The 56028-nt window shown below is 65.7% G+C and carries 54 protein-coding genes, 1 other RNA gene and 1 riboswitch (2 of these 56 cut by a window edge); of the genes, 27 read left to right on the top strand and 28 right to left on the bottom strand.

Going from position 1 to position 56028, the window contains the following annotated elements; translation table 11 throughout:
• Positions 1 to 166: the start of a pyrroline-5-carboxylate reductase gene (proC, locus tag GHK24_RS06640; protein ID WP_153470916.1), read on the bottom strand. 659 nt of this gene lie to the left of the window's left edge; only the first 166 of its 825 coding nucleotides appear in the window; it begins with the start codon at positions 164 to 166; its stop codon lies off the left edge, out of view.
• 25 nt (positions 167 to 191) lie between these two features.
• Positions 192 to 899: a YggS family pyridoxal phosphate-dependent enzyme gene (locus GHK24_RS06635; RefSeq protein WP_153470913.1), complete on the bottom strand. Its 708-nt coding sequence runs from the start codon at positions 897 to 899 to the stop codon at positions 192 to 194.
• Positions 900 to 994: 95 nt separating this feature from the next.
• On the opposite strand from GHK24_RS06635, the gene GHK24_RS06630 reads away from it, so the two are divergent.
• Positions 995 to 2041, top strand: a complete 1047-nt coding sequence (locus GHK24_RS06630) for a type IV pilus twitching motility protein PilT (protein ID WP_153470909.1) — start codon at positions 995 to 997, stop codon at positions 2039 to 2041.
• Between the two features lie 39 nt (positions 2042 to 2080).
• Positions 2081 to 3214, top strand: a complete 1134-nt coding sequence (locus GHK24_RS06625) for a PilT/PilU family type 4a pilus ATPase (RefSeq protein ID WP_340666125.1) — start codon at positions 2081 to 2083, stop codon at positions 3212 to 3214.
• A gap of 126 nt (positions 3215 to 3340) precedes the next feature.
• On the opposite strand, the gene GHK24_RS06620 is transcribed toward GHK24_RS06625, so the two are convergent.
• From GHK24_RS06620 to GHK24_RS06610, 3 genes are all read right to left on the bottom strand, one after another.
• Positions 3341 to 4483 carry a THUMP domain-containing class I SAM-dependent RNA methyltransferase gene (locus GHK24_RS06620; RefSeq protein ID WP_340666124.1) on the bottom strand — a complete coding sequence of 381 codons (1143 nt, stop codon included), beginning with the start codon at positions 4481 to 4483 and terminating at the stop codon, positions 3341 to 3343.
• A 161-nt stretch (positions 4484 to 4644) separates the two neighbouring features.
• Complete coding sequence (locus GHK24_RS06615; protein WP_153470906.1) at positions 4645 to 5058, bottom strand: CopD family protein; 414 nt, start codon at positions 5056 to 5058, stop codon at positions 4645 to 4647.
• Positions 5058 to 5939 carry an SDR family oxidoreductase gene (locus GHK24_RS06610; RefSeq protein ID WP_340666123.1) on the bottom strand — a complete coding sequence of 294 codons (882 nt, stop codon included), beginning with the start codon at positions 5937 to 5939 and terminating at the stop codon, positions 5058 to 5060. The genes GHK24_RS06615 and GHK24_RS06610 overlap by 1 nt, the downstream gene beginning before the upstream one ends.
• Positions 5940 to 5977: 38 nt before the next feature.
• Between GHK24_RS06610 and GHK24_RS06605 the strand changes: the two genes are divergently transcribed.
• Both GHK24_RS06605 and GHK24_RS06600 read left to right on the top strand, forming a co-directional pair.
• Positions 5978 to 7018, top strand: a complete 1041-nt coding sequence (locus GHK24_RS06605; protein WP_153470900.1) for a CDP-6-deoxy-delta-3,4-glucoseen reductase — start codon at positions 5978 to 5980, stop codon at positions 7016 to 7018.
• Positions 7019 to 7027: 9 nt separating this feature from the next.
• Complete coding sequence (locus tag GHK24_RS06600) at positions 7028 to 8194, top strand: EAL and HDOD domain-containing protein (protein ID WP_153470897.1); 1167 nt, start codon at positions 7028 to 7030, stop codon at positions 8192 to 8194.
• 64 nt (positions 8195 to 8258) lie between these two features.
• Here GHK24_RS06600 and GHK24_RS06595 read toward each other — a convergent pair whose 3' ends face one another.
• From GHK24_RS06595 to GHK24_RS06555, 9 genes are all read right to left on the bottom strand, one after another.
• Positions 8259 to 8963: an ABC transporter ATP-binding protein gene (locus tag GHK24_RS06595; protein ID WP_228384572.1), complete on the bottom strand. Its 705-nt coding sequence runs from the start codon at positions 8961 to 8963 to the stop codon at positions 8259 to 8261.
• Entirely contained in the window at positions 8956 to 9735 is a 780-nt protein-coding gene (locus GHK24_RS06590) for an ABC transporter ATP-binding protein (RefSeq protein WP_153470891.1), read from the bottom strand. The genes GHK24_RS06595 and GHK24_RS06590 overlap by 8 nt, the downstream gene beginning before the upstream one ends.
• Entirely contained in the window at positions 9732 to 10811 is a 1080-nt protein-coding gene (locus GHK24_RS06585; protein ID WP_153470888.1) for an ABC transporter permease subunit, read from the bottom strand. Before GHK24_RS06585 ends, GHK24_RS06590 begins: the two co-directional genes overlap by 4 nt.
• The gene (locus GHK24_RS06580; protein WP_153470885.1) at positions 10808 to 11731 is read right to left on the bottom strand and encodes a branched-chain amino acid ABC transporter permease; all 924 of its coding nucleotides are present in this window, start codon (positions 11729 to 11731) and stop codon (positions 10808 to 10810) included. Before GHK24_RS06580 ends, GHK24_RS06585 begins: the two co-directional genes overlap by 4 nt.
• Before the next feature lie 143 nt (positions 11732 to 11874).
• Positions 11875 to 13083, bottom strand: coding sequence for a branched-chain amino acid ABC transporter substrate-binding protein (locus GHK24_RS06575; RefSeq protein WP_228384571.1), 1209 nt, complete (start codon positions 13081 to 13083; stop codon positions 11875 to 11877).
• Positions 13084 to 13356: 273 nt separating this feature from the next.
• Positions 13357 to 13698 carry a c-type cytochrome gene (locus tag GHK24_RS06570; RefSeq protein ID WP_153470879.1) on the bottom strand — a complete coding sequence of 114 codons (342 nt, stop codon included), beginning with the start codon at positions 13696 to 13698 and terminating at the stop codon, positions 13357 to 13359.
• A gap of 39 nt (positions 13699 to 13737) precedes the next feature.
• Positions 13738 to 15885: a thioredoxin domain-containing protein gene (locus GHK24_RS06565; protein WP_153470876.1), complete on the bottom strand. Its 2148-nt coding sequence runs from the start codon at positions 15883 to 15885 to the stop codon at positions 13738 to 13740.
• A gap of 260 nt (positions 15886 to 16145) precedes the next feature.
• Complete coding sequence (gene ilvD, locus GHK24_RS06560) at positions 16146 to 17999, bottom strand: dihydroxy-acid dehydratase (protein WP_153470873.1); 1854 nt, start codon at positions 17997 to 17999, stop codon at positions 16146 to 16148.
• A gap of 128 nt (positions 18000 to 18127) precedes the next feature.
• Positions 18128 to 19939 (bottom strand): dienelactone hydrolase family protein, encoded by a 1812-nt coding sequence (locus GHK24_RS06555; RefSeq protein WP_153470870.1) that lies wholly within the window; start codon positions 19937 to 19939, stop codon positions 18128 to 18130.
• A 146-nt stretch (positions 19940 to 20085) separates the two neighbouring features.
• On the opposite strand from GHK24_RS06555, the gene lgt reads away from it, so the two are divergent.
• Genes lgt through GHK24_RS06540 form a run of 3 tightly spaced genes read left to right on the top strand, consistent with a single transcriptional unit; the run spans position 20086 to position 21719 of the window.
• Entirely contained in the window at positions 20086 to 20886 is an 801-nt protein-coding gene (gene lgt, locus GHK24_RS06550; protein WP_153470866.1) for a prolipoprotein diacylglyceryl transferase, read from the top strand.
• On the top strand, positions 20883 to 21365 hold the full coding sequence (locus tag GHK24_RS06545) for a VOC family protein (protein ID WP_153470863.1): 483 nt from the start codon (positions 20883 to 20885) through the stop codon (positions 21363 to 21365). The genes lgt and GHK24_RS06545 overlap by 4 nt, the downstream gene beginning before the upstream one ends.
• A 27-nt stretch (positions 21366 to 21392) precedes the next feature.
• Positions 21393 to 21719, top strand: a complete 327-nt coding sequence (locus GHK24_RS06540; protein ID WP_153470860.1) for a hypothetical protein — start codon at positions 21393 to 21395, stop codon at positions 21717 to 21719.
• A gap of 163 nt (positions 21720 to 21882) precedes the next feature.
• Here the strand turns inward: GHK24_RS06540 and GHK24_RS06535 are convergent, their stop codons facing one another.
• The 4 genes from GHK24_RS06535 to scpA are packed head-to-tail and all read right to left on the bottom strand — an operon-like array spanning position 21883 to position 28638.
• Positions 21883 to 23871 (bottom strand): acetyl-CoA carboxylase biotin carboxylase subunit, encoded by a 1989-nt coding sequence (locus GHK24_RS06535; protein ID WP_153470857.1) that lies wholly within the window; start codon positions 23869 to 23871, stop codon positions 21883 to 21885.
• A 20-nt stretch (positions 23872 to 23891) separates the two neighbouring features.
• Positions 23892 to 25424, bottom strand: coding sequence for an acyl-CoA carboxylase subunit beta (locus GHK24_RS06530; protein ID WP_153470854.1), 1533 nt, complete (start codon positions 25422 to 25424; stop codon positions 23892 to 23894).
• A 37-nt stretch (positions 25425 to 25461) separates the two neighbouring features.
• Entirely contained in the window at positions 25462 to 26460 is a 999-nt protein-coding gene (gene meaB / locus GHK24_RS06525) for a methylmalonyl Co-A mutase-associated GTPase MeaB (protein ID WP_167681711.1), read from the bottom strand.
• 15 nt (positions 26461 to 26475) lie between these two features.
• Positions 26476 to 28638 carry a methylmalonyl-CoA mutase gene (gene scpA, locus GHK24_RS06520; protein WP_153470852.1) on the bottom strand — a complete coding sequence of 721 codons (2163 nt, stop codon included), beginning with the start codon at positions 28636 to 28638 and terminating at the stop codon, positions 26476 to 26478.
• 314 nt (positions 28639 to 28952) lie between these two features.
• Here scpA and GHK24_RS06515 point away from each other — a divergent pair, with 314 nt between their 5' ends.
• Both GHK24_RS06515 and GHK24_RS06510 read left to right on the top strand, forming a co-directional pair.
• Positions 28953 to 29693 (top strand): GntR family transcriptional regulator, encoded by a 741-nt coding sequence (locus GHK24_RS06515; protein ID WP_153470847.1) that lies wholly within the window; start codon positions 28953 to 28955, stop codon positions 29691 to 29693.
• 18 nt (positions 29694 to 29711) lie between these two features.
• Positions 29712 to 30491: an enoyl-CoA hydratase/isomerase family protein gene (locus GHK24_RS06510; RefSeq protein ID WP_153470844.1), complete on the top strand. Its 780-nt coding sequence runs from the start codon at positions 29712 to 29714 to the stop codon at positions 30489 to 30491.
• A 17-nt stretch (positions 30492 to 30508) separates the two neighbouring features.
• Here GHK24_RS06510 and GHK24_RS06505 read toward each other — a convergent pair whose 3' ends face one another.
• From GHK24_RS06505 to GHK24_RS06490, 4 genes are all read right to left on the bottom strand, one after another.
• Positions 30509 to 31309 (bottom strand): sulfite exporter TauE/SafE family protein, encoded by an 801-nt coding sequence (locus tag GHK24_RS06505; protein WP_153470841.1) that lies wholly within the window; start codon positions 31307 to 31309, stop codon positions 30509 to 30511.
• Positions 31310 to 31461: 152 nt separating this feature from the next.
• Positions 31462 to 31642, bottom strand: a non-coding RNA gene (gene ssrS / locus GHK24_RS06500) — 6S RNA.
• 57 nt (positions 31643 to 31699) lie between these two features.
• Positions 31700 to 32056, bottom strand: coding sequence for a cell division protein ZapA (locus GHK24_RS06495; RefSeq protein WP_153470838.1), 357 nt, complete (start codon positions 32054 to 32056; stop codon positions 31700 to 31702).
• Between the two features lie 10 nt (positions 32057 to 32066).
• The gene (locus tag GHK24_RS06490) at positions 32067 to 32315 is read right to left on the bottom strand and encodes a hypothetical protein (RefSeq protein ID WP_153470835.1); all 249 of its coding nucleotides are present in this window, start codon (positions 32313 to 32315) and stop codon (positions 32067 to 32069) included.
• Between the two features lie 231 nt (positions 32316 to 32546).
• A riboswitch (cobalamin riboswitch) is annotated at positions 32547 to 32756 on the top strand.
• 124 nt (positions 32757 to 32880) lie between these two features.
• On the opposite strand from GHK24_RS06490, the gene GHK24_RS06485 reads away from it, so the two are divergent.
• The 17 genes from GHK24_RS06485 (at position 32881) to GHK24_RS06405 (ending at position 48572) form a co-directional block, all read left to right on the top strand.
• Positions 32881 to 34743 carry a TonB-dependent receptor domain-containing protein gene (locus GHK24_RS06485; protein WP_153470832.1) on the top strand — a complete coding sequence of 621 codons (1863 nt, stop codon included), beginning with the start codon at positions 32881 to 32883 and terminating at the stop codon, positions 34741 to 34743.
• 9 nt (positions 34744 to 34752) lie between these two features.
• On the top strand, positions 34753 to 35742 hold the full coding sequence (locus GHK24_RS06480; RefSeq protein WP_153470828.1) for a FecCD family ABC transporter permease: 990 nt from the start codon (positions 34753 to 34755) through the stop codon (positions 35740 to 35742).
• Positions 35743 to 35744: 2 nt separating this feature from the next.
• A complete protein-coding gene (locus GHK24_RS06475) occupies positions 35745 to 36521 on the top strand; it encodes an ABC transporter ATP-binding protein (protein WP_153470826.1) in 777 nt (258 codons plus the stop codon).
• Between the two features lie 6 nt (positions 36522 to 36527).
• Positions 36528 to 37886 (top strand): cobyrinic acid a,c-diamide synthase CobB, encoded by a 1359-nt coding sequence (locus GHK24_RS06470; RefSeq protein WP_153470822.1) that lies wholly within the window; start codon positions 36528 to 36530, stop codon positions 37884 to 37886.
• A gap of 12 nt (positions 37887 to 37898) precedes the next feature.
• Positions 37899 to 38630: a 5,6-dimethylbenzimidazole synthase gene (bluB, locus tag GHK24_RS06465; protein ID WP_153470819.1), complete on the top strand. Its 732-nt coding sequence runs from the start codon at positions 37899 to 37901 to the stop codon at positions 38628 to 38630.
• A gap of 168 nt (positions 38631 to 38798) precedes the next feature.
• Entirely contained in the window at positions 38799 to 39416 is a 618-nt protein-coding gene (gene ccmA, locus GHK24_RS06460) for a cytochrome c biogenesis heme-transporting ATPase CcmA (protein ID WP_153470816.1), read from the top strand.
• Between the two features lies 1 nt (position 39417).
• Positions 39418 to 40086, top strand: a complete 669-nt coding sequence (gene ccmB / locus GHK24_RS06455) for a heme exporter protein CcmB (protein WP_153470813.1) — start codon at positions 39418 to 39420, stop codon at positions 40084 to 40086.
• Positions 40087 to 40180: 94 nt separating this feature from the next.
• On the top strand, positions 40181 to 40933 hold the full coding sequence (gene ccmC / locus GHK24_RS06450; RefSeq protein WP_153470810.1) for a heme ABC transporter permease CcmC: 753 nt from the start codon (positions 40181 to 40183) through the stop codon (positions 40931 to 40933).
• Between the two features lie 57 nt (positions 40934 to 40990).
• On the top strand, positions 40991 to 41194 hold the full coding sequence (gene ccmD, locus GHK24_RS06445) for a heme exporter protein CcmD (RefSeq protein WP_153470807.1): 204 nt from the start codon (positions 40991 to 40993) through the stop codon (positions 41192 to 41194).
• A complete protein-coding gene (gene ccmE, locus GHK24_RS06440; RefSeq protein WP_153470802.1) occupies positions 41191 to 41655 on the top strand; it encodes a cytochrome c maturation protein CcmE in 465 nt (154 codons plus the stop codon). Before ccmD ends, ccmE begins: the two co-directional genes overlap by 4 nt.
• An 11-nt stretch (positions 41656 to 41666) precedes the next feature.
• Positions 41667 to 43658 (top strand): heme lyase CcmF/NrfE family subunit, encoded by a 1992-nt coding sequence (locus GHK24_RS06435; RefSeq protein WP_153470797.1) that lies wholly within the window; start codon positions 41667 to 41669, stop codon positions 43656 to 43658.
• An 81-nt stretch (positions 43659 to 43739) separates the two neighbouring features.
• On the top strand, positions 43740 to 44324 hold the full coding sequence (locus GHK24_RS06430) for a DsbE family thiol:disulfide interchange protein (protein ID WP_153470794.1): 585 nt from the start codon (positions 43740 to 43742) through the stop codon (positions 44322 to 44324).
• Complete coding sequence (locus GHK24_RS06425) at positions 44321 to 44845, top strand: cytochrome c-type biogenesis protein (RefSeq protein ID WP_153470792.1); 525 nt, start codon at positions 44321 to 44323, stop codon at positions 44843 to 44845. The genes GHK24_RS06430 and GHK24_RS06425 overlap by 4 nt, the downstream gene beginning before the upstream one ends.
• A complete protein-coding gene (gene ccmI, locus GHK24_RS06420) occupies positions 44842 to 46116 on the top strand; it encodes a c-type cytochrome biogenesis protein CcmI (protein WP_153470789.1) in 1275 nt (424 codons plus the stop codon). Before GHK24_RS06425 ends, ccmI begins: the two co-directional genes overlap by 4 nt.
• Positions 46117 to 46225: 109 nt before the next feature.
• Positions 46226 to 46807, top strand: a complete 582-nt coding sequence (locus GHK24_RS06415; RefSeq protein ID WP_153470786.1) for a NapC/NirT family cytochrome c — start codon at positions 46226 to 46228, stop codon at positions 46805 to 46807.
• Position 46808: 1 nt separating this feature from the next.
• Positions 46809 to 47597: an ethylbenzene dehydrogenase-related protein gene (locus tag GHK24_RS06410; RefSeq protein WP_153470783.1), complete on the top strand. Its 789-nt coding sequence runs from the start codon at positions 46809 to 46811 to the stop codon at positions 47595 to 47597.
• Between the two features lie 66 nt (positions 47598 to 47663).
• Positions 47664 to 48572, top strand: coding sequence for a hypothetical protein (locus GHK24_RS06405; protein ID WP_153470780.1), 909 nt, complete (start codon positions 47664 to 47666; stop codon positions 48570 to 48572).
• 147 nt (positions 48573 to 48719) lie between these two features.
• Here GHK24_RS06405 and GHK24_RS06400 read toward each other — a convergent pair whose 3' ends face one another.
• Together GHK24_RS06400 and GHK24_RS06395 are read right to left on the bottom strand one after the other, a co-directional pair.
• A complete protein-coding gene (locus GHK24_RS06400; RefSeq protein ID WP_153470775.1) occupies positions 48720 to 49028 on the bottom strand; it encodes a hypothetical protein in 309 nt (102 codons plus the stop codon).
• A 163-nt stretch (positions 49029 to 49191) separates the two neighbouring features.
• Positions 49192 to 49557, bottom strand: coding sequence for a hypothetical protein (locus GHK24_RS06395; protein ID WP_153470771.1), 366 nt, complete (start codon positions 49555 to 49557; stop codon positions 49192 to 49194).
• A gap of 195 nt (positions 49558 to 49752) precedes the next feature.
• Here GHK24_RS06395 and GHK24_RS06390 point away from each other — a divergent pair, with 195 nt between their 5' ends.
• Positions 49753 to 51165: a TonB-dependent receptor gene (locus GHK24_RS06390; RefSeq protein WP_153470768.1), complete on the top strand. Its 1413-nt coding sequence runs from the start codon at positions 49753 to 49755 to the stop codon at positions 51163 to 51165.
• Here GHK24_RS06390 and GHK24_RS06385 read toward each other — a convergent pair.
• The 4 genes in view from GHK24_RS06385 to GHK24_RS06370 are tightly spaced (at most 26 nt apart) and all read right to left on the bottom strand, a layout consistent with a single transcriptional unit that may run on beyond the window.
• Positions 51150 to 52007 (bottom strand): TatD family hydrolase, encoded by an 858-nt coding sequence (locus tag GHK24_RS06385; RefSeq protein WP_340666122.1) that lies wholly within the window; start codon positions 52005 to 52007, stop codon positions 51150 to 51152. The two genes, GHK24_RS06390 and GHK24_RS06385, sit on opposite strands and share 16 nt — an antisense overlap.
• On the bottom strand, positions 52004 to 52801 hold the full coding sequence (locus GHK24_RS06380) for an enoyl-CoA hydratase/isomerase family protein (RefSeq protein ID WP_153470764.1): 798 nt from the start codon (positions 52799 to 52801) through the stop codon (positions 52004 to 52006). Before GHK24_RS06380 ends, GHK24_RS06385 begins: the two co-directional genes overlap by 4 nt.
• 26 nt (positions 52802 to 52827) lie before the next feature.
• Positions 52828 to 54069: a D-amino acid dehydrogenase gene (locus GHK24_RS06375; RefSeq protein ID WP_153470759.1), complete on the bottom strand. Its 1242-nt coding sequence runs from the start codon at positions 54067 to 54069 to the stop codon at positions 52828 to 52830.
• Positions 54070 to 54075: 6 nt separating this feature from the next.
• A protein-coding gene (locus tag GHK24_RS06370; protein ID WP_228384570.1) for a RelA/SpoT family protein crosses the window boundary here: on the bottom strand, positions 54076 to 56028 show its 3' portion. It continues 177 nt past the right edge of the window; only the last 1953 of its 2130 coding nucleotides appear in the window; its start codon lies off the right edge, out of view; it ends in the stop codon at positions 54076 to 54078.

Raw genomic sequence — 56028 nt, 5'->3', positions numbered from 1 at the left:
CCTCGGGCGCCGCGTAGGTGCGCACGCCGAAGTTCTGTTCCAGACGAGCCCGCCCTTCCGGCGAGATTTCGATCACAGAGAGCTTCTCCGGCGCCTGTCCGGTTTTCAGCAAGCCGCCGATCAGAGCGGTCGCCATGTTGCCGCCGCCGACAAAGGTAATTTTCATGAGTGGATTTCCGTAATAGCGGCGCTCAGCCCGACACCGGGCGAGCACCAAAAATTGCGCTGCCAACGCGCACCAGAGTCGCCCCCTCGGCGATGGCCGCCTCGATGTCATGCGACATGCCCATCGACAGCGTATCGAGCGCCAGCCCGTCGCCACGCAGTTGCTCGTACAGCTCGCGAACCTGAGCAAACGGCGCGCGCTGCGCGGCAAAGTCGTCGCCCGGCGCCGGAATCGCCATCAAGCCGCGCAGATGCAGGCGCGGCAAGTCGGCGAGGCGACGGGCGAGGTCACGTACTTCCGCCGGCGCAACGCCGCTCTTGCTGGCTTCGCCACTGACGTTGACTTGCAGACACACCGACAGGGGCGGCAAGACCGCAGGACGCTGCGCCGACAGGCGCTCGGCGATCTTCAGGCGATCCACCGAATGCGCCCAGGCGAAGTGCTCACTGACCTGACGCGTCTTGTTGCTTTGCAGCGGACCGATGAAGTGCCACTCGATCGGCGCCAGCGCGGGGGTTTCCAGCAGCGGCGAGGCGATCTTCGCCAGCGACTCCTGCACGTAGCTTTCGCCAAAAGCGAGCTGACCGGCATCGAGCGCTTCGCGCACACACTCGGCGGGCCAGGTCTTGCTCACCGCCAGCAAACGCACCGATCCCGGCGCACGAGAAAAGGCATGTTCGGCAGCAGCGATGCGCTGGCGCACGGCTTGCAGGTTGGCGGCGATTCTAGTCATAATCAGGCGGCGCAAGGGATGGCGCGAGTATAGCACCGCGCCATGTCCCGTCCTGCCGCGGGCGGCATCGCCCCTTTCCGAGGAAAACCCGCCCGATGGAAATCTCCGAACTTCTCGCTTTCGGTGTCAAAAATGCTGCCTCCGACCTGCACCTGTCGGCCGGCATGCCGCCAATGATCCGCGTGCACGGCGACGTCCGCCGCATCAACCTGCCGGCGATGTCGCATCAGGACGTGCATGCGCTGGTGTACGACATCATGAACGACGCCCAGCGCAAGCAGTACGAAGCGACGCTGGAGTGCGATTTCTCCTTCGCCATCCCCGGCCTCGCGCGTTTCCGCGTGAACGCCTTCGTCCAGCAGCGCGGTGCCGGCGCCGTCTTCCGCACCATTCCGGTGACGGTGCAAAGCCTTGAGGAGTTGGGCTGTCCGCGCATCTTTGCCGATATTGCCGAGTCCCCGCGCGGCCTCGTCCTCGTCACCGGGCCGACCGGCTCAGGCAAATCGACGACGCTGGCGGCGATGGTCGATCACGTCAACGAAAAGGCCTTCGGCCATATCCTGACCGTCGAAGACCCCATCGAATTCGTGCACGAGCCGAAGAAGTGCCTGATCAACCAGCGTGAAGTCGGCCCGCACACGCGGTCGTTCAGCAACGCGCTGCGTTCGGCCTTGCGCGAAGACCCCGACGTCATTCTGGTCGGTGAAATGCGCGATCTGGAGACGATCCGGCTGGCGCTCTCGGCCGCCGAGACCGGCCATCTGGTATTCGGCACACTGCACACGTCGAGCGCCGCAAAAACCGTTGATCGCATCGTCGACGTCTTTCCCGCCGCCGAAAAGGAAATGGTGCGAACGATGCTCTCCGAGTCGCTGCGCGCCGTGATCGCGCAGACGCTGCTCAAAACACGCGAGGGCGACGGTCGTGTCGCTGCCCACGAAATCATGATCACCACGCCTGCCATCCGTAACCTGATCCGCGAAAACAAGACGGCACAGATGTACTCGGCAATCCAGACCGGGCAGCAGTTCGGCATGCAGACGCTCGACCAGTCCCTGCTCGACCTCGTGCGCCGGCAGCGCGTCACGCCCGCCGAAGCGCGCAGCAAAGCCGTCAACAAAGACAGTTTCCCCGGCGCCTGAGCGCGCCGCCCGGCGCCACCGCGCGCGAAAGGCATTCCCGTGACGCACGATCAGGCTCTCGCCTTCCTCCACCCGCTGCTACGCCAGATGACGGCCGTGGGTGGCTCCGACCTCTTTCTCACTGCCGGCTTCCCGCCGGCGATCAAACGCGACGGCGCCATCCGGCCACAGAGCGAGACGCCACTTTCGCCCAGCGATACCGCCGCGCTGGCGCGCGCGCTGATGAACGAGCGACAGGCCGCCGAGTTCGCGACCAGCAAGGAATGCAATTTCGCCATCGCCCCCGAGGACATCGGCCGTTTTCGCATCAATGCGCTGGTCCAGCAGGGGCGCGTTGCGCTCGTCTGCCGCACCATCAACACGGCGATCCCGACGCTCGATGCCCTGCAATTGCCGGCCGTGCTGAAGGACACCGCCCTGAGTACGCGCGGGCTGGTGATCTTCGTTGGCGGCACGGGGACGGGCAAGACGACCTCGCTGGCAGCGCTGGTCGACCACCGCAACCGACACAGCTTCGGCCACATCATCACGCTCGAAGACCCGATCGAGTACGTGCACGCGCATCTGAACTGCATCGTCACGCAGCGCGAAATCGGCGTCGATACCGACTCCTGGGGTGCCGCCCTGAAGAACACGCTGCGTCAGGCGCCCGACGTCATCCTGATGGGCGAAATCCGCGACCGCGAGACCATGGACTACGCCATCGCCTTCGCCGAGACCGGCCACCTGTGTCTGGCGACGCTGCACGCGAACAGCGCCAATCAGGCCATCGACCGCATCATCAATTTCTTCCCCGAGGAGCGGCGGGCGCAGTTGCTGATGGATCTGTCGCTCAACCTGCGCGCCTTCGTCTCGCAGCGCCTGCTGCCACGTCTTGACGGCGAGGGCCGCGTCGCCGCCATCGAAATCCTGCTCAACTCACCTTTCGTCGCCGATCTGATCTTCAAGGGCGAGGTGCACAGCCTCAAGGAAGCGATGAAGAAATCGCGCGAACTCGGCATGCAGACCTTCGATCAGGCGCTCTTCGACCTGTACACCGCCGACCTTATCGGCTACGAAGACGCCTTGCGCCATGCCGACTCCGTCAACGATCTGCGCTTGCAGATCAAGCTCGCCGGCAGCGCGCGCGCGAGTGAGCCCTCACCGGGCTTCGACCAGCTCGGGCTCGTCTAGAGGGCTGCGGCGCGGCCCCGCCTAGCCGCAAGCCAGCCCCCCGTACTCCGACGCACGCGGAAACCCACGGGGCAAATCGCTCAAGCTGAAGGTGACTAACGCGGCCCAGCGCGCCTCAATGCGCGCCTACGCGGGGCGATTGCTGCCCGCCACCATCTTGAACTCGTAGAGACGGCATTCGAGCGCGCCATTGAAGAGCGGCGTCTTGCGGCTCGGCGACAGGCGCATCAGTTTCGGCATGCGCGTATCGGCGGTAAAGAAATAGCAGTTCCAGCCGGCAAAATTGCGCTTGAGCGCGCTGCCCAACTGCGGGTAAAACGCCGCCAGGTCTTCAAGCTCCGACAGCCGTTCGCCGTACGGCGGGTTGGCGATCATGACGCCCGCCGACGTCGGCGCGGCGACGTCGAGCACGTCTTCGGTGATCAACTCCACGGCATCGAGCAGGCCGGCGCGGTCGAGATTGGCCAGCGCCGCACGCACGGCCACCGGATCGCGGTCGGCGCCAAAGAGCTGGGCGGGCGCCGCCGGGCGCTCGGCGGCACGCGCCGCGGCCAGCAGTTTCGTCCACGCAGCGGCGTCGAAGCCCGACAGGCGCATGAAGCCGAATTCGCGCCGCGCTCCCGGCGCCACGTTCAAGGCCCGCTGCGCCGCTTCGAGCAGGAAGGTGCCGCTGCCACACATCGGGTCGAGCAAAGGCGTTCCCGGCTGCCAGCCCGACAGCCGCAGAATCCCGGCGGCGAGGTTTTCCTTGAGCGGCGCCTCGACCGACTTCTGACGCAAACCCCGCTGGTACAGCGGCGCGCCGGAGGTGTCGACATACAGCGTGCAGCGATCCGCTGTCAGGAAGGCGGAAATCCGCACATCCGGCGTCCGCGTGTCGACGCTCGGCCGCGCGTTGGCCTCCTGGCGGAAGCGGTCGCAGACGGCATCCTTGATGCGCAGGGTGATGAATTCGAGGCTTTTCAGCGGACTCTTGACGGCCGTCACGTCGACGCGAATCGTCCGTTCGGCAACAAAGAGGCGGGACCACGGCACCGCCAGCGCCAGCTGATAGATGTCATCCTCGCGCGCATACGCGCCATCCGCAACCCGCCAGACAATGCGCGTGGCGATACGCGAATGCAGGTTCGCCGCGTAACAGGACGCCCAGTCGCCGCAAAAATGCGCGCCGCCCGGCAAGGTAGTGATGTCACGAGCGCCACAGGCAGCGAGATCCTCGACCAGCAGGGCTTCCAGGCCACGCGGGCAACTGGCAAAAAATTTTTCCACGGCGAAGACTCGCTTTCGGGGTTGGCGGGCGTGGCGCGCTGCGCCACCGGCCCGTGGGGAAAAGGAAGGCGCCGCCTTATGGCCGGGGCGGCGTTACGCCGGGGCAGCGTCAGCGATAGCCCTGACGGTAAGTTAAGGGGCGAAGTAGAAAACTTTAACGCTCAGAAAGGCTTGAGCACGACCAGGAAGACGATGGCAAACATCAGCAGCACCGGCATCTCGTTGAACCAGCGAAACCAGACGTGGCCGCGCACGTTGCGCCCGGCGCGAAACGCGGCCAGCAGACGCCCGCAATACAGGTGGTAGATCACGAGCACGGCGACGAGTGCCATCTTGGCGTGCAGCCAGCCCCCGGCGAACCCGTAGCCCAGCCACAACCAGAGCCCGAAGGCGACCGCCAGGACGCCCAAGGGCGTCATGAAGCGAAAGAGCTTGCCCGCCATCAGCAGCAGTCGGTCGCGCTCGGAGCTGGCGCCATCGACCATGGCCAGATTGACGAAAATGCGCGGCAGATAGAACAAACCGGCAAACCAGGCGATGACCATCGAAATGTGCAGGGCCTTGACGACAAGCATTACGGATTCCTTTCATGCCAGGCCGCCAGCACGCCATCCTCGACACGAGGGTGACGCAGACGGATCTGGAGTTCCTTCTTGATGCGCCGGTTGACGAGGCGGCGCGATTCGCTCATGAACGACCACGAGGCCGGCGACAGGCGCTGCCGCGCCTCGTCACGCGCCAGACGCGGCGCGCGCGGCACACCGAAGCGATCAGCGACGATGTCGAAATAATCGGCCATCTTCGTCGGCGCATCGTCGCACGCATTGTAAACGCGGCCGGGCAAAGCGCGCCGCAACGCAGCCACCGCCATAGCCGCGAGATCGTCGGCGTGGATGTGGTTGGTAAACACGTCATCCTCCGCCAGCAAGACCGGCATCCCCGCCCGCAAACGCTCCAGCGGCAGCCGGTCGGCGGCATAGATGCCGGGCGCACGCAGGATGCTGACATTCAACTGGTGGCGCCGTCCGAAAGCACGCAATTGCTGCTCGGCATCAAGACGCCGACAGGCTCGTGGGGTTTGCGGACGCGCCTCTCGCGTTTCGTCGATCAGCGCGCCAGCACAGTCGCCATAGACGCCGCTGGTGCTTATGTACACGAGGCGGCGTGGTAAGCTGCGACTATGCGAAAGTGCTGAAATTAAACGACGAGTGCGTAAATCAATGACGCCACTGTCGCCAGGTGGCGCCAGATGCAGCACGAGATCCGCCAGACCGGCAATGCGCGCAAGGCTACGCGGAGCATCCAGATCGCCGGGCACCGGAATCGCGCCGGCGGCCCGCCACAGGGCGCACTTGGCCGGATCGCGCAACAGCGCCAGCACGCGGTAGCGAGATGTCAGGGTGGGCAAGGCGCGGCGAGCCACATCGCCGCATCCGACAATCAACAAGTTCTGCACCGGCGGATTTTACCGGATTCAGGGCAGACGGAGGCTCGATGCAGTTTGCGGTCAGTATCCAGCCCGGCGGCCAGCAGTTTTTCGCCGCGCCCGACGAAACGATCCTCGATACCGCGCTGCGTCAGGGCGTCTTCCTGCCGCACGGCTGCCGCGACGGCGTCTGCGGCGCCTGTCGGGGCAAGGTTCTTGCCGGCACCGTCGAGCATGGCGCCGTGCGCGAGCAGGCCTTGAGCGCTGCGGATCGCGCTGCCGGCAGCGTCCTCCTCTGCCGCGCGTACGCCCGCAGCGATCTCGTCGTCGCCGTACGCACGGCCAGCACGAGCCGCGACATCCCGCCACGCACGCTGCCGGCACGCGTGCATCGCCTGCAACGGGCTGCACCGGACATCATGATTGTCGAGTTGAAACTGCCGGCCAGCGAGCGCCTCGATTTTTTCGCTGGCCAGTATATCGACATCCTGCTGGCTGACGGCCGGCGGCGCAGCTACTCGCTGGCTAACGCCCCCGCTGACGGCACACTCCTGCAACTGCACATCCGCCATGTTGACGGCGGTGTGTTTACCGAGCGCGTCTTTTCCCGCCTCGCCGAACGCGACATCCTGCGCATCAACGGCCCGCACGGCAGCTTCTATCTGCGCGAAGACTCCGACAAGCCGCTGCTGCTGATCGCTGGCGGTGCTGGTTTCGCGCCGATCAAATCCATCGTCGAACAGGCGATTGCGCGCGGACTTTCGCGACCGATCGCTCTCTACTGGGGAGGTCGGCGACGGGCAGACCTCTACCTCGGCGACCTCCCCGAACACTGGGCGGCAAAGCACGCGCACATCCGTTACGTCCTGGTGCTGTCGGAAGCCTGCGCTGCTGATCACTGGACGGGACGACTGGGTCTGGTGCACCGCGCGGCGCTCGCCGATCTGCCCGACCTCTCCGCCTATCAAGCCTACGTCTGCGGCTCGCCAGCCATGGTCGACGCGGCTCGCCGCGATCTGATCGAGCAAGGCCACCTGCCGGAGCACGAATTCTTCGCCGACGCTTTCACCCCTGCCCACGCCGGTGCCAGTGCGCCGCCCACTCTCTGAGCCCCGCCCATGCCTGACGTTCTGATCACCCGCCAGCCACTCATCGACCGGCAGCACCGCATCGTTGCGCTGCGCCTGTGCCTGCACCCCGGTGCAGAAGGCACGAGCGAGGCGGTGCGTATGCTCACGGCGCTCACGGGCAACCTGCCGCAGGGCGAACGCCCGCTCCTTGTTGCCTGCCCGAACGCAGACGCCCGACTGCTGGAATGGGACATCCCCGACAATGTCGCCCTGGAGTTTCCTGGCGCCGCCTTCAGCGACGGACGCGCCAGCGCGCTGACCGCCGCCCTGAGCCGCCGCCAGCCGGCGCTCTGCCTCGTCCACGGCGGCTCGCCAGCGGACAACACCCAACTCTTCGCACCGATTCAGTACCATGCCTTCAATGCCGGCGAACTCACGCCGGACGAGCTGAGCGCGCAGGTGCGCGCGCTGCCGCACGGTAGCACGCCGCTTGTCATGGAAGTTGCCGACGAAGCACAGTTCAAGAGTGCGCTGAACGCTGGCGCCACCGCCGCGGCCAGTTGGTTCTTCACCTCGCCGAGCATCGCGCCGACGCAAGACCTCAGCCCGGATCAGGCGCACATCATCCGCGTCCTCAATCTCGTGCGCAGCAATGCCGACATCCGCGAAATCGAAACGGCGCTAAAGCAAGACGTCACGCTGACCTATCGACTGCTGCGCCACATGAATTCGGCCAGCTTCGGACTGTCCTGCGAAATCCAGTCTTTCCGCCATGCCGTCTCGATCCTCGGCTACGAAAAGCTGAACAAATGGCTGTCGCTGCTGCTCGCCTCGGCGAGCCACTCACACGCGGCGCAGGCGCTGACGCACACCTCGCTGACACGCGCGCGCCTGATGGAGTTGCTGGCGCACGGCCGGGTCGAGCCGCAGGAGTACGACAGCCTGTTCATCACCGGCGCCTTCTCGCTCCTCGACGCGCTGCTCGGCGTCAGCATGGGAAAAGCGCTGGCGGCGATGCATCTGCCGACGCCCATCGGTGACGCCCTGCTCGGCCGTGGCGGCGCTTACGCGCCCTTCCTCGCACTGGCGCTGGCCTGCGAGGGGAACGACCGGCCGACACTCGCGGCTCGCGCCGAAGCACTCGGCATCAGCGCCGACCGGCTCAATAGAGCGCAGCTGGCCGCGTTGTGTTTCGCCGACGCCATGGATTTCTGAGCGCAACCACCTGTGCGTTCGCCTGAGCGCCCCCTGCGCGGCGGCTGCCGCGCGGCAATCTCGCCTATTCGCCGAGATAGGCGGCGCGAACTTTCGGGTCGGCCAGCAGTGCCGAAGCCTCGCCGGAAAGCGTGATTTCGCCGCTTTCCATGACGTAGCCACGCTGGCTGGTTTCCAGCGCCAGCTTGGCGTTCTGCTCGACGAGCAGCGTCGTCATGCCTTCGCTGGCGACAATGCGGATGACCTCGAAGATCTTCTGCACCATGATCGGCGCCAGGCCCATCGACGGTTCGTCGAGCAGGAGCATCTTCGGCCGGCTCATCAGGGCGCGGCCAATCGCCAGCATCTGCTGCTCGCCGCCCGACATGGTGCCGGCCAGCTGCCGCGCACGCTCCTTGAGACGCGGAAAATACGAGAACATGCGCTCGATGTCCGCCTCGATCTCCGCCTGATCGGAGCGGCAGTAGGCACCCATCTGCAGGTTTTCGACGATGGTCATGCGCGGGAAGACACCGCGCCCTTCCGGCACCAGAGCGATGCCCTGCGTCACCAGCTCGTGCGGAACGAGGTTGGTGATTTCCTTACCGCGAAAGCGAACGCTACCGCCGGCGGCGTCGAGCAGACGCGCCAAGGCTTTCAGCGTACTCGTCTTGCCAGCGCCGTTGGCGCCGATGAGCGCCACCATCTCGCCTTCGGCGACGTGAAAGTTGATGCCGCGAACGGCCTGGATGCCGCCGTAAGCGACACGGAGTCCGGTAACCTCAAGCAACGGCGCCTCCCAGATATGCTTCGATGACGCGCGGATCGTGCTGCACCACGGCCGGCACGTCCTCGCAGATTTTGGCGCCATAGTCGAGCACGGCGACACGGTCGCACAGCCCCATGACCAGTTTGACGTCGTGCTCGATGAGCAGCACCGTCACGCCGTCGTTACGGATGCCCTCGATGAGCACGCGCAGTTCTTCGGTTTCCGTGCCATTCATCCCGGCCGCCGGCTCGTCGAGCGCCAGCAGTTGCGGGTCGGTCGCCAGCGCACGGGCGATCTCCAGACGGCGCTGATCCCCGTAGGAAAGGTTGCGCGCCAGATCGTCGGCACGATCCGCAATGTCGACGTAGTGCAGCAACTCCTCAGCCCGCCGGCGGATCGCCGCTTCTTCGGCGCGCGTCCGCGCATCGCGCAGCACGGCGCCGATCACCCCGGTACGCGTCCGCACGTGGCGGCCGACCATGATGTTCTCCATGGCGGTCATGTTGCCGAACAGGCGAATGTTCTGGAACGTGCGCGCGATACCGCGCTGCGCCGCCTTGTGCGGTGCGCTCGCCTGCAGCTTCTTGCCGTCGAACATCAACTCGCCGCCATTCGGCGTGTAGAGCCCGGTCAGACAGTTGAAGAAGGTCGTCTTGCCGGCACCGTTGGGGCCGATCAAACCGTAGATTTCGCCCCGGCGAATCGTCAGCGACACGTCGCGCAGCGCGCGAACGCCGCCGAAGTGCTTGCCGATGTTCTTTGCCTCAAGAAGGATTTCGCCGACTCCGCTCATGCTGCGCTCCCCTTGAACTCCTGCCGGCGACGAGTCGACGGCCACAGACCGGCGGGCCGATAAAGCATGACGACAATGAGCGCCAGCCCGAACAGCAACATGCGCAAGGCTTCGGGGTCGAGCAGAACCTTGCCGAAGATCGCCTGCTGCACCGGTCCGGCGCTATGACGGAACACTTCCGGCAGGATGGTCAGCAGCGCGCCGCCGAGAATGACGCCGAAAATGTTGCCCATGCCGCCGAGCACCACCATGCACAACACCATGACCGACTCCATCAGGCTGAAGGACTCGGGGCTGACGAAGGCCTGGAAGCCGGCAAACAGCCCACCGGCGACGCCGCCGAAGGAGGCGCCCATGGCGAACGCGAGCAGCTTGATGTTGCGCGTGTTGATGCCGCAAGCCTTGGCTGCGATTTCGTCCTCGCGGATCGCCACCCAGGCGCGGCCGATGCGCGAATTCTCCAGCCGGATGGTGACGAAAACGATGCCGAGCGCGAGCAGCAGGAAGAGGTAGTAATACGCGTGCAGCGACGGCAGGGAAAACCCGAAAATATCGATGGGCTTGGCCAGCGAGACACTGCCGAAGTGAATCGGGTCGATGCCGGAAATCCCTTGCGGGCCGTTGGTGATGTTGATCGGCGCGTTCAGGTTGTTGAGGAAGATGCGGATGATCTCGCCGAAACCCAGCGTCACGATGGCCAGATAGTCACCGCGCAAACGCAGCGTCGGCGCGCCCAGCAACACCCCGAAAAGGCCGGCGACCAGTGCGCCAGTCGGCAGGATCGCCCACACCGGCCAATGCAGGCCGAAGTGCGGACTCGCCAGCAAGGCATAGAGATAGGCACCCACGCCATAGAAGGCGATGTAACCCATGTCGAGCAGGCCGGCGAAGCCGACGACGATATTCAGGCCGAGCGCCAGCATGATGTAGAGCAGCGCAAAGTCGAGAATGCGCAACCACGTGGCGCCCGCCGCCGCACCGATGAGGAAGGGCGCCAGCGCCAGCAGAACACCCAGGCCGGCCGTAGCCGCGAGGGCCGCGCGACGATCGCGCTTGAGGGCAGCAAAGTCGATCATGCGCGCTCCGCCACCTTTTCGCCGACCAGCCCCGAGGGACGGAAGACGAGTACACAAATGAGAACGAAGAAAGCAAACACGTCCTGGTAATGACTCCCGAGAAAACCACCGGTGAGATCACCGATGTAACCCGCCCCCAGCGACTCGATGAGTCCCAGCAGAATGCCGCCGAGCATCGCACCGGCGATGTTGCCGATGCCGCCGAGCACCGCCGCCGTAAACGCCTTGAGGCCAAGGATGAAGCCCATGTAATAGTGGGCAATCGAATAATTGGCGCTGACCATGAGCCCGGCAACCGCTGCCAGCGCCGAACCGATGACGAAGGTCAGCGAAATGACGCGGTTGATGTCGACGCCCATCAACTGGGCAATCGGCGGATTTTCCGCCGTCGCCCGCATGGCGCGGCCGAGCTTGGTACGCTGCACCAGCAGAATGAGGCCGGCCATCATCAGGGCGGCGATGACGATGATGGCAATCTGCAGGCCAGTGATCGTCGCGCCGAAAATTTCGTGTTCCGACGTCGGCAGAATCGGCGGGAAAGCGTGATAGTTACGCCCCCAGATCAGCATGGCGAGGTTTTGCAGCACGATCGACACGCCAATGGCGGTGATCAGCGGCGCCAGTTTTGGCGCGCGACGCAGCGGCCGGTAGGCGATGCGCTCAATGGCAAAACCCGTTCCCATGCAAACGGGCAGGGCCGCGCCAAGGCCGATCAAGGCGATGACGATGCCCGGCAAACCGCTGTCGGAGAGCATGCTGATGACGGTCAGCGCCACCATGGCGCCGATCATGACCACTTCGCCGTGTGCGAAGTTGATCAAACCCATGATGCCGTAAACCATCGTGTAGCCTAGCGCCACAAGCGCATAGATGCTGCCGAGGACGAGACCGTTGATGACTTGCTGAATAAAAATGTCCATCGGTGGCGGTGGCCAATCGTCGGTAAAGCCGGAAAAACCGGAAAGTTACAAAAAAAGAAGGGAATGTGACGCGAAGCGTAACCGGGGCGCAATGATACGCGAACGGCGCCCGAAGGCGCCGTTCGCGTCAAACAGGCAGCGTCTTACTTCTTGTCGCCAGCAGGAGCGGCGGCATCAGCAGCGGCATCGCCACCGATCGTTTGCAGGTATTCCCACTTGCCGTCCTTGACCTGATACAGGGAGATCGCGCCGTTCTTCAGGTCGCCGTTGCCGTCAAAGACGATCTTCGAGGTCACGCCCTGATACTCGGTCTTGCCGATTTCCGGCAGGTACTTGGCCGGCTCGACCGAGTTGGCGCGCTTCATGGCGTCGGCCATGACCATCACGGAGTCGTAGACATACGGTGCGTACAACTGGATCTGGCCGTACTTGGCCGTGAACTTGTCACCGAATTCCTTACCGCCCGCCATCTTTTCCAGAGGCACACCCGGCAGCGAGCAGTACTGGCCTTCGGCCGCCGCGCCGGCGAGCTTGATCAGTTCGGGCGTGCAGCCACCGTCCCCCGTCAGGAAGACCGATTTCAGGCCCAGCGACTTCAGCTGCTTGACCATCGGACCACCTTGCGAATCCATACCGCCGTAGAAGACGACTTCGGGCTTCTTCGACTTGATCTTGGTCAGGATGGCAGCGAAATCGGTCGCCTTGTCGTTGGTGAATTCACGTGCCAGCACCTTGCCGCCGTTGGCGAGGACCGCCTTTTCGAACTCATCCGCCAGCCCTTGGCCGTAGGCGGTGCGGTCGTCGATGATGGCGACCGTCTTCGCCTTGATGGCCTGCGCGGCGAATTCGCCGAGTGCGTGGCCTTGCTGTACGTCATTGGCCATGACACGGAACGCCGTGGCAAAGCCTTGCTGCGTGTACTTCGGATTGGTCGCCGAACCGGAGATTTGCGGGATTCCGGCATCGGCGTAGATCTTCGAGGCCGGCAGCGTCGTGCCCGAGTTGAGGTGGCCGATGACGCCGTTAACCTTCGCGTCCACCAGCTTCTGGGCAACGATGGTGCCTTGCTTCGGGTCTGCCTGGTCGTCTTCGGCGAGGAGCTCGAACTTGACCTTGGCTCCGCCGATTTCGAGGCCCTTGGCGTTCAACTCGTCGACCGCCAGACGCGCGCCGTTTTCGTTGTCCTTGCCAAGGTGAGCCTGTGGGCCGGTGAGCGGCGCGATGTGGCCGAGCTTCACCGTCACTTCCGGCTGCGCGGCCGGCGTAGCGGGAGCGGCAGCCTGCGCGGCCGGTTCTTCCTTCTTGTCGCCACAGGCGGCGAGCGCCAAGGCAGCGGCAACAGCGAGGGACATGCGAGTAACACGCGAGAACGGCATGACGTTACCTCCAGGGGAAAGGGTGATTCGATGAAGGAAAATGAAATTCAGCGGCCGATTCTGCGGAGCGGGTGATGCCTTGTCAATACGACGAACAGGGGCATTCATCGACAAATAACGCAGAAATCATGACGCACAAAATCGGTGCGCCAAAAACCAACGCAATGCAGGGCCATTCCAAACAGGGCGCACAAAATCGGTGCCCAAAAAAAAGCCGGCCCGAGGCCGGCTTCTACAAGCGAAACGGGCTCACTTGTAATCGATTTGCTTCAGGCTCAGCACCCACTTGACCAGGCGCGTTGCTTCTTCCTTGGTCACGTTATTAGCCGGCATCGGGATCTCGGCGCCCAGTTGCTTCGCCCAGACGCCTTGGCCGCCCGCCATCACCTTGGCGACGAGCTTGGCTTCTGCACCGGCTTGGCCGGCGTACTTCTTCGCAACCCAACCGTACGCCGGGCCAACGACCTTCTTTTCCGGATTGTGGCAGGCCAGACAACCCTTGGTCTGGGCGAGCGCGGATTCGTCGGCTGCTTGTGCGCTGGCCGAAACGAGGCCGGCCGCGACGAGTAGCGAAACGTAAATGGCTTTCATCGAGAACTCCGTAAGTAATAGGTTTGAAACGCGCGGATATTATTTCACTTTTCCGGGCTTGGAAAGCGCCTCAAGCAGCGCCGCCACCCCGGAAATGGCAGGCAGGCACTTAACGCCCGCACAGACCCAGGCGTTGACATGATCAGACTCCGGCAAGGCCAGCGCTGGTGGCAGATTCGGCGTTCCGTTGGGGATGAACAGGCATGGCCAGGCCGGCAAATAGCGACCGTTCAACGCCGCCCGCCAGGGCGCAAAGTACGCCGCCGGACCGCGAATCACGACACGGGAAGGCGGGCGTTGCCACTCGTGGAGCGCCATGAGCCAGGAGGCGAAACCCGCCGGCGAATGCTGTGCGGGCGCGTGGAAGAGCGCCAGCACGCCCTCCGCCGCCGCCTGCCAGCGCGTCTCGCCGCAGAGCTGGCCGAGGCGCAGCAAGGCGCGGGCGGCGACGCCGTTGCCAGCGGGTGTCGCATTATCGTGGGCTGGCTTCGGTCGCAGGATCAAGGCTTCGTGATCGTGCCGGGTAAAGAAAAACCCGGCGTGCGCCGGCGCTACCGAGGGATCGCTTTGCGGCCGATCCTCGAAGGCGTCAACGAGCGCGTCGGCCACGGCGCTGGCAAAGAGTAAATCTTCGTTGCTGTAGCATTCTTGCAACAGTTCCAGCGTCGCCGCCAACCAATAAGCGTAGTCGTCGAGGCACGCATCAATCGCGGCGCTCGCCTGGCCCTGCGCATCGCACGCCGCGTAGAGGCGCCTGTCGCGCCAGAGGAATTGGCGCACGAACGCGTAGGCGCGGCGCGCGGACTGCGCCCACTCCGGCCGCCCGAAGACGCGGGCGGCGTGCAGCATCGCCTCCACCATCAGGGCATTCCAGCCGGCAAGAATCTTCTCGTCGCGGGCAGGTGCCGGACGCCGTGCGCGCGCCGCCCGCAAGGTGTCACGCGCCGAATCGAGGCGTTGCCGCGCCGCCTGCGGTGAAATGCCAAGATCGTCTGCAATGGCATGCAAAGGCGTCGCCACCCGCAGATGCCAGCACCCGGCTGCGGCCCCTTCAAAAAAGTTCGGCGGCCCGCTCAACCCCCAATGTGGCAACGCGACGGCGGCTTCCTCGGCGCTCAGCAACGCCTCGATCTCGCCCGCCGGCCAGACATAGAAAGCGCCCTCTTCGCCGGCCGCATCGGCATCGAGCGAAGCGAAATAGCCACCCGACGGCGACTGCATCTCGCGCATCACCCACTCGGCCGTCGCGACGACGATCTCGCGGTAACGCGCATCGTCGGTCACGGCCCAGGCGTCGCTATAGACGCGCAGCAGCAGGGCGTTGTCGTAGAGCATTTTTTCGAAGTGCGGAATCTGCCAGCGCTCGTCGACGCTGTAGCGGTAGAAGCCACCGCCCAACTGATCGAACAGACCGCCGTCGGCCATCCGCGTCAGCGTCGTTGTCGCCATCGACAGCGCAGCGGGCGTGCCGGCGAGCAGTAGCAGATCAAGGTCGCTGGCGTGAGGAAACTTCGGCGCCGCCCCAAAACCGCCCCAGCGCGGATCGAACGCGTGTGCGAGGTCAGTCACGGCAAGCGACAGGGGATCGTCGATGAAATCGCGGGCCTCGGTTGGCGTATCGGGCAGGGTGTGTGCGAGAACGCGGCAAAACTGGCGGCCACGCGCTTCGATCTCCTCGCGCCGCTGCTGCCAGGCATTGGCAATGCTCGTGAGCACATCGGCAAACGCCGGCAAGCCATGCCGCGGACGCGGCGGAAAGTAGGTGCCAGCATAGATGGGCACGCCAGCGGGCGTCAGAAAGAGCGTCAGCGGCCAGCCGCCGGGGCGGCCCGTCATCAACTGATGCGCCGTCTGATAGATGTGGTCGAGGTCGGGACGCTCTTCGCGATCGACTTTTATGTTTACGAAGTGCGCATTCATCAAAGCCGCCGTCGCCGTGTCGGCGAAGGACTCATGCGCCATGACGTGGCACCAGTGGCAAGCCGAATAGCCGATGGAGAGCAGGATCGGCCGCGCCGTTGTTCGCGCCAGCGCGAGCGCCTCGGCGTTCCACGGATACCAGTCGACCGGATTGTCGGCGTGCTGGCGCAGGTAGGGCGAGGTTTCGCGACTGAGGCGAGGATTGGCGGGGCGGGAAGCCGGCGAGGGGGAAGCGGCGGCAGCTGCGGCGTGCGGTGGCCGGGACATCGGCGGCTCCGTCAGTGACGGCGCGGGGAAATACCCACGCTTTTTCGTCGACGGTAGCGAGCCAGGGGGAGTTCCCGCCGGCGTACTCGACCGTGCCGGAGTGGTCGTATTACGCCAGCGGCTCTGCCGGCGCGCCGACGCCCGAAGGCGTCAGGCACGCAACACCGCGGAGGGCTCAATAAGCTGCGTAGCGGGTGCAGCGGGAGCGAACGTCAGAGAACTCTGGAGAACTTCAGCAGAGCTTAGCGAAGCGCGACCGTCTAGCGGCGGCGAATCTGCGTCACGTCACGCACGGCGCCGCGGTCGGCGGAGGTCGCCATCAGCGCGTAGGCTTGCAGTGCCGGCGAGACGACGCGTTGCCGCTTGAGTGGCTGCCAGGCGGCGTCGCCGCGCGCTTCCATCTGCGTGCGCCGACGCGCCAGTTCTTCGTCGGCGACGGCGAGCCGGATGCTGCGATTGGGGATGTCGATCTCGATCGTGTCGCCTTCCTCGACGAGGCCGATGGCGCCGCCATCGGCGGCTTCCGGGGAGGCGTGGCCAATCGACAGGCCCGATGTGCCACCGGAGAAACGGCCGTCGGTGAGCAAGGCGCAGGCTTTGCCGAGCCCCTTCGACTTGAGGAAGGAAGTCGGGTAGAGCATTTCCTGCATGCCCGGCCCGCCCTTTGGCCCTTCGTAGCGAATGACGACGACGTCGCCGGCAACGACCGTATCGCCCAGAATCGCTTCGACCGCCGCATCCTGGCTCTCGAAGACGCGGGCACGCCCGGAGAAGTGCCAGATGCTGGCGTCGACGCCGGCGGTTTTGACGATACAGCCGTTTTCGGCAATGTTGCCGTAGAGCACGGCAAGGCCGCCCTCGCGGGTATAGGCGTTGGCGAAATCGCGAATGCAGCCCTGCGTACGATCCAGATCCAGCTCCGGATAGCGCCGCTCCTGCGAAAACGCCTGCTGCGTCGGCACACCGCCGGGCGCGGCGCGGTAAAACTCGAAAATGCGCAGATCGTGGGCGCGCATCGCATCCCAGACATCGAGCGCCTCGCCGAGCGTCTTGGTGTGAACGGTCGGCGTATCGCGATGCAAGAGGCCGGCCCGGTCGAGTTCGCCAAGAATGCCGAAGACGCCGCCGGCACGATGCACATCCTCGATGTGGTACTGCTGCGTCGCCGGTGCCACCTTGCACAGGCAGGGCACGCGGCGCGAGATGCGGTCGATGTCGGCCATGGTGAAATCGACGCCGGCTTCCTGCGCCGCCGCCAGCAGGTGCAACACGGTATTGGTCGAACCGCCCATCGCCACGTCGAGCGCCATGGCGTTTTCAAAGGCGGCGCGGCCGGCGATGGCGCGCGGCAGTACCGTCGCGTCGTCCTGTTCGTACCAGCGCTGACAGAGTTCGACGATGCGGCGGCCAGCTTCGAGGAAGAGCCCCTTGCGGTCGAAGTGCGTGGCGACGATGGTGCCGTTGCCGGGCAGCGAGAGGCCAAGGGCTTCGGTCAGGCAGTTCATCGAATTGGCGGTGAACATGCCGGAGCACGAGCCGCAGGTCGGGCAGGCGGAGCGTTCGAACTGATCGAGTTCGGCATCGGACACCTTGCTGTCGCCGGCCTTGATCATGGCGTCGATCAGGTCGACGGCGATGGTCTTGCCCTGCCATTCGACCTTGCCGGCCTCCATCGGCCCACCGGAGACGAAGATCGTCGGGATGTTCACGCGCATCGCCGCCATCAGCATTCCCGGCGTGATCTTGTCGCAGTTGGAGATGCACACCATGGCGTCGGCGCAGTGCGCGTTGACCATGTACTCGACCGAGTCGGCGATCAGGTCGCGAGAAGGCAGCGAATAGAGCATGCCGTCGTGGCCCATGGCGATGCCGTCGTCGATGGCGATGGTGTTGAATTCCTTGGCGATGCCGCCGGCCGCCTCGATCTCGCGCGCCACCAGCTGGCCGAGATCCTTCAGATGCACGTGCCCCGGCACGAACTGCGTGAAGGAATTGACGACGGCAATGATCGGCTTGCCGAAATCGCCTTCCTTGACGCCGGTGGCACGCCACAAAGCGCGCGCGCCGGCCATGTTGCGACCGTGGGTCGAGGTGCGGGAACGATAGGCAGGCATGGCTGAACTCCGAAACAATATGTCATTGGCGCGGCAGCAGCGCGGCGCGGGGAAGCCCGAATTCTACCGAACTCAGCGCCCGCCGGGGCGGCGGCCCCCGTGTCGAGGACTACGACATGGCCGGCGCATTACCTCTGCATGACCGGAAAACTGACGGCGGTGAACCAGGCGAAAGTGACAGCGCTGGCGATGGCCCCCACCAGCGGCTGACCGCTCCGCCGATACGCCCACTCGCTGATCAGGCCATAAAACAGAAAGAGCGCGAGGATCACCGGAATGATGATGACGAGGAAAAACAGCGTCGACACGTTCACCAGCACCGCCAGCATCAGCGAAACGATGAAGGCGAGCTTGCTGGCGAAATGCACGCCGCGCCGCTGTTGCACGCCACGCGTCACCCATTCATCGACGACGAAATACGGCAAGGCGCCCGCCAGCAACGCGGCGATGAGCGGCGCCCGGCCACTCTCTGGCAGGAAATTCGAGACCCAGGCGCCCGTCGGCAAGCCGACGGCAAAAAGGCAATAGCCGGTCGCCAGCAGCGTCGACACGCACAAGGCCCACGGCCCGTGGCGTGAGAAGGAGGACGTGACGCGCGACACGAGCGGCGCGACAGCCGACGATGCGGAGGGCGACAGAGTGCCCCCCGGTCGGCGGCGCACCACCCACCAGGCCGTCAGTGCCGTCAGCACGCCGTATAGCGCGAAGTGCTGCACCAGATAGCCGCCGAGGAGCAAGGGCAAGACGTCCGTCGAGGTATGCGCCAGCAAAAGCGGCGTCGCCACCGCCGGCAGCAGGATCACCGGCAGCGCCTCGCGCCAGGACAGCGACGCGCCCAGCGGCGTCGGCGACAGACGCGGCAGCAGTTGCGCGAGCGGCCAGGCGAGCAGCAACAGGGACAGATAGAGCAAGCCGATCACGCCGCCGCGGGCATCGACGAAGGGGCTGCCGGATCGGGCGAAGGCGTGGTTGAACCAGTCGGCGGTTTCCGACAGGGTCTCGCGGCTGAAGATCACAGCCACGTGCTCGACCCCTTGCGCGAATACCAGACGGCGCGCCGTCCCCTGCGGGAAATCGCCGAGCGTGCTGCGCAGCGGCGCATCCTCCATGCGCGCCGAGGGCAGCGACTGCGCCAACATGCGCCGCCCTTCGTCGTGCAGCATTTCCGGCTCCAGCGCGCCGTAGACGATCAGCAGATTCTTCGGTCGCGTTGCGTCCACCGCATGCGAAAACGCCGACACGGCGACCGTCGCATCCACATCGCTATGTTCGCGGGCGTAGCGGATGACGATGTCCGACGCCATCGAATGACCGACGAGGGCGAGATGTCCGTCGCCTTGCGGCAGCGTGCGCGCGTAATCGACGACCTCGCTGAGCGAGCTCAGGAGCGCGCGGGTGCTGGCATCAAGGTCGCTATTGCCGCCCGCCAGCGGACGCGGATTGCGGCCATGGCCGGGAAAATCGAAGGACAGCGCGACGTAGCCCTGATGCGCCAGCGTCATGGCGAAGGACTGCATCAGCTGTTGCGAGCCGGCAAAGCCGTGCGCGATCACCACCACCGGCGCCCGCAGACCGGAGGCCGGCGCAAAAATGGTCGCCGGAGTACCGCCGATGCTGACGCTCGTCACCTTGACGCCGTCTGCGAGACGCAGGAAGTAACTGCTGACGACACACAAGCCCAGCACGGCGATGAGCGCGACGGCGCAGACGAGGCGACGGGAGGCGCGCGCGTGCTCCGCGACCTTCCCTGCGCCTTTTTCTGCGGCTATCTCCGCGCCTTTCCACGCTGCCTTCTCTGCCCCGGCGTTCGCCACTCGCTCGGCAGCCGTCTCCGCCGCCGAAGCGGGAGAAGCAGGCGAAACGTCAGCAGAGGCATCACGAGACACCGGCGACACGGAAACTGGCGTGAGATCGGGCACGGCGGGAGTGATCGAAGACATGACGGGGCAGAAACTCAAAGACGGACGGTGGGACGCGGGGTCGGACGGCCAGCCCCGCTCTGCGTTAAAATTCCGGCATTCTTTCCTGGCCGAACGACGCGACTCGCCCAATGCGGCGACGGCGCGCGTTTCGACACCCCGCCCGCATGCTCGTTCATCCGCAGTTCGACCCCATCGCCTTTTCGCTCGGCCCGCTGGCGGTGCGCTGGTACGGTCTCATGTACCTCCTCGCCTTCATCCAGTTCTGGTGGTTGGGGCGTCTGCGCATCCAGAACCACCCCGGACTGGTGCGCGCCGGCTGGTCGGTCACGCAACTCGACGATCTGCTCTTTTACGGCGTCCTCGGCGTCGTCATCGGCGGTCGACTTGGCCAGATCGTTTTCTACGACCCCGGCTACTACTTCGCCAATCCGCTGGAAATGCTCGCCGTCTGGAAGGGCGGCATGTCCTTTCACGGCGGTTTCCTCGGCGTCTTGGTGGCGATGACGCTCTACGCGCGCAAAACGGGGCGCCGCTGGCTGGAGATCACCGATTTCATCGCCCCGCTGGTGCCCCTCGGCCTCGCCGCCGGGCGGCTCGGCAATTTCATCAATGGCGAACTGTGGGGACGCGTCGCCGACCCCAGCCTGCCCTGGGCGATGGTTTTCCCGCAGGTCGACCTGTTGCCACGTCATCCGTCGCAGCTGTATCAGGCGGGGCTCGAAGGCATCACGCTGTTTTGCCTGCTCTGGCTGTTCGCCCGGCGCGAGCGCCCCTGTGGCGCGGTGTCGGCGTTCTTTCTCATCGGCTACGGCGTTTTCCGCTTCGTCGCCGAATATTTCCGCACACCCGACGACGGCATTTTCGGCCAGTCCTACACGATCAGCATGGGGCAATGGCTGTCCTTGCCGATGATCGTCATCGGCATCGCTCTCTTTATCTATTCCGCTCGCAAGGAGTCACAATGAAGCGCCCGTTCAAGGTTCTCGGTATCCAGCAAATCGCCATCGGCGGCCCGGACAAGACCCGCCTGCGCCGGCTCTGGATCGACATGCTGGGGCTGGAGATCACCGGCAATTTCGTCAGCGAGCGCGAGAACGTCGACGAGGACATCGCCGCCATCGGCAGCGGCCCCTTCAAGGTCGAAGTCGACCTGATGCAGCCGCTCGATGCCGACAAGAAGCCCGCCGTACACGCCACGCCGCTCAACCACGTCGGCCTGTGGATCGACGACCTGCCCGCCGCCGTCGAATGGCTGACGGCGCAAGGCGTGCGCTTCGCCCCCGGCGGCATTCGCCGGGGCGCCGCCGGCTTTGACATCACCTTCCTGCACCCGAAGGCGAACGACGAATTCCCGATTGCCGGCGAAGGCGTGCTGATCGAGCTCGTGCAAGCGCCGGCGGAAGTCGTCGCCGCCTTCGCGCAACTGGCGGCAAGCCACGCTTAAGCGCGCGGACGCGACCGGAGGAGCCCGATGGACCGGCTGGTCAGCTACGTCAGCGCCATTCACGCGCTGAGCAGCCCGGTCGCCATCGTGCGCCAGACGCAGACCGCCGAATCCTGGCTGGATCAGGGCTTCGAGGTGCGCAAGGAAACGCACACCTATTGCTTCGACAACGGCGTGATCGTCCGGAAAACCGTCGAACAGGACGCTTTCCCCAGCGAAGCGGCCTGCGCCGAATGCTGGATCAGCTACGAGGTACTGGGCGATAGCGCCGCCGCGACGGCTATCGTGCCGGCGCGCCAGAGCTTCGCCAGCACCTGTCGCGAATCGTTCTGGCTGAGCTACCACCGCGCCTAGATAAGGCGCCTGGATAGGGTGGATGGGACTCGCCCAGAGTTCGCGGGGAGTTCGTCCGCCAAATTGCAGGCCGCCCAGCCACGGCCTAAACACAAGCCGCACGCCAGAAACACCAACGCCGCCCGCAGGCGGCGTTGGTGCGCAGCGAGGTGACTTTCGCGGCTTATTCGAACTCGATGATCACCTGATCGACGGAGAGGCTCTCACCGGCCGCCGCGACGATCTTCTTCACCTTGCAGTCCTGATCGGCGCGCAGGATGTTTTCCATCTTCATCGCCTCGATCACCGCCAGCTTCTCGCCCGCCTTCACTTCCTGCCCCTGGGCAACCGCCACTTCGCGCAGCAGGCCCGGCATGGGCGACATGAGGAAGCGCGAGAGGTCTGGCGCCGCTTTCGCCGGCATCAGCGCCAGCAATTCGGCCGCACGCGAGGTCAGCACGTTCACATCGACCTGCGAGCCCCAGTGGAAGAGGCGATACGCCATGCCGTGACGTTCGAGTTGCAGGGTGAATTCCTCACCGTTGCAGACGCCGTGCATGATCGGCTCGCCCAGACGCCAGCCGGAGACGATCTCGTAGTGTTCGCCTTCGTAGTGAACGAGGTAGCCGTTGTCGATCGGCAGGGCGCGCACCAGATGCTGCACGCCGTCCTTGAGCACCACCCAGTCGTCGCCCACCTTGCGCTCATGGCCGGGCAGCTGCCCGGAGACGCGCGCGGCGCGGTCCATATAGCGACGGTGAATGAAGGCCGCCACCGAGATGAGGAAGGCCGGATGGTCATAAGGCACCATCGTCGCGTCGAAGCCCTTGGGGAACTCCTCGGCAATGAAGCCGGTGTTGAAGTGCCCCGAGATGAAGCGCGGGTGGCTCATCAAGGCGGCCTGGAACGGGATGTTGCAGCTGATGCCACGAATGACGAAGGCGTTGAGCGCCGCCCGCATGCGCGCGATAGCTTGCGCCCGCGTCGCGCCGTGCACGACGAGCTTGGCGATCATCGAGTCGTAGAACATCGAGATCTCGCCGCCTTCGTACACGCCGGTATCGACGCGCACATCGCCCTCGCTCTCGTCCGGCGGCTGGAACTTCACCAGACGGCCGGTCGACGGCAGGAAGCCCCGGAACGGGTCTTCGGCGTTGATGCGGCATTCCATTGCCCAGCCGTCGCGGCGGATGTCTTCCTGCGCGAAGGGCAGCGGCTCGCCAGCGGCGACGCGGATCATCAGCTCGACGAGGTCGAGACCGGTGATCATTTCGGTCACCGGGTGCTCGACCTGCAGACGCGTGTTCATTTCGAGGAAGTAGAACGAACGGTCGGCGCCGACGACGAACTCGACGGTACCGGCCGACTGGTAGTTCACCGCCTTGGCCAGAGCCACCGCCTGCTCGCCCATCGCCTTGCGCGTCGCGTCGTCAAGGAAGGGCGACGGCGCTTCTTCGATCACCTTCTGGTGACGGCGCTGGATCGAGCACTCGCGCTCCCACAGGTACACCGTGTTGCCCTGCGCATCGCCGAGCACCTGGATTTCGATGTGGCGCGGTTCGACGACGAATTTCTCGATGAAGACGCGATCGTCGCCGAAGCTGTTACGCGCTTCGTTCACGCAGGAGGCGAAACCTTCGTGCGCTTCCTTGTCGTTGTAGGCCACGCGCAGGCCCTTGCCACCACCACCGGCGGAGGCCTTGATCATCACCGGATAGCCGATCTTCCTGGCGATCTCGACTGCCTCGTCGGGGCCCGAAATGGCTTCGTTGTAGCCGGGAATGGTGTTGACGCCCGCTTCCATCGCCAGCTTCTTCGACTCGATCTTGTCGCCCATGCGGGCAATCGAATAGTGCTTCGGGCCGATGAAAACGACGCCGGCTTCTTCGAGGCGACGCGCAAACTCCTCGTTCTCGGAGAGGAAGCCGTAGCCCGGATGCACCGCTTCGGCGCCCGTTTCCTTGCAGGCGGCGATGATGCGGTCCATCACCAGATACGACTCTTTCGACGGCGCCGGGCCGATGCAGACGGCCTCGTCGGCCATCTCGACGTGACGCGCGTCGCGGTCGGCTTCGGAATAGACGGCAACAGTGGCGATGCCCATCTTGCGGGCGGTCTTGATCACGCGACAGGCAATTTCGCCGCGATTGGCAATCAGAATTTTCTTGAACATGGGTCCAGTCCTCTCGCGGCTCACAGCGGAATGTTGCCGTGCTTGCGCCACGGATTTTCGAGCTTCTTGTCGCGCAGCATGGCGAGCGAGCGACAGATACGCTTGCGGGTTTCGTGCGGCATGATGACGTCGTCAATGAAGCCGCGTGCGCCGGCAACGAAGGGGTTGGCGAACTTTTCCTTGTACTCGGCTTCGCGCTGCGCGAGCTTTTCCGGATCGCCCTTTTCCTCGCGGAAGATGATCTCGACCGCGCCCTTCGGCCCCATGACGGCGATTTCCGCCGACGGCCAGGCGAAGTTCACGTCGCCGCGCAGGTGCTTCGAGCTCATCACGTCATAGGCGCCGCCGTAGGCTTTGCGCGTGATCAGCGTCACCTTCGGCACCGTGCACTCGGCGTAGGCGTAGAGTAGCTTGGCGCCGTGCTTGATGATGCCGCCGTATTCCTGTGCGGTGCCGGGCATGAAGCCGGGAACGTCGACCAGCGTCACCACCGGAATGTTGAAGGCGTCGCAAAAGCGGACGAAGCGCGCTGCCTTGATCGAGCTCTTGATGTCGAGACAGCCGGCGAGGACCAGCGGCTGGTTGGCGACGATGCCGACCGGGTGGCCGTCCATGCGCGCGAAACCGACGATGATGTTCTTCGCGTAATCGGGCTGGATCTCGAAGAAGTCGCAGTCATCAATCATCTTGATGATCAGCTCCTTCATGTCGTACGGCTTGTTGGTGTTATCCGGCACCAGCGTATCGAGCGAGAAATCGAGGCGATGCGCCGGATCGTTGGTGCGCTGCACCGGCGGCTTTTCGCGGTTGTTGGCCGGCAGGAAGTTCATCAGGCGGCGCAACATGGTCAGCGCTTCGACGTCGTTCTCGAAGGCGAGATCGGCGACGCCCGACTTGCTCGAGTGCGTGACCGCACCGCCCAGCTCTTCGGCGGTGACTTCTTCGTGCGTCACCGTCTTCACGACATCCGGGCCCGTCACGAACATGTAAGACGAATCCTTCACCATGAAGATGAAGTCGGTCATCGCCGGGCTGTAGACAGCGCCGCCGGCGCACGGCCCCATGATCATCGAAATCTGCGGAATGACACCGGAAGCCATCACGTTGCGCTGGAACACATCGGCGTAGCCCCCCAACGAAGCGACACCTTCCTGAATACGCGCGCCGCCGGAGTCGTTAAGACCGATCACCGGCGCGCCGGCCTTCATGGCGTGGTCCATGATCTTGCAGATCTTTTCGGCGTGCGCTTCGGACAAGGAGCCGCCGAAGACCGTGAAATCTTGCGAAAAGACAAAAATCAGGCGGCCGTTGATCGTGCCGTAACCGGTCACGACGCCGTCGCCCGGCACCTGCTGCTCGGCCATGCCGAAGTCGGTGCAGCGGTGCTCCTTGAACATGTCCCATTCTTCAAAGGACTCGGGATCGAGCAGCAGTTCGATACGCTCGCGGGCGGTCAGTTTGCCCTTGCGATGCTGGCTGTCGATACGCTTTTGACCGCCGCCGAGGCGCGCCCGGGCGCGCATCTCGTCGAGCTGGCGGATGATGTCTTGCATGGAGTGCTCCCTAGTAATTCGGATTCGAAGTGCGGGTTCAGCGGCTCTGCAGGTGGTCGAGCAGGATTTTCGCAGCAGAAGAAGGCGTTGTGCGCCCGCTTGCCACCGCGACGGAGAGGGATTCGAGAGAAGCGCGCACCGCCGGGTGCGCGCGAAAACGTTGACGCAAGCCGGAATCGATCTGCGCCCACATCCAGTCGAGCGACTGCCGGCGACGGCGCGCTTCAAACTCGCCTGCGGCGAGGAGCGTGGCCTGATACCGGTCGATTTCGTCCCAGAAGGCTGCGATGCCTTCCTTTTTGAGTGCCGAGATCGTCAGCACCGGCGGCCGCCAGTGGTGACTGGCGGGACGCAGCATCATCATCGCCATCTGCATCTGGCTGCGGGCAATAGCCGCTGCGCGCGGATCGATGTCGGCCTTGTTGATGACAACGAGGTCGGCGATTTCGACGATGCCCTTTTTGATCGCCTGCAATTCGTCGCCAGCGTTGGGCAGTTGCAGGAGGACGAAGGCGTCCACCATGCCGGCCACCGTCGTCTCGCTCTGGCCGACACCGACCGTCTCGACGATGATGACGTCAAAGCCCGCCGCCTCGCACACCAGAATGGCCTCGCGCGTGCGCTCGGCGACGCCACCGAGGCTACCGGCCGACGGGCTCGGACGAATGAAGGCTTCCTCACGCTGGCAGAGACTTTCCATGCGCGTCTTGTCGCCGAGGATCGAGCCACCCGAAATCGTCGAGGAGGGATCGACGGCGAGCACGGCCAGCCGGTGCCCGGCATCGATCAGGAAGGTGCCGAGCGCTTCGATGAAGGTCGACTTGCCCGCCCCCGGCGAGCCGGAAATGCCGACCCGGATCGAGCGCCCGCTCTGCGGCAGCAGGGCGGCGATGACCGCCCGCGCGCGTTCCTGATGCTCGGCGCGGGTCGACTCGATGAGCGTGATCGTCTTGGCCAGCGCGCGACGTTCACGCGCCAGCACGCCGTCGACCAGCGCCTGGTCCTGCGGCAGCAGCGATGACGAGGTCTCGCACACGGCGGTGGCGCCGGTCTAGTCGTGCAGCGTGCGGATTTCGTCGAGCACGCGCCGTGCCGAATCTTCGATGCGCGTTCCCGGACCGAACACGGCGCGGACGCCGGACTTGAAGAGGAAGGCGTAATCCTGCGCCGGCACGACACCGCCGACGAAGACGATGATGTCGTCGGCCCCCTGGTCCTTGAGCGCCTGAATCAGTTGCGGCGCCAGCGTCTTGTGGCCGGCGGCGAGCGTCGACATGCCGATGGCGTGCACGTCGTTTTCGATGGCCTGGCGTGCGGCTTCTTCGGGCGTCTGGAAGAGCGGGCCGACGTCGATATCGAAGCCGAGGTCGGCGAAGGCGCTGGCAACCACCTTCGCGCCACGGTCGTGACCGTCCTGACCGAGCTTGGCGATCATCACGCGCGGCCGGCGGCCATGTTCTTCAGCGAAGGCGTCGACTTCCGCCTTCAGCGACTGCCAGTCGTTGTCGTCTTCGAGCACGGCACCATAAACCCCGGAAACCGTCTGCGTCGTCGCCCGGAAACGGCCCCAGACCTTTTCCAGCGCGTCGGAAATTTCACCGACGGTGGCACGCAGGCGAATGGCCTTGACGGCCAGATCGAGAAGATTGCCCTCACCGCCAGCCGCACAGTTGGTGAGATCGGCCAAGGCCGCTTCGACCGCCGCCGCGTCGCGCGTGGCGCGAATCTGTTGCAGCCGGGCGATTTGCGCTTCGCGCACGGCGTTGTTGTCGATATCGAGAATCTCGATGGGCGCTTCTTTTTCCAGCCGGTATTTGTTCACGCCGACGATGACGTCCTTGCCGGAGTCGATACGCGCCTGCTTTTCGGCGGCACATTCTTCGACCTTCATCTTCGCCCAGCCGGATTCGACGGCCTTGGTCATACCACCCATCGTCTCGACTTCTTCGATGAGGGCCCAGGCCCGATCGGCGATGTCCTGCGTCAGCGATTCCATCATGTAGGAGCCACCCCAGGGATCGACCACCTTGGTGATGGCGGTTTCTTCCTGAATCACGAGCTGGGTGTTGCGGGCGATGCGCGAGGAGAATTCCGTCGGCAGGGCAATCGCTTCGTCCAGCGCATTGGTGTGCAGCGACTGCGTGCCGCCGAACACCGCGGCCATCGCCTCGATGGTCGTACGCACGACGTTGTTGTACGGATCCTGCTCGGTGAGCGACCAGCCCGAGGTCTGACAGTGCGTGCGCAACATCATCGACTTCGGATTCTTCGGCGAGAAGCGGGTCATGATGCGGTGCCACAGCAGACGCGCCGCCCGCAGCTTGGCGACTTCCATGTAGAAGTTCATGCCGATGGCGAAGAAGAACGACAGACGACCGGCGAACTCGTCGACATCAAGCCCCGAGGCGATACCGGTACGTACGTATTCCAGACCGTCGGCCAGCGTGAAAGCCAGTTCAATTGCCTGATTCGCCCCGGCTTCCTGGATGTGATAGCCGGAAATCGAGATCGAGTTGAACTTCGGCATGTTCGCCGAGGTGTACTTGAAGATGTCCGCAATGATCCGCATAGACGGCGTCGGCGGATAGATATAAGTATTGCGGACCATGAACTCCTTGAGGATGTCGTTCTGGATGGTCCCCGACAGCTTCTCGCGCGGCACGCCCTGCTCTTCGGCGGCAACGATATAGCCCGCCAGCACGGGCAGCACGGCGCCGTTCATGGTCATCGACACCGAGACTTTGTCGAGCGGGATGTTGTCGAAGAGGATCTTCATGTCCTCGATCGAATCGATCGCCACACCGGCCTTGCCGACGTCACCGGTCACGCGCGGGTGGTCCGAGTCGTAGCCACGGTGCGTCGCCAGGTCGAAAGCGACCGACACGCCCTGACCGCCAGCCGCCAGCGCCTTGCGATAAAACGCGTTGGACGCTTCCGCCGTCGAGAAGCCGGCGTACTGACGGATCGTCCACGGACGCACCGAGTACATCGTCGCCTGCGGCCCGCGCACGTAGGGCGCAAAGCCCGGCAGCGTATCGGCATTCGGCAGCTCGGCCACATCCGCCTTGGTATAGAGCGGCTTCACCGCAATCCCTTCGGGCGACATCCAGGTCAACGCTTCGACATCGCCGCCGGGCGCCGATTTGGCGGCTGCCTTTTTCCAGGCGTCGAGTTGCGAAGAATCAAGCTGACCGGGATTGCTGGGCTGAGACATGACGTACCTTTCAGGAAAACGAGTCTGCAATGCACAGAAAAACAAACCGCACGAACACCTCGCGATGGCGCGGGGCGGCACCGCCAAAACGCACGCGCGCCGAAAGAACGGCGCGACGTGGCGCGAATCCACTTAAAGCAAATGACCGATAACGAACGAGCCCTGCCGGACAGCCATGACATTGTGCCGCCAGCGCACACTCGCTGCCCTCTTCGGCACCCAAAAGGGCTAGAACAGACGCGAAACGGACGGGATTTCACCGCCGACGCGCGGGCTTGACACCCTAAACGCTTGATAATACTGTATCCATAATTATGAATGCAAGGCCAACCCAAACGGAAGCGGTCGCCGCCGAAAATACCCGGAAGGTACCCGCCGACGCGACACCGCCCAACGGCCGCATCGCCCGGACCGCGCTCTACCAGGAAGTCGCCGAAAGGCTGCGTCAGCGCATCTTCTCGCATGAGCTGGCGCCGGGCGAATGGATCGACGAACAAGCCCTGGTCGTTGCCTACGGCATCAGCCGCACGCCCTTGCGCGAAGCGCTGAAAGTACTCGCCGCCGAAGGGCTGGTCACCCTCAAGCCGCGTCGCGGCTGCTACGTAACCGAAATCTCCGAACGCGATCTCGACGACATCTTCCCGCTGATGGCGATGCTGGAAGGGCGCAGCGCCTGGGAAGCCGCCAAGAAATGGCGCAGCGAAGACCTCGCCCGCCTCGAAGTCCTGCACGCCGAACTGGAGGCGTACACCGCCGCCGGGCAGATCGACCGCTTTTTCGAAGCCAATCAGGACTTCCACCGGCAGATCCAGGAGCTTTCCGGCAACCGCTGGCTGCTGCAACTGGCGCAAGACCTGCGCAAGGTGCTGCAACTGACTCGCCTGCATTCCCTGGGCGTCGAAGGCCGCCTGCAGGAATCGATGGCGGAGCACCACGCGATCATGGCGGCGCTGCGCACGCGCGACGCCGCCGCCGCCGAGGTCGCCATGCGCAAACACCTTCTCGCCAGCCGCGAAGCGCTGGCACGCGCCCGCCCCGTGCGCGCCCCCGAATAACACTCAGCCCCTAAGACGATGAGCGGACAAATTCTCTGCACTCGCCGTGACAGCATCGCCACCGTAACGCTCGACCACCCGGAAAAACGCAACGCTCTCGATCTGTCCATGTGGCAGTCGCTCGCCACGACACTGCGAACGCTCGCTGCCGACAGCAGCTTGCGCTGTGTCGTCGTGCGCGGCGCCGGCGACGAGGCCTTCGCGGCGGGAGGCGATATCGAAGAATTCCTGCATGCGCGCGACACGCTCGAACGCGCGCAGTCCTACCACGCCGCGGTCGGTGCCGCCCTGCGCGCGATTGCCGACTGCCCGCATCCGACACTGGCCGCCATTCGCGGCGCCTGCATTGGCGGCGGTCTGGAAATCGCCAGCCAGTGCGATCTGCGCCTGTGTGGCGACTCGGCGCGCTTCGGCGTACCGATCAATCGCCTCGGTTTCTCGATGTACCCGGAGGAAATGCAGGGCGTACTCGCCATCGCCGGACCGGCGACGACGCTCGAACTGCTACTCGAAGGACGCATCCTCACCGCCGCTGAAGCCCTGGCGCGCGGCCTCGTCACGCGTGTCGTCCCCGACGCCCAACTCACCGCCGAAGTCGATGCAACGACGCAGCGCATCGCCGCCGGCGCGCCGCTCGTCGCCCGCTGGCACAAACAATGGGTGCGCCGCCTGCAACAGCCCGCCCCGCTCAGCGCCGACGAACTACGGCAATCCTTCGCCTTCCTCGACACCGCAGATTATCAGGAGGGCCTGCACGCCTTCCTCGAAAAGCGCAAACCCGAGTTTCGCGGCTGTTAAAAGAGACTGCGCCCGCCTTAGGCGAAGACGTCAAACAGCATCTTCGCCGCCAGCAGGACGAGCAAGACCGCGAAGACACGCTTCAAGGTCGCCACCGGCAAACGGTGCGCCAGACGCGCACCAATGGGCGCAACCAGCACGCTGGCCCCGGCGAGGCACGCGAGCGCCGGCAGATAGACAAAACCGAGGCTCCATTGCGGCAAGCCCGGATGCCCCCAGCCATTGAATATGTAGCCTAACGACGCACCGATGGCGATCGGCAAACCGACCGCCGAGGAGGTGCCGATGGCGTTATGGACGCGCACATTGCACCAGGAGAGGAAGGGCACCGTCAGCGCCCCGCCGCCAATGGCCACCAGCGCCGAAACACCGCCAATCCCCGTCCCCACACCGAAAAGGCCGAGCTTTCCCGGCAGTTCCCGCGACGGCTTGGGCTTGAAATTCAGCAACATCTGTACGGCGACGAAACAGACAAAGCAGGCAAAAAACACCGCCAGCGGCTGCGCCGGTACGCGCGCCGCCAACAGGGTGCCGAGCAAGGTGCCAAACAGGATGCCGGGCGTAATCGTCAGGACGACCGGCCAGAGAACGGCGCCGTGTTGATGGTGGGTCCGCAGGCTGGAAATCGAAGTGAAGAAAATCGTCGCCATCGACGTGCCGAGCGCCAGATGCAGCGTTTCGGCGGGGGGAAAGCCGGCCTGGGCGGCGAACATCATCATCAGCAGGGGCGTCATCAGCGTACCGCCACCGATCCCCAGCAAGCCGGCGAAAAAGCCCGAAAACGCGCCGAGCGCGAGATACGCCAACACCCAACTCATACACCACCTCTCACCGCAGCGCCCCGCGGCAAACGCGCCGTGCGCGCTCGCATGGCGAGGGGAAATGCCGTCGTACCGCCACGACTGGCAATAAAACCATTCCCAAAAAGCAAAACAGCGCGGAAAGACGGGCTTTCCGCGCTGTTGCAAACTGGCTCCCCACCTGTGCCGTTAGGCCGGCATCCTGAACCTGGGTTCAGATTGGCTGCTTTCCTCCTGCTTCAGGTCCACCCGACGAAGGGCAGGCACAACAGCAGTTTCAACGGTCAGCAACCGACGCCTAGTAGCATTGGTTCAAGGAATATATGGCCTTGACGAACACCGCAGGGAACACTCGGCGGAGACGATCAGATCGCGGCACACCCGGCCAACACGCCGGTCGGCGATCTGCTACAGCAACCTGTCCTGAGGTCCGAGAACCCCGTCAAGCTGCGCCTCCATCTCGGTGATTCTACGACGGGCTTCGGCCAAATCCAAAGCAGAATTTGCGTCCTCTACTCCCTCGGCTGAGGTCGCGGAATTCGCCTGCTCGTCGCGGAAAGAAAGAAACTCGTGGGCAATGTTGAGCGCGGCCATCACGGCAATGCGTTCAGCGATGTTGCTCTTGGTCTTCTCGGCGATTTCGTGCATTTTCGCATCGACCAGGGCCACGGCGGCCTGCAGGGCTGCCCGCTCGCTGGGCGAACAGGCAACGCGATACTCCTTGCCCAACAGGGAAATATCCAGAAAACGGCTTTCGTCAGACATGGACAGGCCTTCACTCACGATGGGTTCGCAGCGAGGCGCCGGTGGCGTCATCGCTCTTTTCGTCGTCGGCCTCGGGCAGTTGCAGGGCCAGGGCTTCCAGACGCGCACGGGCGTCGTCCATGCGCCGCAGCACACGCGCACGATCCGCTTCCGCCACGGCGAGTTGACGCACCAGATCCGCATTCTCCGCGCGTAGTGCCGTGCACACGGCAACCACTTGCGCAATCTTGCTTTCGAGTGCTGTGAGTTCAGTCATCATGGCGCGGACTATAGAGGGGAAAAACCCGGACGGTCAAGGAGTAAGCGGACATTCTGAAAGTTGTTTATCGATCTGACGGCACCCTTCCGGCAACTCGCGAGAGTACAAGTTCACGCCAACGTAAACGTGCCGAAATACCACGCCGGGCGCGAAAACATCACAACAATGAAGGCGTGACACGTTTCAGACTGCCCGCGCGGACTATAATTGCGCGCTTTGCTGCCTGATGGCGGCAAAAAAACGTGCAAGGTGCCGCGCGCGAAGTCTTTCGCCGCGGTTAAACGGGAAGCAGGTGCGCGTCCGACAGGAACGCAAAGCCTGCGCTGCCCCCGCAACGGTCAGCGAGTGCGGGTGCGTCGATATGCCACTGGGCCTCAAGCCTGGGAAGGCGACGCATCAAGACTCGCGAGCCCGGATACCGGCCTTCGCACGCTGAGCGGAAGCGTCGCGGGGAGGCGACGGTGGCAGCGTGGTGTCCTTGCGACTGACCGACGTTTCTCCCGAGGTTTCCATAGTGATCATCCGGCACGCGGGGACGCCTGCCGGAATCAGGGAGAAACCATCCATGCAACACAACAACTCTCGGCGCCGCACGCACGGCGCACCTCTGTGTCACCTTGCCCCTCTCGCCGCCGCCCTCGCCGCGTGCGTTCCCGCCTCTGCGTATGCCTCGGAAGGCGACACCGTTGTCGTTACCGCGACGCGCCAGGAAACGCGCAGCAACGAACTGCTGAGCGACGTAACCGTCATCACTCGCGAGCAGATCGAGCAAGCCGGGCAAACGAGCGTCGAGCAACTGCTCGCCCAACAACCAGGAGTTGAATACTGGGCGAATGGCGGCCCCGGAACGCTCAGCGCAATCTCCATCCGCGGCGCCAATAGCAATCACACCCTGCTGCTGATCGACGGCCAACGCGTCGGCTCGATCAGTAGCGGCGCCCCCGATTTCTCCCGGCTGCCGCTGTCGCAGATCGAACGCATTGAAATCCTGCGCGGCCCAGCGTCCTCGCTCTACGGCGCCGACGCCATCGGTGGCGTAATCCAGATATTCACGAAGCGCGGCGAAGGCCCGGCCCGCATCAACGCCAGCACCGGCTATGGCACATACGGCACCAGCGACAGCAACGTCGGCATCGCCGGCGGCACCGATGTCGTCTCCTACAGCCTGCAGGCGGGCTACTACGAGACGAATGGCTTCAGCGCCATTCGCAATTCCGCCAATCCCTCGTACAACGCAGACCACGACGGCTTTTATCGCAGTTCCTTCAGTGGAGGTGTGTCGGTGCGCCCGGCGACCGGACACGAGATCGGCCTCAACTTCCTGTCGTCCAACGGCACCAACAAATACGACAACGGACCAGGCACTGACGACGCGAACCGCTCGAATACCGGTAGCGTTTCACTTTACTCACGCAACCGCTTCACTGACGACTGGACCAGCACGCTGCGCGTCGGACACGGCCTGGACGATGCGACAACGCTCACCAACGGCATTGCCAGCGGCCTTTACCGTACCCAACAGGACCAAGCGTCGTGGCAGAACGATATCCGCCTGCCCGTCGGCAAAGCCCTCCTGGCCGCCGAGTACCTGAAGCAGAATCTGACCAGCAGTTCGACCTACACGCTCACCGAACGCACCATCAAGTCGCTGCTCGCCGGCTGGAGCGGCAATCTCGGCGATCACCGCCTGCAAGCAAATCTGCGCCACGACGACAACTCGCAGTTCGGTGGCAAGACGACGGGCACGGCCGCCTACGGCTATCAGTTCACGGCGGACTGGCGCGCGCACATTTCTTACGGAACGGCTTTCAAGGCACCGGCTTTCAACAACCTGTATTTCCCGCTGACCTGCTATCCCGGATGGGGCTGCTATGGCGGCAACCCGAACCTCAAGCCGGAAACCGCCCGCAATGCCGAAGCTGGAATCAACTGGGAGAAATCGGGGCACAGCTTCGCGGCCACCTATTTCCGGAACAAGGTCAGCGACCTGATCGACGCCTCGTTGCCGGTGCCCATCAATGTCAACAAGGCAAGCCTGAGCGGCACCTCACTCGCCTACAGCGGCAACTTCGGCGATTTCTCTGGCGGGGTCTCGCTCGATCTGCAACGTGCGCGAGATGACACGACCGGCAAACAGCTCGCCCGCCGTGCCGACGAGCAGTTGAAGACACACCTCGCCTGGACCTCCGGTGCGCTCAAGTTCGGCGGCGAATGGCAGCTGTCCGGCAAGCGCTACGACGACGCCGCCAACACCAAGAAGCTCGGTGGTTACGGTCTCGTCAATCTGTTCGCCGAACGCCGCATCGATAGCGAATGGACGCTGTTTGCCCGCGCCAACAACGTCTTCAACCGGGAATACGAACTGGCGCGCGACTACGCCACTCCCGGCGCCAGCCTGTTTGTCGGCGTTCGCTACCAGCAAAAGTAAACCCCACCCATGCCCACCCGCCGCCGCGCCGTGCTCATCCTCGCCGTCCTTGCCGGACTGGCGTTGCTGAGCATTGCGTTGGCGCTGTCGGTGGGCAGCATCCATATTCCCTTGTCCGATGTTTTCCGTGCCCTCGTCGGCTCCGACGCAGGCATGGGCATCGATGTCGTGCGCAGCCTGCGTCTGCCGCGCGCGCTCGGCGGTTTTGCCTGTGGTGCGCTGCTGGCGCTGGCCGGCGCGCTCCTGCAGGTGCTGCTGCGCAACCCGCTGGCCGATCCCTACGTGCTCGGCATTTCCGGCGGCGCCGGGGTCGGGGCCATGCTGGCCATCCTCTTCGGCCTGACGGCTGCCGGCATCAACGGACTCGCTTTCCTCGGCGCACTGGCCGCCATGTTGCTGGTGTTCGGCCTCGCGCACGGCGACGGTGGCTGGACGCAAACGCGCCTGCTGCTGACAGGCGTCATCGTCGCCTCCGGCTGCGGCGCCATCGTCGCACTGACCTTGTCGGTCGCCCCCGAACAAAAACTGCACGGCATGCTGTTCTGGCTGATGGGCGATCTCGCGCAAGGCGGCGACCCGACGCTGCCGCTGCTGGCGCTCGTCGTCATCCTGCTCGTGGCGCTACCCTTCGCGCGCGAACTCAATCTCCTCGCGCGCGGCGCCGACACGGCGCTGACGCTCGGCGTCGCCATCACGCGGCTGCGGCGCGGCGTTTATCTTGTCGCCTCGCTGGCGACCGCCATCGTCGTCACCTACGCCGGCTCGATCGGCTTCATCGGCCTGATCGTGCCGCATCTGGTACGCCTGTCGCTCGGTAACGACCAGCGCCTGCTCCTGCCGGCGGCCGCGCTCGCCGGCGGCAGCCTGCTGGTCGTCGCCGACACGCTGGCGCGCACCGTCGTCGCCCCGCAACAGTTGCCGGTAGGCGTGCTGACGGCGCTGATCGGCGTGCCGGTCTTCCTCTATTTGCTGGCGCGCGCGCCGCTGGCGAGGCGATAGCGATGAGCGCCCAACCGCCCCTGCTCGAAACGCGCGCCCTCGCCGTGCGCATCGCCGGCAAAACGGTCTGCACCGACCTCGATTTCACCGTCGCAGCGGGCGAACGTCTGGCCATCCTCGGCCGCAATGGCGCCGGCAAGACGACCCTGCTGACAACGCTCGCCGGACTGCGTCCGGCCGCCGCAGGGCAGATTCTCGTCGGCGGTCACGGCTACGGCGAACTCGGCCCGCGTGGCGCCGCCCGCCAGCGCGGCTGGCTCGCGCAGCATCGTGAAGACGCCTTCGGCGCGACGGCCCTCGAAATCGCCCTCACCGGCCGTCACCCGCACCTTGGGCGCTGGCAATGGGAATCCGCCGACGATGCCGACATTGCCCGCGCCGCCCTTGCCGCCGTCGGGCTGAAAGGCTTCGAGGCGCGCGATGTGCTCACGCTCTCCGGCGGAGAACGCCAGCGACTGGCGATGGCAACGCTGCTGGCGCAGGCGCCGCAGCTCTATCTGCTCGACGAGCCGATCGCCCATCTCGACCTCAACCACCAGATCGCCCTGCTCGAACTCTTTGCCCGCGCCGCCGCCGAAGGCGCCGGTGTCGTCATGTCGCTGCACGACCCCGGCCTCGCCCTGCGCTACGCCGACCGCGCGCTGTTACTCTACGGCGACGGCCGCGCCGAACTCGGTCCGGCCGACGAAATCCTCACCGCCGAACGCCTGTCGGCGCTCTATCAGCATCCACTCGTGGCCATCGATGTCGACGGCCGGCGCTGTTTCATCCCCTGTTAAACCGCCATGCCCGAGAGCCATTCCGCCCCTGCAGGGCCCCGGCGCTGCCCGGCACTGTTCATCACCGCGCCGGCCTCCGGGCAGGGCAAGACGACCGTCGTCGCCGCGCTCGCCCGTCTGCACACGCGGCTCGGACGGCGCGTGCGCGTCTTCAAGTGTGGCCCGGACTTTCTCGACCCGCAGATTCACCGCGTTGCCACCGGCCACGACTGCTACAACATAGACCTCTGGATGTGCGGGGAAGCCGATGGCGCCGCCCGGCTCGCCGCTGCCGCCGCAGAGGCCGACCTGATCCTTGTCGAAGGCGTCATGGGCCTCTACGACGGCGAACCCTCAGGGGCCGACATCGCCGCACGCTTTGGTCTGCCAATCCTCGCCGTCATCAATGGCGCCTCGGTGTCGACGACCTTTGGCGCCATCGCCTACGGTCTCAAGCACTACCGGCCGGGGACCAAGCTCGTCGGCGCGCTGGCCAACCGCGTCGCCGGCGAACGCCATGCCGAACTGCTGCGCGCCGGCTTGCCGGACGACATCGCCTGGGTCGGCGCGCTGCCGCGTGACGCCGATGGCGCCCTGCCTGAACGCCACCTTGGCCTCCTGCCTGCTGCCGAGATTGCCGGCCTGAACGAGCGCCTCGACCACCTGGCCGACCTGCTCGCCGCCACGGGCGCAGCCACCTTGCCGGCGCCGGTGGATTTCCCGCACCCTGCGGCGACCGCGCCCACCGCTGGCGCAACGCCGCTGGCCGGCCGGCGCATCGCCGTCGCCCGCGACGCCGCCTTCTGCTTTCTCTACCCGGCCAACCTCGACTGCCTGCGCGCGCTCGGCGCGACGCTCACCTTCTTCTCGCCGCTCGCCGGCGAGCCGCTGCCCGAGTGCGACGCGGTGTGGCTGCCCGGCGGCTACCCCGAACTGCACGGCGAACGCCTCGCCGCACAGTGCGCGCTGTGGTCGACGCTGGCCGCACACGTCGCCGCCGACAAGCCGCTGCTCGCCGAATGCGGCGGCATGATGACGCTGTTCGCCGGCATCACCGACAACGAGGGCCGACGCCACGCCATGGCCGGGCTGCTGCCCGGCGAGATCCTCATGCAGCGCCGGCTCGCCGCGCTCGGCATGTGTGCTGCCGGGCTGCCGGCCGCCGGCCAAACGACGGCCGGAGAAGCGACTGCCGACGACGAACTGCGCGGCCACAGCTTCCATTATTCGCGTGCCGAAACGCCGCTGGCGCCGTTCACCCGGGCCGTCCGTGCCGACGGCCGGCCGGGCGAAGCGATCTACCGGCAGCGCCGGCTGACGGCGAGCTACATGCACTTCTACTTCCCGTCCAACCCGCGCGCCGCTGCGCAACTGTTCCTGCCGTAAGCGAGACTCCCAATGAATTCCACCCCCACCGCCAACGACGCCGTGCTGCAAGAGGCAGCGGACAACGCCGACCGCTACAGCGACGCCGAGATCGCCGCATTGTGGCGTGCGCTGCGCGAGCGCCGCGACATGCGCCACTTCGTCGCCGACGCGCTGCCCGAGGGCACGCTCGAACGCCTGGTCGAAGCCGCGCATCTGGCGCCCTCGGTCGGCTACATGCAGCCGTGGCGCTTCATCCGCATCCGCAGCCGCGAACAGCGCGAGCGCATCCACGCGCTGGTCGAAGCCGAGCGCCTACGCACGGCGGAAGTGCTGCCCTCGCGCAACGACGAATTCCGCGCTGTGAAGATCGAAGGCATCCTCGACTGCGCCGAAGTGCTCGTCGCCTGCCTGATGCCGGGACGCGAAGCGCACATCGTCGGCCGGCGCACGCTGCCCGAGATGGACGTCGCCTCGCTCGGCTGCGCCATCCAGAACATGTGGCTGGCAGCGCGCGCCGAAGGCGTCGGCCTCGGCTGGGTGTCGTTCTACGACCCCGACGCGCTCGCCGCACTGCTCGAACTTCCCGCCGGTGCGCGCCCGCTCGCCGTGCTGTGCATTGGCCGCGTGCGCGAGTTCTACCCGCGGCCGATGTTCGAGGACGCTGGCTGGGGCAAGCGTCTGCCGCTCGCCTCGCTGCTCTTCGACGAACGCTGGCCGGCCGACGCCGACGCGCTGCAGACGACCACGCCCCCTGCCTACTGAGGACACACGCCAGCGGCATGGCGCACGTACCGCCATGCGCGTTGGCAGGCAACGGCAGTGCCGCTGCCGATTTTGACTCTCGTCAATCCACCGCTAAACTGCCGGCTGCACACTCGCGCCCCCGCCTTTTCTTCCCCCTTCACCCCCTCTTCCCCGGACCCCTGCCGCATGCTCGAAGCGTCGAACCTGGAATGCGTGCGCGGCGAACGTCGCTTGTTCGCTGGCGTCGGCTTCCGGCTGGAGGCGGGCGAATTGCTGTCGCTGGGCGGCGCCAACGGCGCTGGCAAGACCAGTCTGCTGCGCATGATCTGTGGCCTGACGCCGCCTGCCACGGGCGAGATCCGCTGGCGCGACCAGCCGACAAACCAGTTGGGAGCCGAATTCCGCGCCGAACTGTGTTACCTCGGCCACCACAACGCCATCAAGGAAGAACTGACGCCGCTGGAGAATCTACTGACGACGGCGCATCTGGCGGGCGAATCGCTCGCCGAAGAAACGGCGCTCGACGCCCTCGCCACGGTCGGCCTCGCCGGTCGCGAAGACCTGCCCTGCCGCTATCTCTCGCAGGGGCAGAAACGGCGCGTTGCGCTGGCTCGGCTGGTACACGAGCGGCGTGCCCTGTGGGTGCTCGACGAACCGTACGTCGCGCTCGATGTCGCGGCCGTCGCCATGGTCGCCGGACTGATCGGCGCCCACCTGCAACGCGGCGGTCTCGCCGTCCTGACCACTCACCAGGCCGTGGCGCTGACGGCGGGCACGGTCCGCGAATTACGGCTGGGTCACTGACATGCTGGCGCTGCTGAAAACCGTGGTCGCCCGCGACCTGCGCCTCGCCATGCGGCGGCAGGCGGATATCGTCTCGGCACTGTTTTTCTTCATCATTGTCGTCAGCCTCTTCCCGCTTGGCGTCGGGCCGGAACCCGATCTGCTGCGGCGGCTGGCGCCCGGCGTCCTCTGGGTGGCCGCGCTACTGGCAACGATGCTCTCCCTGCCGCGCCTTTTTGCCGACGACTTCCGCGACGGCACGCTCGAACAGCTGGCACTGACACCGCAGCCGCTGGCCGTCGCCGTCTTCGGCAAAACGCTGGCGCACTGGCTCTCCTCGGGGTTGCCGCTGACACTGCTGTCGCCGCTGATCGGCATGCAGTTCGACCTGCCCGGCGACGCCGTGTGGACCCTGGTCCTGGCGCTCGCCATCGGTACGCCGGCGCTCTCCGCCATCGGCGCCATCGGCGCCGCGCTGACGCTCGGCCTGCGCGGCGGCGGCGTCCTGCTGTCGTTATTGGTGCTGCCGTTGTACATTCCCGTGTTGATCTTCGGCGCCGGAGCGGTAGACGCGACGGCCGGCGGCATTGCTGCGCAGGCGCACCTGTCGGTGCTGGCGGCCCTGTCGCTCGGTGGCCTCTTCTTCGCGCCGTGGGCCACCGCCGCCGCGCTGCGCATCGCGCTCGAATAGGGGAGCGGCGAATGACGCCTCGCTGCGCGCTCGTCGGCCCCCGCCCATCGGCGACGCACTTCGCCACTTCGCCTCAAGTGCAGGTAAGGATGCAATGAACAACGGTCTGCTCAACTGGTTCAAATTCGCTTCACCGCAAAGCTTCTACCCGCTTGCCGGCAAGATGATTCCCTGGTTCTGGGCGCTTGCCGCCGTACTGGGCGCCGCCGGCCTGTATATCGGCTTCTTCGTCGCGCCGACCGACGCGCAGCAGGGGGAGGGCTATCGCATCATCTTCCTGCACGTGCCGGCCGCGTGGATGTCGATGTTCATCTATCTGGTGATGGCCTTCTGGGCGGCGATCGGCCTGATCTACAAGACGCGTCTGTCGGGCATGATGGCCAGCGCGCTGGCGCCGACCGGTGCGCTGCTCACCCTCCTCGCGCTGTGGACCGGCGCCTTCTGGGGCAAGCCGATGTGGGGCGCCTGGTGGGTGTGGGACGCGCGGCTGACCTCCGAACTGATCCTTTTCTTCCTCTACATCGGCTTCATCGCGCTGCAGGCGGCGATCGACGATCCGCGCCGCGCCGACAAGGCCGGCGCCATTCTCGCGCTGGTGGGTGCGGTGAACATCCCGATCATTTATTTCTCGGTGAAATGGTGGAATACCCTGCATCAGGGTGCCTCCGTCAGTCTTAGCAAATCGCCGTCGATGGCGACGACGATGCTCTGGGGCATGCTGCTCTGCGCGCTGGCCTTCTGGATGTACAGCATCGCCGTCGCGCTGATGCGCGTACGCTCGATCATCCTCGAACGCGAACGCGGCACCGAATGGGTCCGCCAGCGCCTGACGTCGGCAGCCCGCTAGACGACACGAGACACACCGGGCGGTTTTCTGCCGCCCGCTGACAAGGAAACCGGCACGATGGTCTGGAACAGTTTTTCCGAATTTCTGGCAATGGGTGGCTACGGACTCTACGTCTGGGGCTCGGTCGCGGCGACGGCGCTCGTCATGGCGCTCGAACCTGTTCTCCTCGCCCGCCGCCAACGCACCCTGATCGCGCAGATCCGCCGCCAACTGGCCGCCGACGGACGCAGCACCGGCCAAGCCCCGAGGAGCCGCGCATGAAAGCCCGTCAACAACGTATCGCCCTGATTGTCGGCGGCCTCGCCGTGCTCGGCATCGCCGCCGCGCTGGTGCTGAACGCCTTCCAGAGCAATCTGGTCTTCTTCTTCTCGCCGACGCAGGTGGCCACCGGCGAAGCGCCGAAGGATCGCCTGTTCCGCGTCGGCGGCCTCGTCAAGGAAGGCTCGCTGTCGCGCGACGCTGACGGCGTCACCGTGCGCTTTGTCATCACCGACACGGTCAAGGACATGACCGTCGCCTACAAGGGCATCCTTCCCGACCTCTTCCGCGAAGGCAAAGGCGTCGTCGCGCAAGGCAAACTCGGTGCCGACGGCCTCTTCGTCGCCAGCGAAGTCCTCGCCAAGCACGACGAGAACTACATGCCGCCGGAGGCTACCAAAGCGATCAATGACGCCGGCAGCCGCGAGATCAACGAAAAAGCCGCGCACACCCTGAAACAGTAACCGGACGCCGCATGATTCCAGAACTAGGTCATTTCGCCCTGATCGCCGCGCTCTGCGTGTCGCTGATCCTCGGCACCCTCCCCCTGATCGGCGCGCATCGCCAGCGCGCCGCGTGGATTTCGCTGGCACAGCCAGCCGCCGTGGCGCAGGCCATCCTGATTTTCGTCGCCTACGGCTGTCTGACCTCGGCGTTCGTGAACAACGACTTCTCGGTGCGCTACGTCGCCGAGCACTCCAACTCGCTGCTGCCGCTGGCCTACCGCGTCGCCGGCGTCTGGGGCGGACACGAAGGCTCGCTGCTGCTGTGGCTGATGATGCTGGTGCTGTGGACGCTGGCCGTCGCGCTTTTTTCGCGGCAACTGCCCGACAACATGCGCGCGCGCGTTCTCGGTACGCTCGGCCTCGTCGCCGCCGGCTTCCTGCTCTTCATCCTGATCACCTCGAACCCCTTCGACCGCTTGCTGCCGGGCGCCGATGAAGGGCGCGACCTCAACCCGCTGCTGCAGGACCCCGGACTCGTCATTCACCCGCCGATGCTGTACATGGGCTACGTCGGCTTCTCGGTGGCCTACGCCTTCGCCGTCGCCGCGCTGCTCTCGGGCAACCTCGACGCCGCCTGGGCGCGCTGGTCGCGGCCGTGGACGACTGCCGCGTGGGTCTTCCTGACCATCGGCATTGCCCTCGGCTCGTGGTGGGCGTACTACGAACTCGGCTGGGGCGGCTGGTGGTTCTGGGATCCGGTCGAGAACGCCTCGTTCATGCCCTGGCTCGTCGGCACGGCGCTGGTGCACTCGCTGGCCGTCACCGAAAAACGCGGCAGCTTCAAGAACTGGACGGTGCTGCTGGCGATTGCCGCCTTCTCGCTCTCGCTGCTCGGCACCTTCCTCGTCCGCTCGGGCGTACTGACGTCGGTGCACGCCTTCGCCACCGATCCGGCGCGCGGCATCTTCATCCTCGGCTTCCTCGTTGCCGTCATCGGCACCTCGCTGGCGCTGTTTGCCTGGCGCGCGCCGAAGGTCGGGCTGGGCGGACGCTTCGGACTTTTCTCGCGCGAATCGCTGCTGCTCACCAACAACGTGCTGCTCGTCGTCGCCTGCGCGTCGGTGCTGCTCGGCACGCTCTACCCGCTGGCCGTCGATGCGCTCGGCGTCGGCAAGCTGTCGGTCGGCCCGCCGTACTTCAACACCGTCTTCGCGCCGCTGATGGCGCCGGCGCTCTTCCTCATGGGGGTCGGCCCCTTCGCCCGCTGGAAGAACGCCTCGGCGGCTGAAATCGCCCGCACGCTGCGCGTCGCCTTTGCCGTCGCCGCCGTCGTCGGCATCGCCATTCCCTTCCTCTACGGCACGTGGTCGCCGCTGGTCGCGCTCGGCCTGCTGCTCGCCGCCTGGATTGCCCTCACCGTAGCGCTCGGCATCTTCCAGCGTGCGCAGGCGACCCGCGGTAGCGGCTCACTCGGTGCCGCGCTGGCCCGCCAGCCGCGCAGCTTCTACGGCATGCAACTGGCGCATCTTGGCATCGCCGTCTTCGTCGTCGGCGTCACCATGGTCAAGGGCTACGAGCTGGAAAAAGACGTACGCATGGATGTCGGCGATACCGTCACGGTGGCCGGTTATACCTTCACTTTCAAGGGCGTCACGCAGGTTCGCGGCCCCAACTACATGGCGCTGGCCGGCAACCTTGAACTCTCGCGCGACGGCAAGGTGCTGCGCACGCTGACGCCGGAGAAACGCGCCTACGCCTCGTCGGCCATGCCGATGACCGAGGCCGCCATCGATACCGGCTTCCTGCGCGATGTATACGTCTCGCTCGGCGAACCGATCGACCGCAACAACCCGGAAGGCGCCTGGGCCGTCCGTGTCTATTACAAACCGTTCGTCGACTGGATCTGGGGCGGCTGCGCGCTGATGGCGCTGGGCGGCCTGCTCGCCATGCTCGACCGTCGCTACCGCGTGCGCGCCCGCGCCAGCACGCCGGCAGCCGACACTCTGCTGCAACGCGCCTGAGATGACGGCAACGCTCTTGCCTCCGCGCACGACCGCCGGCACAGCGCCTTGCCGCCACGCTCGCTTCAGGAGATTTTCCGCATGAACAAGTTCCTCTGGCCGCTGATCGGCTTTATCGTCCTCATCGTCCTGCTCGGCGTCGGCCTGACGCTCAATCCGCGTGACGTGCCCTCGCCGCTGATCGGCAAGCCGGCGCCGAATTTCACGCTGAAGCAACTCGGTGCGCCCGACAAGACCTTCTCGCCGCGCGATCTGCACGGTCAGGTCTGGCTGCTGAACGTCTGGGCCTCCTGGTGCGTCACCTGCCGTCAGGAGCACCCGGTGCTCGTCGAACTCGGCAAGTCGCAGACCGTGCCGCTGATCGGCCTCAACTACAAGGAATTGCGCGGTGACGGCGGCGTCGACATGAGCCGCATCGGCGCCGACGAGGAAGAAAAGCTCGCCCGCGAGCGCGCCAACGGCTGGCTGGAAAGCCGTGGCAACCCCTACACCCTCACCGCACTCGACCTCGATGGCCGCGTCGGCATCGATTACGGCGTCTACGGCGTGCCCGAAACCTACGTCATCGACAAGGCGGGCCTCATCCGCTTCAAATACACCGGCCCGCTGACGCAAGAGGCGATCACCGGCAAGATCCTGCCGCTCGTCGCGGAGCTGTCGAAATGAAGCGCTGGCTGCTCCCCCTGCTCTGCGCGCTGAGCCTGCTTTCGCCGCTCGGCGCGAACGTTCAGGCCAATGAGGCGGCGCCGCTGGCCGCCAACGAAGCCGTCGAAAAGCGCCTGCTCGCCATCTCGGAAGAGCTGCGCTGCCTCGTCTGCCAGAACGAAACCCTCGCCGCGTCGCAAGCTGAACTCGCCAACGATCTGCGCCGCGAAATTCGCGGTCTGATCAACGAGGGCAAGAGCGACGCCGAGATCATGGACTTCATGGTCAGCCGCTACGGTGACTTCGTCCGCTACCGGCCGCCGGTCAAAAGCACGACGCTGCTGCTCTGGTTCGGCCCGGTGCTGCTCCTGCTGATCGGCCTCCTCGCACTCTTCCGCACCCTGCGCCAGCGCAACCGCCTCATCGCCCGCGATACCCTCTCCGCCGACGAAGCCCAGCGTGCCAACGCCCTGTTAAACGCGGCGCCGACGACGCCGGCCAACGCCCCCGCCCCGCACGAATCCGCCGGCCCGACCCCATGACCGAATTCATCCTCCTCGCGGCGGCGCTGCTCGTCGCCGTTCTCCTTATTCTCGCCATTCCCCTGCTGCGACCGCGCCAGCGCGCCGCCAGCGACGCCTCCGACCGGCGCAGCGCCAACCTCGCCATCCTGCGCGACCAACTGGCCGACCTCGAACAGGAGCGCAGCGAAGGCACGCTCTCCGCTGCCGATTTCGCACAGGCGCGCAGCGAGTTGCAGCGTCGCCTGCTCGACGAAACGGGCACCGAAGAGGCGCCCACCGCCGCAGCGGGCGGACGCAAGACCGCGCTGGCCATCCTCCTTGCCGTGCCGATTGCCACCGCCGCCGGCTACGCCCTGCTCGGCGAACCGCGCGCGCTCGATCCGCAACTGACGCAACCGGCTTCCCGCGCCGGCGAACAGCAGGTGCAGGCGCTCGTCGAGACGCTCGCTGCCCGCCTCAAGGACAAACCCGACGACGCCGACGGCTGGGTGACGCTGGCGCGCTCGTACAAGGCGCTCGGCCGCTTCACCGAAGCCGCCGCCGCCTATTCGCGGGCCTCGCGTCTGGTCGACACCAGCGCACCGCTGCTGGCCGACTACGCCGAAACGCTGGCGCAGATCGCCGATGGCAGCCTGCTCGGCCGGCCGAAGGAACTGATCGAAAAAGCCCTCAAACTCGACCCGGACGAGCCGCAAACGCTGCTTCTGGCAGGTGCCATCGCCAGCGAAGAGCGCCGCTTCGAGGACGCCGCCAATTACTGGCAGCGCCTGCTGACGCAAATCGACCCGAACGCCGAAGAAGCCAAGACGCTCGCCGCCGCCGTCGCCAAGGCACGCGCCGTGGCCGCTGCCGGCGCATCCTCGGCCGCCCCCGCCAGCAGCGACGCCGGCAAAGACAAAAAGGCGACGGCTCCGCACGCGGCGGGCAAAGACGCGCAAGCTGGCCACGGCAGTGTAGCCGGCGATGTCACGCTGGCGCCGGCACTCGCCGGACGCGTCAAACCCGACGACGTGATTTTTGTCTTCGCCCGCGCCGAAGATGGCGAGCGGCAGCCCCTCGCCGCCCTGCGCGGCAAGGTCAGTGAATTGCCGCTGCACTTCCGCCTCGACGACGCGGCAGCGCTGCCCGGCGGACGACACATCTCGGACGTCGCCAGCGTCATCGTCGAAGCGCGCATCGCCCGTTCCGGCCGCGCGCAAAGCAGCAGCGGCGATCTCTACGGGCGCCTCAAGGGCGTGCGCACCGACGGCGGCACCGTGCATCTGGTGATCGACCAGATCGAACCCTGAGGCGCGTGCGGCAACCGCCCTGGATCAAGGCCGCGCCCGGCCCCCTGCTCTAGACTGAGGCACTGTCCGGCGCTCGTGGCGCCGTGGCACCCCAGACAGGAGCCACACCATGTTTCAGGAAAAGAGCGGCTTTTGGGCGAGCCTGATACGCCCATCCTCCCGTTTCTCGGTGCTGACGCTGCTGCTCGTCGGCATCGTTCTCGGCCTTGCCCTCATCGCTGGTACGCATCTCACCTTCGAGGCCACCAGCAGTCCGGAGTTTTGCAGCAATTCCTGCCATGAGATGCAGACGCCGGTCGCCGAATACCAGCAAAGCCCGCACTACAGCAACCGTAGCGGCGTGCGCGCGCACTGCGCTGACTGTCACATCCCCAAGCAACTGTTGCCGAAGCTCGAAACCAAGGTGAAATCGAGCGCCGAGCTGTGGGGCAAGATCACCGGCAGCCTCGACACGCCGGAGAAATTCGCCGCCCGCCGCCTTGAACTGGCGCAGCACGAGTGGGCGCGCATGAAGGCCAACGACTCGCGCGAATGCCGCAACTGCCACACCGTCGACGGCATGTCGGCCGAGAAGCAGACGCCCCGCGCCACCGCCATGCACGCGCTGATTGGCGAAGATGGCCGCACCTGCATCGATTGCCACAAAGGCATCGCCCACCATCTGCCGGACAACATGCCTGAAGGAGACTGACATGAGATCGCCCCTCCCACTCGCCCTCTGCGTGCCCTTGCTCGTCGGCAGCGCCAGCGTGCTGGCGGCCCCCGACTGGAACAAGGTGCCGGTACGCAGCATCAGCGTCTTCCACGCCGGCGCCACCTCCTTCGAGTGGATCAGCACCCCCAGCCGCCACCTCGGCGCGGGCAGTGTCAAGAAAGGCCAGCCGTGCATCGTCTGCCACGAGATGAAAGGCGGACTCGACTTCACGGCGAAACGACTGGCGCCGCGTGAACCCGACGCCAGCGCCCTGCCGGCGACCGTCAGCTTCCCGGTAAGCGTGCAGGCCGCCTACGACAAGGACGCCCTCTACGTTCGCCTCGCCTTCACGCCGCCCGCCGACGCCAAGCCCGGCAGCGATACGGCGAACGACCTCAAGGCCGCGCTGATGCTGCTCGACGACAAAGTGCCGCAGGCCGCGCAAGCCGGCTGCTGGACGAGTTGCCACAACGACCTGCGCGGCATGCCCAACGCAGCCAACAAGGGCAAGTACGTCGCCGCCGGCAGCTTCGAACTGCTGCAATGGAAGAGCGGCAAAGGCGCCAGTACGCTACCGGCCGGCGTCAAGGTCGAGTCGGCGCGCAGGGGCGATACGGTCACCGTCACCTTTACGCGCACGCTCTCCGGGCCGGTGGCCGAAGGCCGCAGCATCCCCTTCGGCATCGCCGTACACGCCAACCGCGCGGCGGGCCGCATGCACTACGTCTCACTCGGCTACCGTCTGGGCCTTGGCGCCGCTGGCGACGTGCAGGCCGTCAAGCAGTAGGCGCCGTAAGGCTTGGCGGCCTTCAGCGGCCCTCAACGACGCTCTGCACCTTCAAGCAACGCGCACATGAGCCGCGCCCTGCGGGCGATCCTTCTTCTCTGCCTCGCCGCCGTCGCTCCGCTGGCACTCGCGGAGCCGGTGACCGAGCCAGCGCCGACGGTCGTCAAAGCCACGCAAACCCCGACGCTGACCGGGCGGCCCGTCCAGATCGACCTCTATTGGCGCGAGCGTCCGCGCCCGCTCGGCACGCCGGGTGCCGTCGCCGAGAGTGGCGCACAGGACGCAGAAGACCGCGCTGCCGCCGCTGCGCGTGGGGTCGTCGTCCTCGCGCACGGCTTCATGCGCTCGCGTCACGCCATGGCCGGCCACGCGCGAAGCCTGGCGGAAGCCGGCTTTCTCGCCATCGCCAGCGATCTGCCCTACAGCGTCAGCGCCCGCGACAACGGCGAAGCACTCGGCGAACTGGTGGCCTTGATCGAGCGGGGTCGGTTTTCCCCGCCCCTTCCGGTGCCCCACGCAGGGGCCGTTGCGGCGAGGCTCGATCTCACCGCCGCCGGCGAAAGCGGAAAAGCGAAGTCCGCTGCCGCGCCGCGCGTCGTCCTGCTCGGCTATTCCGCCGGCGCGCTGGCGGCGCTCTTCGCCGCCGAGCGCCCGGGAGTGGTCGCTTATGTCGGGCTTGATCCGATTGATTTTGCCGGCGGCGAAGGGCTTGTCGTCGCCCGCCGTTTAGCGATTCCCACCGTACTGATCTACGGCCCGCCCTCGGCGTGCAATGTGCTACGCATCGCCGACACCTGGAACACCGCCTTCGCCGACCTGCGCGAAGCTCGCTTCATCGAGCATGCCAGTCACTGCGACTTCGAAGCGCCAAGCGACGCCCTGTGCGCCCACCTGTGTGGCGCGACCAACCCGCAGCGGCAGGACGCGATTCGCGCCGCGGTCGTCGACGCGGTAAAGCGCCTGCTGGCCGACTGACGCGTCAGCCCACGCGACGGTGCGCGAAGAGCACCGAGAAAATGCCCGCCCAAGCCAAAAGGTCGCCGCTACGGCGCGCGGATAGCGGATAGCGGATAGCGGATAGCGGCAGCGGCAGCGGCAGCGGCAGCGGCAGCGGCAGATAGGTTAGCGGGCCGGCGGTGGCAAGGACGTGTCGCGCCGCGCCTCGTCAGGCACGACGACAGCCTCACCCTCGATGATGTCGCCGCCGCTCTCAAAGGGGCGCTCCCCCAGCCCGGCCGCCGCCTGTTCGCGCACCAAGGCACGCAGGGCGCGCGTCTTCCACCAGAACCAGCCGCCGACGATAGCGACCAGAAGCGGCACGAGCGCAATCAGCACCAGCGAAAACATGGCGCCGACGACCAACAACACGGCAAGAATGACGGCAGCGAGTGCTTTGGCAAGCGGCCCGCTCGGGGCAACGGGAGACGTCATGAGGAATACGGCCTTTCCGTAAATCGGCAATCAAAAGGGGCGACAGGAGCAATGGGGCGTGTGGGACAGCCAGCCCCTCGCGATCCTCCGCAACAGCGTACAGCATCGCGCAAGGCAGCACAGCGCGGGAGCGCGACGCGTGGCCCGCAAGCGCCGCGACGCATCACAACGCCCAGGCGATGAAGAGCAGGAAACCCAGCGCGCCGACGGCGGCGTGCGTCGCCAGCGCCACGCTGGTGATCTTGCGCGGCGCGTGCTGCGCGATCAAGGGCGTCAGCAGGCCGGACAGCATCGCCGTAAACAGCAACACGGCGACGGCGTTGCCGAGCGTCACCGCCGAAACCACGCCGGCCAGCGAGCCGCCGCCATCGGCGAGCGTGCCGCGCAGCATCACGGTGCCTTCCATCGAGGCACCGCCGAGGATCAAATGCAAGCCGATCAGGAGCGGCTTGCTGCGCACGCGCCGCAGGTACTGAATCCCCAGCCAGAGGCCGAGCGCCGCCGAACTGCCGAGTAACGCGAGAACCATCACCGATTGCATTGTTCAAAGCCCCTTCGTCGCACACTGCTGCACGTGCACACGCCGCTGGTCGTCAGCGACGACGCAGACGCGTACACTGCGCCATCGGTGGCGCGCGTCGACAATTCCCACGAGCCGCCAGCGGCGTCAAGCACCGCGCCGGTTTTTTCCCTCGCCCACCCTTCTTTTGCGCCAGAGATCGCCATGCTCAAACGAGACGCCTCGCTCACCACCGACCAGAAAGCCCTGACCGTCAATCTCGACCGTTACAAGTACGGATCGATCGTCGAAATCGGCGCCGGGCAGGAAGTCGCGCGCCGCTTTTTCCAGGCGGGTGCAGCGGCGGGCACCGTCGCCAAAACCATGTCGGCCTACGACATGGCGGTCAGCGACGACATCTACGGGCAAGTCGACCGCTACGTCAGCCGGGCGCGACTGGTGCAAATGCTGGACAAGGAATTCACCCAGGTCGTCGCCCGGCTGGCGCACGTGCGCCCGAAGAACACGACTTTCTTCGCCTACGCCGCCACCGTCACGGCGCGCAGCTTCAAGCAGAAGAATGAATGCCACGGCTGGGTCGGCATCCGCCTGCAACTGCATCCGGGCGCCGAGCCCTCGGACGTCATCCTGCATGTGCGCATGCTCGACCACGAGAACACCCAGCAATGCGAAGCGCTGGGCATTCTCGGCGTAAACCTCATTCACGGCGCCTTCTTCCACCACGACCACCCCGAATGGATCGTCGAAGGACTAGCCGACGGCCTTGGCTCCGAGCGGATCGAGGTGGACCTCATCGACTTCTCCGGCCCCTACTTCGAAGAAGTCGAAAACCGCCTGATGAACCTGCACCTCATCCGCAGCTGGCTGACGCGCGCGGTGATCTTCAACCCGGCCGGCGAAGTCGTCGTGCCGGGCGAGCTCTTTCACCGCAAGCCGGTCATGGTCATGCGCGGCAGCTTCAAGCCGGTGACCTGCGTCAACATCGACATGATGGCCGCCGGTCAGCGCCAGTTCGGCCAGTTGGCAGAAGTCAGCGACAAGGAAATCGTCTCGCTGGCCGAGATCACGATGAACTCGCTGATCAGCGGCGATAACGTCGACGGTGCCGACTTCCTCGCCCGCATCGACCTGCTCGCCTCGCAGGGCTTCACGGTGATGATCTCGGACTACCTGCGCTTCTTCCGCCTGCGCGCCTACCTGCGGCGCTACACGCAAAAGCCGATCGGCATCGTCCTGTCGGTGCGCGACTTCAACTCGCTGTTCAACGAGAAATACTACGAGGGGCTCGAAGGCGGCATCCTCGAAGCCTTCGGCAAGCTCTTCCCGGATCGCACGCACGTGTACGTCTACCCGGCGCGCGCCAGCAGCGGCGATGCAACGCTGATCACGCTCGATAACGTGCAGGTTCCGCCGAAGCTGCGCTACCTGCTCGCCCATCTGGTCGAGAACAACAAACTCCTCGCCGTGCATCCGCTGGACGACAGCCGCCTGCATATCGACGCCACCGAAGTGCAGGCGAGCCTGCGGCGCGGTCGCGGCGAATGGGAAAACGACGTACCGGAAGCCGTCGCGAAGCGCATCATCGAAGCGCGCCTGCTCGGCTACGACACCGAGTAGGAAGGCGCGGCGGCCAACCCCGGCAGCGCCGCCCGCGCATTCGCGGCAGTCGCCTGCGCCAGCTCTTCCGTACGCAGAGAGCGCAGTTCGGCCACAGTCGCGGCAATACGCGGCAGATAGGCAGGTTCGTTACGCGCACCGTGCGCGAACACCGGCGCCATGTCGGGCGCGTCGGTTTCCAGAACGATGGCCGAAAGCGGCAATTCCGCCGCCAGCGCACGAATGCGACGCGCCCGGGGATTCGTCACGACGCCGCCAAAGCCCAGACGAAAGCCGAGCGCGATATACGCCTCGGCCTGCTGCCGCGAACCATTGAAGGCGTGCGCGATGCCCCCCGCCCACGGCCGCGCCGCGCCCTTCTCGGCCGCCACCCGGCGCACGGCGGCGAGCACGGCGTCGTGCGCGCGGCGTACATGCAAGAGCACCGGCAAGCCAAGCGCACGGGCAATCCTCAACTGGGCGACAAAAAACGCCATCTGCCGCTCACGGTCGACGCCGGGCACGTACTCGTCAAGACCGATTTCGCCGACAGCAACCGGCGCCGCCGAAGCGCCAGCCTCGCTGACCAGACGCTCACGCAAGGTGTCGAGATCGGCCTCGGCGGCATGCTCGACGTAGAGAGGATGGATGCCATACGCTGGCCGCACGCCGGGGAAGGCATCGGCACACGCGCGCACGGCAGCGAAATTCGCCGCCGCCACCGCCGGCACGACGAGCGTACGTACGCCCCCCGCCACGGCACGCGCTACGACAGCAGCGCGGTCAGCGTCGAATTCGGCGGCATCGAGGTGGCAATGCGTGTCGATCCACTCGCCACCGCCAGATGCCTGCGCGGAAATCACGATTTGCCGGAAAACTGCGGCGGACGCCGTTCGAAAAAGCCCGCGAGTCCCGCAGCAAAGTCGCCCTCCGCCGCACAGGCGGCGAAGGCACGCTGCTCGGCGGAGAGCTGCGCCGACAGCGGCTGAGTCAGCGACTGGTTGAGCAAGGCCTTGGTGCGCGCCAGCGCGACGGTTGGCCCGCTGGCGAGCCGTGCCGCCAGCGCGCTGGTTTCGGCAGCAAGCTCGGCACGCGCCACGACCCGATTGACGAGCCCCAGTTCGGCGGCTCGCGCGGCGTCGAAACGGTCGCCAAGCAAGGCAATTTCCATCGCCCGCCGCACGCCGACGAGACGCGGCAAGGACCACGTGGCGCCGCCATCCGGCGACAGGCCGATGTTGCAATACGCCAGCGTGAAATAGGCGTCGTCCGCCGCCAGCGCGAGATCGGCCGCCAGCATCAGCGACAGCCCGAAACCGGCGACGGCGCCGTGCACCGAGGCAAGGACGGGCTTTTCCATCGTCCGGATCTGCTCGATGGAGCCGTGTACTGCGGCGATCAGCCGGGAAAAGCACGCCTGCCGTTCGGCGGCGGGCAAGGCCAGCTGTGCGCGGAACCACTTGAGGTCGCCGCCCGCCATGAAGTGCTCGCCCGCCGCGCCGATGACCACGGTGCGAACGGCGGGATCGTAGGCGACCCGCGCCGTGGCGGCCGCCAATTCGTCGATCATCGCCAGATCAAGGGCATTGAGCGCCTGCGGGCGGTTCAGGGTCAGCGTCGCAACGCTGTCGCGCACTTCATAGAGAACGGTGGCCATGCGAACTCCAGAAAAATGCGCGACACCTAGCCGCGCAGGTAGGGAAACTCCGCCTCCGGACGCCGACCGCTGAGCAGGTCGGCAAGCGCCGCCGCCGACCCGCAGGCCAGCGTCCAGCCCAGCGTGCCGTGTCCAGAGTTGATGTAGAGGTTCGGCACCCGCGTCCGGCCGATGATCGGCAGATTGGACGGCGTCACCGGCCGCAGCCCCGTCCAGTACTCGGGTTCGCCCGCCGGCCGCAAATCGGGGAATATCTCCAGCGTGCGATCAAGCAGGGCCTGGCAACGCACGGCGTTGAGCGAGCGGTCGTAGCCGTTGAATTCGGCCGTTCCGGCGACGCGCAGGCGTTGGCCGAGGCGCGAGAAAACGATTTTGTGGCCGTCGTCGGTCACGCTGACGGTCGGTGCGACGCTGTCGTCGCGCAACGGAATCGTCGCCGAGTAGCCCTTGCCGGGATAGATCGGCACGCGCACGCCCACCGGCGCCAGGAGGAAGACCGACTCGCAGCCGAGCGCAACGACGTAGGCGTCCGCCGTCAGCAACTCGCCATCGGCAACCACCCCGGCGATGCGCCCGCCCGCCAAGGCCAGGCGCTCGATGGTTTTGCCGTAGCGGAAGGTGATGCCGCGTGCGGCGCCCAGCGCCGCCAGGTTTTGCGTAAAGCGGTGCGCATCGCCCGATTCGTCGGCCGGCGTGAAGTCGCCACCGACGATCTGCGGATGAATCTTCGCGAGAGTCGGCTCAATGGAGAGGCAGGCGTCGGCGTCGATCGTATTGCGCTCGCAACCGAACTCGCGCATGACGGCCGCCGCTTCGACCGCGCCGGCAAAATCGCGGCGGTCGGTGTAGATGTGCAGGATGCCGCGTTCAAGGTGGTCGTAGGTGATGCCGGTGGCGGCGCGCAGGTCTTGCAGACGGCTGCGGCTGTAGAGCGCCAGCGAAACGATGTCGCGGATGTTGGCGCGGGTCCGCGCCGGCGTGCACTCGCGCAGGAAGCGCAGCCCCCAGGAAAACAGGGCCGGGTCCCAGCGCAGGCGGAAAAGCAGCGGCGCATCTTCTCGCCCCATCCACGACAAGGCCAGTGCCGGCGCATGCGGATTCGCCCAGGGTTCGGCGTGCGAAACGGAAATCTGTCCACCGTTGGCGAAGCTGGTTTCGAGTCCGGCCGCCGCTTGGCGGTCGACGACGGTAACATCGTGCCCGGCTTCGGCCAGATACCAGGCGCTGGTCACTCCAACAACACCGGCACCGAGAACAAGCACTTTCATGACGACTTAACCTCTCTCCCTGGCGATGCGCACAACCTCCTGCAAGCGTCGCAGACTGCGCATGAGGCGAGCCAGATGCACACGATCCGCGACCTGTACGGTGAAGTGCAGCGCGGTATAAAGACCCGGCGTCTTTTCGTCCATGCCGACGCCTTCGATGTTCGAGCCCGACTCCGAGATCGCGGTGGCGATGCGACCGAGCACACCACGCACGTTCTCGACGGTGACGCGGATGCGTACTTCGAAGAGACGCCCGGCTTCCGGCGCCCATTCGACGTCGATCCATTTCTTCGGATCGCTGCTGCGCGACTTGCGGATCGTCGGACAGTCGTGCGAATGGACGATCAAGCCCTGTCCCTTGCGAATCGAACCGATGATCGGATCGCCGGGAATCGGCTGACAGCACGGCGCGATCTGTACCGCCATGCCCTGTGCGCCGCGAATGACGAGAGACGCACGCGGCACGCCTCCCGTGGGCGGCGGCGACTCCTCGTTCGCCAGCAGGCGCCGCGCGACGACGGCGGCGAGACGCCGGCCGAGGCCGATGTCGGTGTAGACCTCCTTCATCGAGCGGCTGCCGGATTCGCGCACCAGACGCTCCCAGCTGACCACCGGCACCTCAGCAGGCGCCACGCCCAGCCCGCGCAGTTCCTGATCGAGCATGCTCTCGCCGAGCGCCGCCGATTCCTCGTGCTGCATGGTCTTCAGGAAGTGCCGGATCTTGCTGCGCGCGCGCCCGGTTTTGACGTACGAGAGCCAGGCTGGATTCGGATTGGCGTGTGCGGCGGTGACGATTTCGACCTGATCGCCGTTGGTCAGCTCGGTGCGTAGCGGCATCAGCTCGTAGTTGATGCGCGCGGCGACGCAGCGATTGCCGATATCGGTGTGCACCGAATAGGCGAAGTCGACCGCCGTCGCCCCACGCGGCAAAGCCATGATCTTGCCCTTCGGCGTGAACACGTAGACCTCGTCCGGAAAGAGGTCGACCTTGACGTGCTCGAAGAACTCGGCCGAATCGCCCGTCGTGCTTTGCAATTCCAGCAGCGATTGCAGCCATTTGTGCGTACGCATCTGCAAGTCGGCGCCGCTTTGCTCGCTATCCTTGTAGAGCCAGTGCGAGGCGACGCCTTCCTGCGCCAGATGGTGCATCGATTGCGTGCGGATCTGCACCTCGATCGGCGTGCCGTGCGGGCCGATCAGCGTCGTATGCAGCGACTGGTAGCCATTGCCCTTGGGAATGGCGATGTAATCCTTGAATTTTCCCGGCACCGGCTTGTACAAGGCGTGTAGCGCGCCCAGTGCGAGGTAGCAGGTCGGCACGTCCTTGACGATGACGCGAAAGCCGTAGATGTCGAGCACCTGCGAAAACGACAGCCGCTTGTCCACCATCTTGCGGTAGATCGAATACAGGCTTTTCTCACGACCGAAGACCTGTGCCTCGATATTCGCCTCGCGCGCCCGGCCGCGAATGCCGTCGAGGATGCGCGTCAGCAGCTCGCGCCGGTTGCCGCGTGCGGCGCGCAAGGCTTTGCCCAGAACGAGCGCGCGCTGCGGGTGAATGTGCGCGAAAGAGATGTCCTGAAGTTCGCGAAACAGCTTGTTGAGGCCGAGACGGTTGGCGATGGGCGCGTAAATTTCCAGGGTCTCGCGCGCGATACGGCGGCGCTTGTCGGGGCGCACGGCGCACATCGTCTGCAAGTTATGCAGGCGGTCGGCAAGCTTGATCAGCACGACGCGCAAGTCGCGCGCCATCGCCATCAGCATCTTGCGGAAGTTCTCGGCCTGCGCTTCCTGATACGACTGGAACTCGATCTTGTCGAGTTTGGAGACGCCGTCGACCAGTTCGGCGACGGCTTTGCCGAAGCGCGTGCTGATCTCGGCCTTGGAGACCTCGGTGTCCTCCATCACATCGTGCAGCAGGGCGGCGATCACCGCCTGCGCGTCCATGTGCCATTCGGC

The sequence above is a fragment of the Rhodocyclus gracilis genome, from assembly GCF_009617575.1.
GTDB lineage: Bacteria > Pseudomonadota > Gammaproteobacteria > Burkholderiales > Rhodocyclaceae > Rhodocyclus > Rhodocyclus gracilis.
Note: the sequence above shows the minus strand (reverse complement) of the source record. Positions and strands in the feature narration are given on the sequence as shown.

What these genes read in the sequence shown, in the direction of transcription:
- GHK24_RS06635 (WP_153470913.1), bottom strand. Translation starts at nt 899, where the DNA reads ATGACTAGAATCGCCGCCAACCTGCAAGCCGTGCGCCAGCGCATCGCT.
- GHK24_RS06630 (WP_153470909.1), top strand. Translation starts at nt 995, where the DNA reads ATGGAAATCTCCGAACTTCTCGCTTTCGGTGTCAAAAATGCTGCCTCC.
- GHK24_RS06615 (WP_153470906.1), bottom strand. Translation starts at nt 5,058, where the DNA reads ATGCTTGTCGTCAAGGCCCTGCACATTTCGATGGTCATCGCCTGGTTT.
- GHK24_RS06605 (WP_153470900.1), top strand. Translation starts at nt 5,978, where the DNA reads ATGCAGTTTGCGGTCAGTATCCAGCCCGGCGGCCAGCAGTTTTTCGCC.
- GHK24_RS06600 (WP_153470897.1), top strand. Translation starts at nt 7,028, where the DNA reads ATGCCTGACGTTCTGATCACCCGCCAGCCACTCATCGACCGGCAGCAC.
- GHK24_RS06590 (WP_153470891.1), bottom strand. Translation starts at nt 9,735, where the DNA reads ATGAGCGGAGTCGGCGAAATCCTTCTTGAGGCAAAGAACATCGGCAAG.
- GHK24_RS06585 (WP_153470888.1), bottom strand. Translation starts at nt 10,811, where the DNA reads ATGATCGACTTTGCTGCCCTCAAGCGCGATCGTCGCGCGGCCCTCGCG.
- GHK24_RS06580 (WP_153470885.1), bottom strand. Translation starts at nt 11,731, where the DNA reads ATGGACATTTTTATTCAGCAAGTCATCAACGGTCTCGTCCTCGGCAGC.
- GHK24_RS06575 (WP_228384571.1), bottom strand. Translation starts at nt 13,083, where the DNA reads ATGTCCCTCGCTGTTGCCGCTGCCTTGGCGCTCGCCGCCTGTGGCGAC.
- GHK24_RS06570 (WP_153470879.1), bottom strand. Translation starts at nt 13,698, where the DNA reads ATGAAAGCCATTTACGTTTCGCTACTCGTCGCGGCCGGCCTCGTTTCG.
- GHK24_RS06565 (WP_153470876.1), bottom strand. Translation starts at nt 15,885, where the DNA reads ATGTCCCGGCCACCGCACGCCGCAGCTGCCGCCGCTTCCCCCTCGCCG.
- ilvD (WP_153470873.1), bottom strand. Translation starts at nt 17,999, where the DNA reads ATGCCTGCCTATCGTTCCCGCACCTCGACCCACGGTCGCAACATGGCC.
- GHK24_RS06555 (WP_153470870.1), bottom strand. Translation starts at nt 19,939, where the DNA reads ATGTCTTCGATCACTCCCGCCGTGCCCGATCTCACGCCAGTTTCCGTG.
- lgt (WP_153470866.1), top strand. Translation starts at nt 20,086, where the DNA reads ATGCTCGTTCATCCGCAGTTCGACCCCATCGCCTTTTCGCTCGGCCCG.
- GHK24_RS06545 (WP_153470863.1), top strand. Translation starts at nt 20,883, where the DNA reads ATGAAGCGCCCGTTCAAGGTTCTCGGTATCCAGCAAATCGCCATCGGC.
- GHK24_RS06540 (WP_153470860.1), top strand. Translation starts at nt 21,393, where the DNA reads ATGGACCGGCTGGTCAGCTACGTCAGCGCCATTCACGCGCTGAGCAGC.
- GHK24_RS06535 (WP_153470857.1), bottom strand. Translation starts at nt 23,871, where the DNA reads ATGTTCAAGAAAATTCTGATTGCCAATCGCGGCGAAATTGCCTGTCGC.
- GHK24_RS06530 (WP_153470854.1), bottom strand. Translation starts at nt 25,424, where the DNA reads ATGCAAGACATCATCCGCCAGCTCGACGAGATGCGCGCCCGGGCGCGC.
- scpA (WP_153470852.1), bottom strand. Translation starts at nt 28,638, where the DNA reads ATGTCTCAGCCCAGCAATCCCGGTCAGCTTGATTCTTCGCAACTCGAC.
- GHK24_RS06515 (WP_153470847.1), top strand. Translation starts at nt 28,953, where the DNA reads ATGAATGCAAGGCCAACCCAAACGGAAGCGGTCGCCGCCGAAAATACC.
- GHK24_RS06510 (WP_153470844.1), top strand. Translation starts at nt 29,712, where the DNA reads ATGAGCGGACAAATTCTCTGCACTCGCCGTGACAGCATCGCCACCGTA.
- GHK24_RS06505 (WP_153470841.1), bottom strand. Translation starts at nt 31,309, where the DNA reads ATGAGTTGGGTGTTGGCGTATCTCGCGCTCGGCGCGTTTTCGGGCTTT.
- GHK24_RS06495 (WP_153470838.1), bottom strand. Translation starts at nt 32,056, where the DNA reads ATGTCTGACGAAAGCCGTTTTCTGGATATTTCCCTGTTGGGCAAGGAG.
- GHK24_RS06490 (WP_153470835.1), bottom strand. Translation starts at nt 32,315, where the DNA reads ATGATGACTGAACTCACAGCACTCGAAAGCAAGATTGCGCAAGTGGTT.
- GHK24_RS06485 (WP_153470832.1), top strand. Translation starts at nt 32,881, where the DNA reads ATGCAACACAACAACTCTCGGCGCCGCACGCACGGCGCACCTCTGTGT.
- GHK24_RS06480 (WP_153470828.1), top strand. Translation starts at nt 34,753, where the DNA reads ATGCCCACCCGCCGCCGCGCCGTGCTCATCCTCGCCGTCCTTGCCGGA.
- GHK24_RS06475 (WP_153470826.1), top strand. Translation starts at nt 35,745, where the DNA reads ATGAGCGCCCAACCGCCCCTGCTCGAAACGCGCGCCCTCGCCGTGCGC.
- GHK24_RS06470 (WP_153470822.1), top strand. Translation starts at nt 36,528, where the DNA reads ATGCCCGAGAGCCATTCCGCCCCTGCAGGGCCCCGGCGCTGCCCGGCA.
- bluB (WP_153470819.1), top strand. Translation starts at nt 37,899, where the DNA reads ATGAATTCCACCCCCACCGCCAACGACGCCGTGCTGCAAGAGGCAGCG.
- ccmA (WP_153470816.1), top strand. Translation starts at nt 38,799, where the DNA reads ATGCTCGAAGCGTCGAACCTGGAATGCGTGCGCGGCGAACGTCGCTTG.
- ccmB (WP_153470813.1), top strand. Translation starts at nt 39,418, where the DNA reads ATGCTGGCGCTGCTGAAAACCGTGGTCGCCCGCGACCTGCGCCTCGCC.
- ccmC (WP_153470810.1), top strand. Translation starts at nt 40,181, where the DNA reads ATGAACAACGGTCTGCTCAACTGGTTCAAATTCGCTTCACCGCAAAGC.
- ccmD (WP_153470807.1), top strand. Translation starts at nt 40,991, where the DNA reads ATGGTCTGGAACAGTTTTTCCGAATTTCTGGCAATGGGTGGCTACGGA.
- ccmE (WP_153470802.1), top strand. Translation starts at nt 41,191, where the DNA reads ATGAAAGCCCGTCAACAACGTATCGCCCTGATTGTCGGCGGCCTCGCC.
- GHK24_RS06435 (WP_153470797.1), top strand. Translation starts at nt 41,667, where the DNA reads ATGATTCCAGAACTAGGTCATTTCGCCCTGATCGCCGCGCTCTGCGTG.
- GHK24_RS06430 (WP_153470794.1), top strand. Translation starts at nt 43,740, where the DNA reads ATGAACAAGTTCCTCTGGCCGCTGATCGGCTTTATCGTCCTCATCGTC.
- GHK24_RS06425 (WP_153470792.1), top strand. Translation starts at nt 44,321, where the DNA reads ATGAAGCGCTGGCTGCTCCCCCTGCTCTGCGCGCTGAGCCTGCTTTCG.
- ccmI (WP_153470789.1), top strand. Translation starts at nt 44,842, where the DNA reads ATGACCGAATTCATCCTCCTCGCGGCGGCGCTGCTCGTCGCCGTTCTC.
- GHK24_RS06415 (WP_153470786.1), top strand. Translation starts at nt 46,226, where the DNA reads ATGTTTCAGGAAAAGAGCGGCTTTTGGGCGAGCCTGATACGCCCATCC.
- GHK24_RS06410 (WP_153470783.1), top strand. Translation starts at nt 46,809, where the DNA reads ATGAGATCGCCCCTCCCACTCGCCCTCTGCGTGCCCTTGCTCGTCGGC.
- GHK24_RS06405 (WP_153470780.1), top strand. Translation starts at nt 47,664, where the DNA reads ATGAGCCGCGCCCTGCGGGCGATCCTTCTTCTCTGCCTCGCCGCCGTC.
- GHK24_RS06400 (WP_153470775.1), bottom strand. Translation starts at nt 49,028, where the DNA reads ATGACGTCTCCCGTTGCCCCGAGCGGGCCGCTTGCCAAAGCACTCGCT.
- GHK24_RS06395 (WP_153470771.1), bottom strand. Translation starts at nt 49,557, where the DNA reads ATGGTTCTCGCGTTACTCGGCAGTTCGGCGGCGCTCGGCCTCTGGCTG.
- GHK24_RS06390 (WP_153470768.1), top strand. Translation starts at nt 49,753, where the DNA reads ATGCTCAAACGAGACGCCTCGCTCACCACCGACCAGAAAGCCCTGACC.
- GHK24_RS06380 (WP_153470764.1), bottom strand. Translation starts at nt 52,801, where the DNA reads ATGGCCACCGTTCTCTATGAAGTGCGCGACAGCGTTGCGACGCTGACC.
- GHK24_RS06375 (WP_153470759.1), bottom strand. Translation starts at nt 54,069, where the DNA reads ATGAAAGTGCTTGTTCTCGGTGCCGGTGTTGTTGGAGTGACCAGCGCC.